Origin of the sequence: Gluconobacter sp. Dm-74 (assembly GCF_018256135.1) — a bacterium.
GTDB classification, from domain to species: domain Bacteria; phylum Pseudomonadota; class Alphaproteobacteria; order Acetobacterales; family Acetobacteraceae; genus Gluconobacter; species Gluconobacter cadivus.
Map to the genome: position 1 here is coordinate 55197 of NZ_JAERLX010000004.1, position 57671 is coordinate 112867.

The 57671-nt window shown below is 55.7% G+C and carries 48 protein-coding genes (2 of these 48 cut by a window edge); 39 read left to right on the top strand and 9 right to left on the bottom strand.

Annotation, left to right across the window (positions count from 1 at the left end; translation table 11 throughout):
* The 10 genes from purH to JK208_RS08005 all read left to right on the top strand — a co-directional run.
* Window positions 1-313, top strand: the 3' end of a protein-coding gene (purH, locus tag JK208_RS07955; RefSeq protein WP_211575385.1) for a bifunctional phosphoribosylaminoimidazolecarboxamide formyltransferase/IMP cyclohydrolase. The gene continues 1265 nt to the left of window position 1, outside the view; 313 of the gene's 1578 nt are visible here — the last part of the coding sequence; its start codon lies off the left edge, out of view; its stop codon occupies window positions 311-313.
* Window positions 310-660 carry a hypothetical protein gene (locus tag JK208_RS07960; RefSeq protein WP_211575386.1) on the top strand — a complete coding sequence of 117 codons (351 nt, stop codon included), beginning with the start codon at window positions 310-312 and terminating at the stop codon, window positions 658-660. Before purH ends, JK208_RS07960 begins: the two co-directional genes overlap by 4 nt.
* A 138-nt stretch (window positions 661-798) precedes the next feature.
* On the top strand, window positions 799-2052 hold the full coding sequence (locus JK208_RS07965; RefSeq protein WP_211575389.1) for a flagellar hook-length control protein FliK: 1254 nt from the start codon (window positions 799-801) through the stop codon (window positions 2050-2052).
* 16 nt (window positions 2053-2068) lie between these two features.
* Window positions 2069-2803 carry a flagellar hook assembly protein FlgD gene (locus JK208_RS07970; protein ID WP_211575390.1) on the top strand — a complete coding sequence of 245 codons (735 nt, stop codon included), beginning with the start codon at window positions 2069-2071 and terminating at the stop codon, window positions 2801-2803.
* 176 nt (window positions 2804-2979) lie between these two features.
* Window positions 2980-4659, top strand: coding sequence for a flagellar basal-body MS-ring/collar protein FliF (fliF, locus tag JK208_RS07975; protein ID WP_211575391.1), 1680 nt, complete (start codon window positions 2980-2982; stop codon window positions 4657-4659).
* Window positions 4659-5669, top strand: a complete 1011-nt coding sequence (locus tag JK208_RS07980; RefSeq protein WP_211575392.1) for a flagellar motor switch protein FliG — start codon at window positions 4659-4661, stop codon at window positions 5667-5669. Before fliF ends, JK208_RS07980 begins: the two co-directional genes overlap by 1 nt.
* Window positions 5669-6325, top strand: a complete 657-nt coding sequence (locus JK208_RS07985; protein WP_211575393.1) for a hypothetical protein — start codon at window positions 5669-5671, stop codon at window positions 6323-6325. Before JK208_RS07980 ends, JK208_RS07985 begins: the two co-directional genes overlap by 1 nt.
* Window positions 6309-6632 (top strand): flagellar motor switch protein FliN, encoded by a 324-nt coding sequence (gene fliN / locus JK208_RS07990; protein WP_194262279.1) that lies wholly within the window; start codon window positions 6309-6311, stop codon window positions 6630-6632. Before JK208_RS07985 ends, fliN begins: the two co-directional genes overlap by 17 nt.
* Before the next feature lie 39 nt (window positions 6633-6671).
* Window positions 6672-8807, top strand: a complete 2136-nt coding sequence (flhA, locus tag JK208_RS07995) for a flagellar biosynthesis protein FlhA (protein WP_211575395.1) — start codon at window positions 6672-6674, stop codon at window positions 8805-8807.
* A gap of 989 nt (window positions 8808-9796) precedes the next feature.
* Window positions 9797-10555, top strand: a complete 759-nt coding sequence (locus JK208_RS08005; RefSeq protein ID WP_211575397.1) for an NAD kinase — start codon at window positions 9797-9799, stop codon at window positions 10553-10555.
* Between the two features lie 2 nt (window positions 10556-10557).
* Here the strand turns inward: JK208_RS08005 and JK208_RS08010 are convergent, their stop codons facing one another.
* The 3 genes from JK208_RS08010 to JK208_RS08020 are packed head-to-tail and all read right to left on the bottom strand — an operon-like array spanning window position 10558 to window position 12971.
* Window positions 10558-11490: a 2-hydroxyacid dehydrogenase gene (locus tag JK208_RS08010; protein ID WP_211575399.1), complete on the bottom strand. Its 933-nt coding sequence runs from the start codon at window positions 11488-11490 to the stop codon at window positions 10558-10560.
* 30 nt (window positions 11491-11520) lie between these two features.
* Window positions 11521-11994 carry a low molecular weight protein-tyrosine-phosphatase gene (locus tag JK208_RS08015; RefSeq protein WP_211575400.1) on the bottom strand — a complete coding sequence of 158 codons (474 nt, stop codon included), beginning with the start codon at window positions 11992-11994 and terminating at the stop codon, window positions 11521-11523.
* Window positions 11991-12971, bottom strand: a complete 981-nt coding sequence (locus JK208_RS08020; RefSeq protein WP_211575401.1) for an AEC family transporter — start codon at window positions 12969-12971, stop codon at window positions 11991-11993. Before JK208_RS08020 ends, JK208_RS08015 begins: the two co-directional genes overlap by 4 nt.
* A gap of 162 nt (window positions 12972-13133) precedes the next feature.
* On the opposite strand from JK208_RS08020, the gene JK208_RS08025 reads away from it, so the two are divergent.
* The gene (locus tag JK208_RS08025; RefSeq protein WP_206034799.1) at window positions 13134-13445 is read left to right on the top strand and encodes a hypothetical protein; all 312 of its coding nucleotides are present in this window, start codon (window positions 13134-13136) and stop codon (window positions 13443-13445) included.
* A gap of 21 nt (window positions 13446-13466) precedes the next feature.
* On the opposite strand, the gene acs is transcribed toward JK208_RS08025, so the two are convergent.
* Window positions 13467-15374 (bottom strand): acetate--CoA ligase, encoded by a 1908-nt coding sequence (acs, locus tag JK208_RS08030; protein ID WP_211575403.1) that lies wholly within the window; start codon window positions 15372-15374, stop codon window positions 13467-13469.
* A gap of 896 nt (window positions 15375-16270) precedes the next feature.
* On the opposite strand from acs, the gene JK208_RS08035 reads away from it, so the two are divergent.
* From JK208_RS08035 to holA, 5 genes are all read left to right on the top strand, one after another.
* Window positions 16271-18379 carry a hypothetical protein gene (locus JK208_RS08035; protein WP_249202026.1) on the top strand — a complete coding sequence of 703 codons (2109 nt, stop codon included), beginning with the start codon at window positions 16271-16273 and terminating at the stop codon, window positions 18377-18379.
* A gap of 132 nt (window positions 18380-18511) precedes the next feature.
* Complete coding sequence (locus tag JK208_RS08040) at window positions 18512-19030, top strand: DUF3576 domain-containing protein (protein WP_228125466.1); 519 nt, start codon at window positions 18512-18514, stop codon at window positions 19028-19030.
* Window positions 19031-19037: 7 nt separating this feature from the next.
* Window positions 19038-21635, top strand: coding sequence for a leucine--tRNA ligase (leuS, locus tag JK208_RS08045; protein ID WP_211575406.1), 2598 nt, complete (start codon window positions 19038-19040; stop codon window positions 21633-21635).
* Window positions 21635-22306 carry a hypothetical protein gene (locus JK208_RS08050; protein WP_194267927.1) on the top strand — a complete coding sequence of 224 codons (672 nt, stop codon included), beginning with the start codon at window positions 21635-21637 and terminating at the stop codon, window positions 22304-22306. Before leuS ends, JK208_RS08050 begins: the two co-directional genes overlap by 1 nt.
* 3 nt (window positions 22307-22309) lie before the next feature.
* Entirely contained in the window at window positions 22310-23311 is a 1002-nt protein-coding gene (holA, locus tag JK208_RS08055; RefSeq protein WP_211575639.1) for a DNA polymerase III subunit delta, read from the top strand.
* Between the two features lie 52 nt (window positions 23312-23363).
* Here the strand turns inward: holA and JK208_RS08060 are convergent, their stop codons facing one another.
* Complete coding sequence (locus JK208_RS08060) at window positions 23364-25802, bottom strand: TonB-dependent receptor plug domain-containing protein (RefSeq protein ID WP_408872105.1); 2439 nt, start codon at window positions 25800-25802, stop codon at window positions 23364-23366.
* A 257-nt stretch (window positions 25803-26059) separates the two neighbouring features.
* Here JK208_RS08060 and JK208_RS08065 point away from each other — a divergent pair, with 257 nt between their 5' ends.
* A complete protein-coding gene (locus JK208_RS08065) occupies window positions 26060-27256 on the top strand; it encodes an SMP-30/gluconolactonase/LRE family protein (RefSeq protein WP_211575410.1) in 1197 nt (398 codons plus the stop codon).
* 83 nt (window positions 27257-27339) lie between these two features.
* Here JK208_RS08065 and JK208_RS08070 read toward each other — a convergent pair whose 3' ends face one another.
* From JK208_RS08070 to minC, 4 genes are all read right to left on the bottom strand, one after another.
* Window positions 27340-27699 carry a YidB family protein gene (locus JK208_RS08070; protein WP_194262289.1) on the bottom strand — a complete coding sequence of 120 codons (360 nt, stop codon included), beginning with the start codon at window positions 27697-27699 and terminating at the stop codon, window positions 27340-27342.
* A gap of 49 nt (window positions 27700-27748) precedes the next feature.
* Window positions 27749-28030: a cell division topological specificity factor MinE gene (gene minE / locus JK208_RS08075; RefSeq protein WP_211575412.1), complete on the bottom strand. Its 282-nt coding sequence runs from the start codon at window positions 28028-28030 to the stop codon at window positions 27749-27751.
* Window positions 28031-28034: 4 nt separating this feature from the next.
* Window positions 28035-28847 (bottom strand): septum site-determining protein MinD, encoded by an 813-nt coding sequence (gene minD, locus JK208_RS08080; protein WP_062027254.1) that lies wholly within the window; start codon window positions 28845-28847, stop codon window positions 28035-28037.
* A 149-nt stretch (window positions 28848-28996) separates the two neighbouring features.
* A complete protein-coding gene (minC, locus tag JK208_RS08085; protein ID WP_211575413.1) occupies window positions 28997-29725 on the bottom strand; it encodes a septum site-determining protein MinC in 729 nt (242 codons plus the stop codon).
* A gap of 77 nt (window positions 29726-29802) precedes the next feature.
* Here minC and JK208_RS08090 point away from each other — a divergent pair, with 77 nt between their 5' ends.
* From JK208_RS08090 to JK208_RS08195, 22 genes are all read left to right on the top strand, one after another.
* The gene (locus tag JK208_RS08090) at window positions 29803-30471 is read left to right on the top strand and encodes a glutathione S-transferase family protein (protein ID WP_194262291.1); all 669 of its coding nucleotides are present in this window, start codon (window positions 29803-29805) and stop codon (window positions 30469-30471) included.
* Window positions 30472-30482: 11 nt separating this feature from the next.
* On the top strand, window positions 30483-31676 hold the full coding sequence (locus JK208_RS08095) for an aminoacetone oxidase family FAD-binding enzyme (RefSeq protein WP_211575644.1): 1194 nt from the start codon (window positions 30483-30485) through the stop codon (window positions 31674-31676).
* Between the two features lie 123 nt (window positions 31677-31799).
* A complete protein-coding gene (locus tag JK208_RS08100) occupies window positions 31800-32045 on the top strand; it encodes a hypothetical protein (protein WP_099286928.1) in 246 nt (81 codons plus the stop codon).
* Between the two features lie 43 nt (window positions 32046-32088).
* Window positions 32089-33321: a DNA recombination protein RmuC gene (locus JK208_RS08105; RefSeq protein WP_211575415.1), complete on the top strand. Its 1233-nt coding sequence runs from the start codon at window positions 32089-32091 to the stop codon at window positions 33319-33321.
* Window positions 33322-33382: 61 nt separating this feature from the next.
* A complete protein-coding gene (locus JK208_RS08110) occupies window positions 33383-34114 on the top strand; it encodes a response regulator transcription factor (protein WP_407925765.1) in 732 nt (243 codons plus the stop codon).
* 16 nt (window positions 34115-34130) lie between these two features.
* Window positions 34131-35531: a HAMP domain-containing sensor histidine kinase gene (locus tag JK208_RS08115; protein WP_211575646.1), complete on the top strand. Its 1401-nt coding sequence runs from the start codon at window positions 34131-34133 to the stop codon at window positions 35529-35531.
* 170 nt (window positions 35532-35701) lie between these two features.
* A complete protein-coding gene (locus JK208_RS08120) occupies window positions 35702-38869 on the top strand; it encodes an efflux RND transporter permease subunit (protein ID WP_194268027.1) in 3168 nt (1055 codons plus the stop codon).
* Window positions 38866-40158, top strand: coding sequence for an efflux RND transporter periplasmic adaptor subunit (locus JK208_RS08125; RefSeq protein WP_194262294.1), 1293 nt, complete (start codon window positions 38866-38868; stop codon window positions 40156-40158). The genes JK208_RS08120 and JK208_RS08125 overlap by 4 nt, the downstream gene beginning before the upstream one ends.
* Window positions 40158-41813, top strand: a complete 1656-nt coding sequence (locus JK208_RS08130) for an efflux transporter outer membrane subunit (protein WP_249202027.1) — start codon at window positions 40158-40160, stop codon at window positions 41811-41813. The genes JK208_RS08125 and JK208_RS08130 overlap by 1 nt, the downstream gene beginning before the upstream one ends.
* A 99-nt stretch (window positions 41814-41912) precedes the next feature.
* Complete coding sequence (gene rplK / locus JK208_RS08135; RefSeq protein WP_099286923.1) at window positions 41913-42347, top strand: 50S ribosomal protein L11; 435 nt, start codon at window positions 41913-41915, stop codon at window positions 42345-42347.
* A gap of 4 nt (window positions 42348-42351) precedes the next feature.
* Window positions 42352-43044: a 50S ribosomal protein L1 gene (rplA, locus tag JK208_RS08140; RefSeq protein WP_062110027.1), complete on the top strand. Its 693-nt coding sequence runs from the start codon at window positions 42352-42354 to the stop codon at window positions 43042-43044.
* Window positions 43045-43350: 306 nt separating this feature from the next.
* Complete coding sequence (gene rplJ / locus JK208_RS08145) at window positions 43351-43875, top strand: 50S ribosomal protein L10 (RefSeq protein ID WP_099286922.1); 525 nt, start codon at window positions 43351-43353, stop codon at window positions 43873-43875.
* Window positions 43876-43942: 67 nt separating this feature from the next.
* Window positions 43943-44317 (top strand): 50S ribosomal protein L7/L12, encoded by a 375-nt coding sequence (rplL, locus tag JK208_RS08150; protein ID WP_099286921.1) that lies wholly within the window; start codon window positions 43943-43945, stop codon window positions 44315-44317.
* 240 nt (window positions 44318-44557) lie between these two features.
* A complete protein-coding gene (gene rpoB / locus JK208_RS08155; RefSeq protein ID WP_194262415.1) occupies window positions 44558-48730 on the top strand; it encodes a DNA-directed RNA polymerase subunit beta in 4173 nt (1390 codons plus the stop codon).
* Between the two features lie 80 nt (window positions 48731-48810).
* A complete protein-coding gene (gene rpoC / locus JK208_RS08160; RefSeq protein WP_194262295.1) occupies window positions 48811-53130 on the top strand; it encodes a DNA-directed RNA polymerase subunit beta' in 4320 nt (1439 codons plus the stop codon).
* 377 nt (window positions 53131-53507) lie between these two features.
* Window positions 53508-53879 (top strand): 30S ribosomal protein S12, encoded by a 372-nt coding sequence (gene rpsL / locus JK208_RS08165; protein ID WP_011251969.1) that lies wholly within the window; start codon window positions 53508-53510, stop codon window positions 53877-53879.
* Window positions 53880-53891: 12 nt separating this feature from the next.
* Window positions 53892-54368: a 30S ribosomal protein S7 gene (rpsG, locus tag JK208_RS08170; RefSeq protein ID WP_011251968.1), complete on the top strand. Its 477-nt coding sequence runs from the start codon at window positions 53892-53894 to the stop codon at window positions 54366-54368.
* A gap of 115 nt (window positions 54369-54483) precedes the next feature.
* Window positions 54484-55674: an elongation factor Tu gene (gene tuf / locus JK208_RS08175; protein ID WP_099286920.1), complete on the top strand. Its 1191-nt coding sequence runs from the start codon at window positions 54484-54486 to the stop codon at window positions 55672-55674.
* A 120-nt stretch (window positions 55675-55794) separates the two neighbouring features.
* A complete protein-coding gene (gene rpsJ / locus JK208_RS08180) occupies window positions 55795-56103 on the top strand; it encodes a 30S ribosomal protein S10 (RefSeq protein WP_007282720.1) in 309 nt (102 codons plus the stop codon).
* 10 nt (window positions 56104-56113) lie between these two features.
* Window positions 56114-56797 (top strand): 50S ribosomal protein L3, encoded by a 684-nt coding sequence (gene rplC, locus JK208_RS08185; RefSeq protein ID WP_041110841.1) that lies wholly within the window; start codon window positions 56114-56116, stop codon window positions 56795-56797.
* Window positions 56798-56808: 11 nt separating this feature from the next.
* Entirely contained in the window at window positions 56809-57423 is a 615-nt protein-coding gene (gene rplD, locus JK208_RS08190) for a 50S ribosomal protein L4 (RefSeq protein ID WP_099286919.1), read from the top strand.
* 41 nt (window positions 57424-57464) lie between these two features.
* Window positions 57465-57671, top strand: partial view of a 50S ribosomal protein L23 gene (locus JK208_RS08195; RefSeq protein WP_194255033.1) — the 5' portion only. The gene runs 90 nt beyond the window's last position; 207 of the gene's 297 nt are visible here — the first part of the coding sequence; its start codon is at window positions 57465-57467; its stop codon lies beyond the right edge, outside the window.

A 57671-nucleotide genomic window follows, 5' to 3' on the forward strand; every position in this document is an offset into this window, starting at 1 on the left:
TTACGTCCGCAATGGCGCCACGGTCGGCATCGGTGCCGGGCAGATGTCACGTGTAGACAGCGCGCGCATTGCGGCGCGAAAGAGCGAAGATGCGGCAAAGGAAGCCGGAGAGCACGCTCCGCTGACAATCGGATCGGTTGCAGCTTCGGATGCGTTCTTCCCCTTCGCGGATGGTCTTGAGAGCGTCGTTGCGGCGGGTGCCGTGGCTGTCATTCAGCCAGGTGGCTCCATTCGCGATCAGGAGGTGATCGATGCGGCAGACGCAGCCGGGATCGCCATGGTATTCACCGGCATGAGGCATTTCAGACATTGAAAAAGCTCGCTTGCGCCAGCCTGGTTCTGGCTCTGTCCATTTCCGCAGCAGAAGCTGCCCCCTGTGTCTATGACATGACGCCACTTCCGGTGACCAAGGGGACTGTTGCCAACATTACGCCCACCGGCGTGCAGCTCAGCGACGGTACGGCGGTCATCCTGCCCTCAGAGTTTCTGGCGCATATTCACCTGAACCAGAAACTGGCCGTTAGGGGACTGGTTGCAAAGACAACGCATACCGTTCAGGCTCTGGCCCTCGATGGTAATCCACCCATCTGCCCAAGCGCGCCGGCGATCCCAAGAGGAGCCTTTCCAGGCTCGCCAGGATACGACACGATCCATCCCTGATCGGCCTACGTTTGGATGTAGTGTCGGGCAGTCGTTAAACGCTTTCTTTACGCTTCTTGTGCAATGATTCTCCGGATTGACCGATGCTGGCGGATCCGGAGGCACAAGTTCTTGTCACATGTCACGACATCCGCAGTTATGACGACCACTGGCCTCGGGCGCGTTGAAGTTGCTCCTGAGGCACAACTGGCTTCCAATGAGCGGTTTCACGATTTTCTGGAAAGCTACGTGCATCCGGAAATGCCTAAGCATTCTGAGACCCGACAGAATACTTCAACTGTTAAACCGCAGCCTGCAAAAACAGAACCTCTTGAATCGCAAGGTCAAACTGCAAAGCAGCCTTCGAAAAGTCTGCCTACATTGGCTTCCAGTGTGCCGAGAAAAGTAGCCCCACAATCGGAAGACTATACTCTCCCCACCAAGCAGATGACTGCTCCCAAAAAAGAAGCTCTGCCTGTCGGGCAAAAAGCAGTTTCAGGGAGTAGTAAAGAACAGACACCAGGCAACAAAATTCAGGGAAAAACACCTCAGTCAGTTTCGAGGGATGTTGATAGTAAGTACGCGCCTAATGAAAATCAGAAAATCACGCAAAAAAATTCAGTAAAATCTGAAGAAACTGAGGTTATTGATAACAACCTAATATCCAATCATGATGCGACATCTGTGAGTGTTGGTGAAGCAGATTTTCCTAAAGAAAATACAAATTCATCAAATAATGATAATTCAGAAATCATTAGTGAGAAATCGTCATTTGAAAAAAATTATATAAAAGAAAACAGTTCTGTTAAAAGCTTGGAAAAAATCATAGAGGTAAAAGAAGATTTTATATCTGAAAATATTTCTTCTATTGATTCAAAGGATGTATCTGCTGAAAAAGTATTTTCTGAAGCATTGGAGGAATCCCCATCGGAAACGAATGCAGAAAACAAAACTGCATCCGCTGACGAGGACGAAAAAATTTCTCGGCGAGACAATCAAAATACGCTGCTTTATCAACAAGAAAATAATGGAAAAACAACCACTCATATCGAAATGAACGTCGGTGGGAGTGAAAAAATACACGTGGAAATTGATGGATCTGATGGTAAAGAACATCGAATTCATATCAACACAGATAATCCAGAAGTCTATCAGTCTCTCAAAGACGATCATAGTAAACTGATTGCAGCTTTAACTGATAATTCGATTCCTGTTTCTGGAACGCAATCCATAGCGAAAGCAGATATCCAGATCAGCCTTTCGGTACCATCCTTTCTTGACATGTCGTCGCGTGACGAGCGTCAAGAGGGGCGTAACCGCTCGTCTGGTAATTCACGGGGTAGTACGCCCGTATCCTCAACATCTGTCACTGAACGGCGTTTTCTCCGAGGCGTTGTCGATCTCACTGTTTGAAAATAGGATTAAAACCATGGTTACTTCAGTTGGAACAACAACTGGAACTACTTCTCTTTTAAGCCAGGCAATAAGCGCTGCGAAAAGCAATGCGGCAACGAATGCTGCAGCAGCTTCGAATACCACAACAAGCAGCTCAAGTAGTTCTTCGTTGTCTTCTTTGGGCGGAAACTTTAATCAGTTTCTTACGCTTCTTACGACACAATTGCAGCATCAAGATCCCAGTAATCCAACAAGTACGGACTCATTTACAGCTGAATTAGCCCAATTCGCCGGGGTGCAGCAGCAGGTCGAAACCAATACAAACCTGACGAGCTTGATTTCGGCCACCCAGGATAATCAGATGGCTTCAGCTGTCAGCCTTATCGGAAAAACAACTACGGCAAGCACGTCCAGCCTGCCATTACAAAGCGGGAGCGCGTCGTTGTCATTTACAGCCCCTCAGGCTGGTGATGTGGCGATTGCGATAACTGACAGTACAGGAACCGTCGTCAAATCAGAGACAGTCGATGCCTCGGTTGGAACGAATACATGGACATGGGACGGTAAAAACAACAGTGGCACGCAGTTAAACAATGGAGCTTATAATGTGGCTGTAGAGGGAAATTCTACGGACGGAACCACTGTTGCTCTTCCGACAACGGTTACAGGAACTGTTACCGGTGTTTCAAAAGGAACTTCGGGAGTGAATATTGATATGGGAAGCGCGACCATTAACATGAGCGATCTGACCGGATTTTCAAGCACCTGATTTCGAGGGGCGGGGAGGCCGCTTGTTAGTCATGTATTAAGCTTTTTGTTCCACAATGGAGTTCATCAAAAGTAAGTTTTTTAGGGATAAGTGAGTATGTGGGCAGGACAGAGAGGTTTTTCTGACGGGAATCGCAGCGGTCTCGATTCTCTGAAAAACCGGAAAGAGAGCAATCAGTGAAAGCTCTTCTGGCAAACCTCAAACAGCTCGGTCTCCCACGTCTGGCTGCTCTTGGTGGTGTTGGCGTCTCAATGCTTGTTCTGCTGGGGGTTTTAGTCCTGCACGGTGTCAACGCCACGAATGGCCTTTTGTATCGAGATTTAGAACCTCATGAAGCTGGTGAAATTGTAGATCAGCTTTCAAAAGCTCACATTAAATACCGTCTTCAGGATCAGGGTAGTACAATCATGGTACCTGATGATGATGTGGCCCGTGCTAGATTGCTTTTGGCTAAAGGCGGTTTGCCGTCTGGAGGTTCCGTTGGATACGAGATCTTTGATAAGGGTAACAGCTTCACTGCAACTCAATTTGAACAAACTATCAATGAAACTCGGGCGCTAGAAGGAGAATTAGAGAGATCTATTCGCCTGATTCACGGGGTACAGAATGCAAGAGTGCACCTTGTGCTTCGTCATAGAGAGCTTTTTTCAACAGATGAGCAGAGCGCGCAAGCAAGCGTGCTTCTCTCCATGGATGGGGGGCGTAGACTCGATGAGGAAAATATCGCCGCAGTAGTTAATCTTGTCGCGGCAGCGGTTCCGGGGTTGGATGCTCATAATATTTCATTGATAGATAACCGTGGCCATGTCCTTCTTAAACAGGGAGAAGGAAGCGCGAACGGTGGCGAGTCCTTGGAAGAACAACGCCAGATAATTGAGCAACGTATCGCACATGAAGTTGAGGACTTACTGGGAGCGTCCTTGGGGCCAGGACATGTGCGTGTGGAAGCAAATATTACGATGAACAATGATCATGTTCGTGAAACGCAAGAAAATTACGATCCTGATCAGCAGGTTTTACGTTCTCAGCAAACTAAAACAGAAAAAAATATCAATACTCAAGGTTCTAGTAATACAACGGTTTCGAATAATCTTCCGAACGCAAATGCGGGTCAGCAGCAAAATGGAAGTCAAAGCAATCGACAAGAGCAAACAAATAACTATGAAATAAGTAAGACTGTTCGTACTTTAGTGCAGGACCAACCGCGTATTGCACGCATCAGCATGGCAGTGATGGTGGACGGCATTAGTCAGTCGGATGGAAAGGGTCATTTTTCTTGGCAGCCGCGTAATGAAGAAGAATTGAACCGTTTAACAGCTTTAACTAAAAGTGCCGTTGGTTTCGACCAGGCTAGAGGGGATGTGGTAACGGTCATGTCCATGAAATTTAGTAATATAGAAGCTGAAATGCGGCCCGTAAATTCGGATTGGAGTAAATTTTTCAGCCGTACAAATCAAATGGAAGCTGTAAGATTCTCATTGTTCGCGATATGCCTTGCAATGGTTTTGTTTTTTGTTGTCCGCCCATTATTGAAGCCTGTATCTAATAATAATTCTAATAAGTTATTTAATTCATCAAATTCTGCTGAGTCAATTCAACCAATATCTTTATCGTCTCAAAATTCAATTTATTTATCCGGCAATCAATCGGAAAAGCAGAAAATTCCAATGCTTGAAGTTTCTGATAAAGGAACGAATTTAATTGATGAAGATACTGTATTTGTTAACGGTGTACAGGGAAAAATTAGAGCTTCTTCCGTACAAAAAGTTATAGATCTTATAGAAACTCATCCTTCTGAAAGTATTTCTTTAGTAAGAGGATGGTTGATTCCATCTCAGGAAGGAGCATCAAGATAATGGAGCTGGAAAAAAATATCTCAGGTGTACAAAAAGCAGCCATCTTAATGATGGCCTTAGGTGAAGAAAATTGTTCTAAGTTGTTTGAACAAATGCATGAGGAAGAAATTAGAGAAGTTTCATCTGCAATGGCTCAATTAGGTATTGTATCATCCAATATCGTAGAAAAAATATGCCATGAATTTAGTCAAGGATTAGGCTCGGCTGAAGGAGTGGTTGGGGATCTTGAAAGCACAGAAAAGCTTCTTAAAAACGCACTGCCCGCCAGCAGAGCTGCCGCAATCATGGAAGAAATTCGGGGTCCTGCAGGGCGCACGATGTGGGACAAGTTGGGGAATGTATCAGAGTCAGTGCTCGCAAATTATTTAAAAAATGAATATCCACAAACAGTAGCTGTTATTCTAAGCCGGATTAAATCTTCTCATGCAGCTAAAGTATTGGCACTTTTTCCTGAAGAATTTTCATTAGATATTATGATGAGAATGTTAAAAACAGAAACTGTACAAAAAAACGTAATTCAAAGTATAGAAAAAACTTTGCGGTCAGAATTTATTTCTAATATTCCAAGAGGAATAAATCGTAATAGCCATGAAGTTTTAGCTGATATATTTAATAACTTTGATAGAAGACTTGAAAATAGATTTATGTCGGCTTTGGAAGAGAGGAGTCAAATCGATGCCGAACAAATTAAGAGTCTTATGTTTACCTTCGAAGAGTTAGTGAATCTTTCTGGAGAAGGTTTGATCACCCTGTTGAACCAGCTTCCTCGTGAGAGCCTGCCATTAGCACTTAAAGGAGCAAGTGATAGGTTGCGCCAAGCGTTTCTGGGGGCGATGTCTGATCGTGCAGGACGTATCCTATTGGATGAAATTGAAGATTTGGGGCCTGTGCGGGTAAAGGATGTCGATATAGCTCAAAATGAAATTCTCATTATCGCTAAAGACTTAGTTGATCGCGGAGAAATTGATCTGATAGATCAAGAAAAACCAGAAAATGAAATGATTGTTTGATGACTAGGAAAACATTGGCAGAGCAAAAAAAAATAGGAATTTTGTATTCTGAGGATTTTGAAAAAACCTCTATTGAAAAGATTATAATAAAAATACCTGAAGATTCTTCAAATATAGAAAAAGAAGAGTTATTTTCAAAATCGTGTTTAGATAAATATTATGAAGATGGCTTCCAGAATGGAATAAAAGAAGAAAAAAAGAATAATAATATAGAAAAAAATTTCATAGATTCATTATTGAATTTCTTCTTTTCTATAGAAAAAGAAATTTTAGAACAAAAAAAACAAATTTCTAAAGAAATATCATTCGCGATAATATCTTGTATTGCAAATCTATTTCCTAACTTATATGAAAAATATGGAGAAAAAGAGTCGGAAATAATTTTTCAAAAAATATACCCATTTATAAATAAAAATTCTCATGTAAATTTAAGTTGTTCTAAACAATTTCTCTTTAAAATAGAAGAATCGATACCAGAATCTTTCAAAGAAATAATAAACCTTAACATTGACGAGGCAATGAAAAATGGAGAATTCAGTATTGCTTGGGATACGGGGTCATTATCTCGGAATTCCAGTAAATATATAGAAGAAATAATTTCTGAGATATTATGTTTTAATAAGGAGCGAAAGGAAGAAAATGCTAGAGAAAGATAAAGACGATTTCGATCTCGAGAAAGAAGATTTTTTATCTTCCGATAGTTTTGAGGTTAAATTTCCTAATGATTTAGAAGCGATTTACGACGTTCCGGTTGCTGTTAGTGTAGTCTTGGGTAGAGCTGCAATGCCTATAAATAAGCTACTCAGGTTAGGACGTGGGGCTGTTGTTGAGTTGGATCGCAAAATTGGCGATCCCATAGACATACTTGTTAATAATCGTTTGATAGCAAGAGGAGAGGTTGTCATGGTCGATGAAACGCGCCTGGGAGTTACAATGACTGAAATCGTAAAGTCTGAAAAATAGTATTTATATTATTGTATTGTTGGGAGACTAAGAAGAGAAATGAATGGTATTTATAATAGTTTTTCTTCTGCCATGGAAGGAATGCTGAAGTCATTTAATTTTTCTTCGAATGGTTCATCGATCAAGAGGTTTTCCCCTGGATCTGATGTGGGGCTTGCGCTCTTAGTGGCGGCATTGCTTTCAATACTTGTCTTGCCACTTCCTACATTCATTCTGGATATCGGACTATCTCTCTCCGTTACGTTATCCATATTAATTTTGATGGTAGCCTTGTTTCTGAATAGGCCTTTAGATTTTACATCTTTTCCAACTTTATTATTGCTAACAACACTGCTGCGCCTTTCTTTGGAAGTCGCAACAACGCGTTTAATATTGAGTCACGGTTATCTGGGGGCATATGCTGCAGGTCATGTCGTTGCAGCGTTCGGTGGCTTTCTTATGGGGGGTGATGTAGTTATCGGGGCTATATTATTTTCCATACTTTTAGTTGTTAATTTTATGGTTATTACAAAAGGATCTGGAAGAATTGCTGAAGTTGCGGCTAGGTTTTCTTTGGATTCAATGCCCGGCAAACAAATGGCTATTGACGCAGAATTATCTTCTGGGACAATTAACGATGTTATTGCTAGAAAAAAACGAAAAGAACTTGAAGAAGAAAGTGGATTTTATGGTGCAATGGATGGAGCAGCAAAGTTCGTACGTGGAGATGCGATCGCTAGCTTAATAATAACAGCAATTAATATCATTGGCGGGTTAACAATAGGTATTGTCCGTCATGGGATGTCGATCTCAGATGCGGCGACAGCGTTTACAACACTAACGATAGGTGATGGGCTTGTCTCCCAGATACCAGCCCTTTTAGTCTCTACAGCTTCGGGTATTGTTGTTACAAAAGGAGGAACTGAAGGAGGGGCAGATGTTGCGTTAGTGAGGCAACTGGGAGGAAATCCTAAGCCACTTGCTTTAGCGGCCGGTTGTTCTTTGGTTTTAGGTATGATGCCCGGACTGCCAACTTTCCCGTTTTTTTTTCTAGCTGTTTTATCTGCTGCGGCAGCTTGTTTCAGGCATTATGCACCAATTTCTAATAAAGATGATGAAGGTGATTCAATCGCGGTCCCTGAAAATAATATTCCCACTGATGCGCCAATTTCGGATAGTCTTAAGGTTGACTTGTTGAGACTAGAATTAGGATTTAACTTGTTGGCCGTAGCAAATGGAGATGCTGCTCGTCTGACTGAAAAAATTAAAGTGCTACGCAGAACAATTGCTAGTGATATGGGGTTTGTACTGCCGCCGGTTCGTATTCAAGATAACTTAATTTTGCCGCCTGATTGTTATTCAATTTGTATCAAAGAAATTGAAGTGGGACGAGGGGAAGTTAGGCTTAACAAGCTTCTGGCCATGAATCCTCAGGGGGGGGAGCCTAATATTGAGGGCGAAAAAACTAGAGAACCTGCCTTTGGTCTCCCAGCATTATGGATAGATCAGAATTTGCGTGAAAATGCCATAGTACGTGGATATACCGTTGTAGATCCGGCTAGTGTTATTATTACTCATTTAACTGAGTTAGTTAAAGAAAATATGGCCGAGCTTTTGTCATACGCAGAAACACAGAAATTATTGGATGGTATGCCTAGAGACCAGCAGAAGTTGGTTGTAGATTTGATTCCGTCGCAGGTTTCTGTAGGAGTTTTACAAAGAATACTACAGTCCCTTCTTGATGAGAAAGTCTCTATCAGAGATTTAACAGGGATTTTGGAGGCAGTTCAGGAGGGATATAGTTTAGGTTTCAAAACGGTTACTTCGTTGGTTGCACATGTTCGCATTAGACTGGCTCGTCAAATTAGTTCTTCGATGATTAATGCTCAGGGGTGTATCCCGATTTTGACTCTTAGTCCCGAATGGGAGCTTTCTGCTTATGAAAATTTGTCTAATTCGACCGAGGAGAAGCAAATTAACTTTTCTCCTTCTCAAATGCAAAAATTTGTTTCAGCTTTAAAGTATTCTATCGAATCTTCTTCTAGGGAGGGAATTATTCCAGTTATATTGACTTCTCGTAATCTTCGTCTTCCCCTGAGAAGGATAGTAGAGCGCGTTCAACCTTCTATAAGTGTGTTATCTCAAGAAGAGATTTTTCCTAGAATTAAAATAATCAATACTGGATTAATAGCATAATATTTTTCAATCTATTCAAATCGGACTTTTATTGCTCAGATTTGGAAGATGATGGTGGCAGAAAGGCAATGGTTGCGAAAAAGCCTGTTGAGAGCTTGTTGTAGCTGGACGCAACGCGGCGCCAAGCCCTTGATGTGTCTGAACATGATCTCTATACGGTCGAGCCGTTTTTAGTCGCGCTTGTCTTATTTGACGGCTCTGTTATGGGATTTTCGGTCCGGAATGCAGACTTGATCTCCCTCTCCTTTTCCCTTGCAAGGGTCCCTGAACCAGTCGACGTTATAGCCCATAGCCATTGGGCGTGCAGCGAATCATTCAGCCGAACAGTGGCTTCGATATAATCACTAATCTGGCCTGAGGTCATGAATAAGATCAAAGGACGGCCTTTTGCATCGGTAATGGTGTGAAAGTTGCTGTTCATGCTGCCTTTTGTGTTCCCAATCAGGCGGCCTCACCCTTCTCTTTACCCACAGGCTTGAAATCGTGCAGTGCGCTTTCAGATTGGTTGCGTCAATCATCATCGGTCTTTGACTGATTGAAAACCTGGGACGGCAGCCAGACGACCTCCTATCATCCGCAGAAGGATATTTGTATCATCTACCGCTTCTAGCGATTGTTAAGCGTCTTAGGTTGAACGTATCTCCGGCGAACATCACACACCAGAGTGGCCGTTCGGATTAACAAAGATGATCCCGCGCAACACTTACTAATCATCAACGTGCGGTCTGTCGCGACGATTAAGGAAAAGGGCCGTAGATGGTCCTTCTGGTTCTCCCCTAGCCATTACAGGTCGTTTGTCTTCAGTCTTCTCCCCGAGTCTCAATCAGTTTTCTAAAATTAATGCGGCCTTAGCCTGAGCGTTAAATGTTTTTCTCAAGGAAGTGTGCGGTTATCATATCTCTTCCTCTGCTAGAGGGCGGGAATCTGTTAAACTGCTTATTAATACGAAAGTGTTTTTTTGCGGCATTTGGATTGATATGACGTCAATTATGAAAATTCATTTTGTTGCGTCTCCTAGTGATTCTGCCCAGCTAGCTTTAGAGCGCCTTTCACAGAAGTATGGGAATGCCCCGCTTCAGAGCGCAGATTTTGTCGTTTGTCTGGGGGGGGATGGATTTATGCTTGAAGCGCTTCACAAGGTTCTGGACAGCCGGACTGCCATCTACGGTATGAATTACGGCACGGTTGGTTTTTTGATGAATGCCGCTAATGAGGTGGATCTTTTGCGTCGTTTAGAAAATGCCCAGCCCTCGGTTCTTCATCCATTGCATATGACGGCGACGACTTCCACGGGCATCGTCAGGAGCGCATTGGCGTTCAATGACGTTTTTCTTTTCAGGCAAACGAGACAAACATCTCGGATAAAAATTGAAATTGACGGTCGGGTGCGTCTTGAAGAACTGATTTGTGATGGAATTATTGTTTCCACTCCGGCGGGGTCTACAGCGTATAATCTTTCAGCTCATGGACCTATTGTTCCTTTGAGCTCCAATATTCTTCCTTTAACGCCAATCTCCGCTTTTCGTCCTCGTCGCTGGAGAGGGGCACTTTTGCCCTCCAGTGCTGTGGTGAAGCTGACGCTTCTGGATACGGAGAAAAGAGCGACAGCAGCCGTAGCGGACTTTACGGAAATTCGTGATGTGGCAGAAGTTGTGGTGCGTGAAGATCGCACCCGAAAGGCCACGATCCTGTTCGACCCGGACCATGGCCTTTCGGAGCGGATCATTGCCGAACAGTTCGTGGCATAAGCTTATACGACGGGAGTGAGGAGCGTGCCGTCGGTGAAATAGGCAATCAGATTATTCACAACCAGATTGCCCATGGCTGTTCTGGTTTCGACTGTTGCTGATGCCTGATGGGCTTGCAGAACGGTATTTGTGAGCGAGAAAAAAGCCGGGTTTATATCAGGTTCATTCTGAAAAACGTCCAGTCCTGCGCCAGCGATGCGCTTTTCTTTCAAGGCATCCAGAAGGGCGTTTTCGTCTACGACTGTACCCCGGGCGATATTGATCAAGAAACCGTCTTTTCCCAGCGCCGTCAGGATGTCGTTATTGATCATGTTTGCGGAGCGTGCTCCTCCCGACACTGCGAGTATTAGGACATCGCACCATTCTGCCAAGCTTTTCAGGTCAGGCTCGAAGCGGTAGGGCGTGTCAGGCTTTGCATGAGAGTTGAAATAGGCAATCTCCATATCAAAAGCTGAGATACGCTTGGCAATGGCCTGCCCTATGTGACCGAACCCTGCAATCCCGACCCGTTTTTTTGTCAGACTGCGGCTTAGGGGGAGGGGAGAATGAGGCCAGCTTCCCGCCCGGACGAAACGGTCATTATTCACGACATCCCGCATTACGGTCATCATCAGGACGACGGCCATATCGGCCACATCTTCTGTGAGGGTATTCTGGGTTGTCGCAACGCGGATATTCCGGCGTTTTGCTTCCTGCAGGTCAATGCGATCGGTGCCTACGCCATTGACCGAAATGACCTCCAGATTGGGCAGCGCGTTCATGATTTCGGCTGGAACTCCGGAGGCGCCTCCAGTCGTGATGCCGCGGATGCTCGGAGCGAAGCTCTGCAGATCTTCGGGTGTGGTGTAGGGATGGAGTTCAAAAGATTGCTCCAGCTGCTCTCTCATAAATGGAAGAATGGGATCAATCGTCAGAATGCCGGGCCTGGATGACATGAAGTTCTCCATTACTGATTTATGGGGGCGTCACTCTTTGGTGCGTCGTCCGAGGGTTGCGTTTGCGAGCGCAGCACAGGCGGCTTCAACGTCTTCCCAGGTTCTGACGAAGCCTTCGTCAGGTCCATAATATGGATCAATGACGTCCTGTCCCATGCGGGTCGGGATATGATCCAGCATGAGCGAAAGGTGCGATTTTGAAGTGCGGGGCTGCATTTTCTTAAGGACTGTCAGATGGGAGCGATCCAGAGCGATGATATGATCAAAGCGGCTGAAATCATCTACCGTGACAAGGCGTGAGCGGAGTGTTGAAGCGTCCAGACCTTGTCGGGACGCGATGACGCATGCGCGCGGGTCCGGTGCTTCGCCCAGATTCCACCGTCCGGTGGCGGCAGAATCAATATCCAGTTCCAGCCCTCGTTCGCGCGCTTCCCGGCGCATGGCCAGTTCCGCCAGAGGAGATCGACAGATATTGCCTGTGCAGACAAAAAGGAAACTACTCATGCGCCTGTTAGCCAAATGAAAAATGCCATGGTGAAGATGGAGGATAACGTTCCGAAGAACAGAACGGATGCAATTTCACGTTCCAGAACATGATATCGCATGGCAAGGATAACATTGATGGATGCGCTGGGAATGGCCATCGTCAGGACACTCTCCTGAAGCGCAGGTAAGGGCAGATGCCACGCGCGGGCCAAGGCATAGATGATACCGGGAATGACAACGTTCCGGACACTGACAATGACACCGACAAGAGGACTGAACTTCACCTGGCGGGTAAAAAGAACCACACCTGAGGCGAAAAGCGCCGCACCGCCTGTCGCCCGTCCAAGAAGCTGGAGAGAGCCTTTGAGGAACTGCGGCAGGAACGCACCTGCGCTGACCAGAACAAGCGCCATCATGGGCACCCAGACCACAGGTTCGCGGCAGGAATGGATTAGATGTCCAAACAGTTCGCGGACGTCACTACGCGACTGGTTGTTATTTCCGACGCGGTGATCTGTGCCACGGTCATGGCCCATCAGGATCAATGTGATCGGGAGCTGCACCAGATTCATCGCCAAAGATGCGATTGAAATTGGCACGGAACTCGCGGGACCAAAAATCTGGCCCAGAACAGGAATACCAATGAAGGGAACGGACGGACCGGTGATGGTCATTGCGATCAGTGCTGCTTCTCCAAGGCGGCGTTTGAGCAGGCCGCGCAGGATGGCAAAGATCAACCCATAGCCACCAATCATGGCCAGCAGGATGAGCGCGGCGACTGGCCCTGCAGCCAGAACCTGACCGCGCGGCGTACTGAGGATTGAAACCAGCAACTCCAGTGGGAGCGCATACAGCATGACCAGACGTGTGAGAACACCTGCCTGCTGGGCGTCAAAATCCTTTCGGTATGCCGCGAAATAGCCAAAGCCCAATGTCACGAGAATCGGGAGAATGGACTGAACGATCGTCAGCAACAGGGCAGGCGAATTCGTCATAAATGACCCATAAAAACAGAAATCCGGTCAGGAAAAGATCACCTTTCGTAACGGTCACCCTCACATTCGTCTATCCCCGCTGCAGATGACAGTTGACCAAAGCCACGGAGAATGGCTTTGTGGAGTGATCTTGTCCTCTTTCTATCGGTGCCAGCTTACGTGATGCAATCCATACTCGATACGTTGTGGGGTCTGATCCTGGGCCTGCTGGGCGTTGTGGTGGCCGGCGTGGCGATCATCGAGGTCATGGCCCGTTCCGTGCTGAGCAGCCTAGGAATACAGGGGCAGATCCAGACGGCTCTGTTGTTTCTGCTGTTGGGTGGACTGATTCTCGGGGCGTTCAGAGTTTTCGGAAAACTGTTTGCCGTTCTGCTGGTCGCTGCGTTTTCCGTCTATTTCGTACATGTCGTCTTCGGCGTTCTGAGCGATGCGCTCATCCCGGTTCAGACATCGAGCGCGACGACCGATATCTGAACGCCGCCAAGTGCGGACCAGTCAGTCCGCTGGCGTCTGGATGATGCGGATCAGCGTCTCCACGATTTCGGGATCGGCGAGGGTGGACAGATCGCCAAATCCTTCAGTCTCGCCACAGGCAATCTTGCGGAGCAGACGGCGAACGCTCTTTCCGGAACGGGTTTTGGGCAGATCCGGCACGACATGGATGTGCTCGGGCGCCGCATAGCGACCCACTTTTGACGTAATCGCTTTTGCAGCCCGGATATGAAAATCGTCGGGAGCATTGTCGCGCGGGACGACGTAAACGACAATTCCCTGTCCCTTGAGATCATGCGGGATCCCGATTGCTGCACTCTCCGCGATGGTCAGTTCAGTCGCCAGTGCATCTTCGATTTCAGCAGAGCCGATCCGGTGTCCCGAGACATTGATGACGTCATCCACCCGCCCGGTAATCCAGTAGTATCCGTCTTCATCACGACGCGCGCCGTCACCCGTGAAATAATATCCGGCATAGGGCTGAAGATAGGTGCGCTCGAAAAGACCGTCATCGTTCCAGATGGAGAGCGCGCGGCCGGGCCACGATCCCTTGAGGCAAAGTACGCCTTCTGTGGCTCCTTCGCGAGGCACGCCCTGTTCGTTCAGAAGAACCGGATGCACGCCGGGGAGGGGGAGCGTTGCTGAGGCGGGCTTTTCACGAACGGCGCCCGGAACGGGAGAAATCATGATGCCGCCGCTTTCGGTCTGCCACCATGTGTCAACGAAAGCGCAGCGCCCGCCACCGACATGATCGTTGAACCAGGACCAGGCTTCCTGACTGATAGGTTCTCCCACAGTCCCCAGAACACGCAGAGACGACAGGTCATAACGCTGCACGACCTCATCGCCTTCCCGCATGAGCGCACGGATGGCGGTTGGAGACGTGTAGAAGGTCGTCACCTTGTGATCCTGAATCACATTCCACCAGCGGCCCGGTCCGGGATACGACGGCATTCCCTCGAACAGGAGAACCGTCCCGCCGTTCAGGAGAGGGCCATAAACTCCGTAAGTGTGGCCCGTGATCCAGCCGATATCAGCCGTGCACCAGAAGATGTCTCCGTCCTGATGATCAAACACCAGTTCATGGGTGTAGGACGCCCAGACCAGATATCCACCCGTTCCATGAACGATACCTTTGGGTTTGCCGGTACTGCCCGACGTGTAAAGCAGGAAAAGCGGAGCCGAGGCGGGCATGCTCTGAGGCGCGCAATCTGAGGCGGCCTTGTCCAGAAGGGGTGCAAGCCATCTGTCGCGCTCAGGCTTCATACCTATCTCGTCGTCCGTCACGCCCACGACCAGAACAGTGTTGACGGCAAGGGTGTCCGGCCGGAGGTCAAGCGCCGCATCCAGTGTGGCCTTGAACGGAATTCTTTTAGGGCCCCGCCGCCCAACATTGGCCGTGATCACCAGAACCGCCCCGCTGTCAGCCAGTCTGTCCGCGATCGCCTCTGGAGAAAACCCGCCGAAAAGAACCACATGGATCGCGCCGATCCGTGCACAGGCGAGCATGGCGATCAGGCCTTCGGGAACGGAAGGCAGGTGAATGGCAACCCGATCCCCCGCCTGAATGCCCTGCTGCCGCAGGACGTTCGCCATCCGGCAGACATGTTCATGAAGGGTTTTATACGTAAAGGTCAGGACGCGCCCGGCGTCCTCAGCCTGCCAGATCAGGGCTTTCTGATCGCCTCGGGTTTCGAGGTGGCGGTCCAGGCAATTGACGCTTGCATTGAGCGTTCCACCGGGAAACCAGCCCTGCTGTTCGCTCTGGGCGTGCGTCGGCACGGTGTTCCAGGACAGTCTTTCGCTTTCGCGCATCCAGTAAAGCTCGGGCCCGGCAGTCGCCCGTTCCACCAGAGCGTTATAATCCGTCGGTGTCAGGCGGAATGAATGAGAGTGAGGAGAGGAGGGCATAAACCTGAAACCTTACGCACAAAAAGCAGACGCCACAGAGCAGACTGCTGTTATATATTTGGCTTGCAGGTTCTGAAACAGAGAGAATTTCTGTCTTCTTGCAGAAAAGCTCCGCAAGGGATTGGTGGTGTCCGCGAGAGGATTCGAACCTCCGGCCCCAGGATTCTTACCACTTCGGTTTTCACCGCCATGCTGCGAAGCATGTTCGTGGTCTGGACTGTCTCTTCACCACAACTGCGAAAAACACAGTCAAGGTGTTGCCCGTACAGTCTCTACACCTTCGTTCCAGCGCACCGGAACGCTTGGCTCGGGATTGGCACGATCAAGACGATCAGAGCGTTCCCCGAATTTGAGCAAATCCACCATGCGGTTTCCCCTCATGGCGCCCAATTCAAACCTTAGGAATCCTGTGCTCTATCCTGCTGAGCTACGCGGACAAACCATCTCGCTGATATCGCGGTTATGCTGTCTCTGCAACCATGCCTGTATCATATTCGAAGGAGAGAGAAATCACGGATGCTCTGCATCAGGAGAAGCCGGAGAATCCGAACTGCCACATCCGCGATGCGCAGGTAAGGAGAAAATGGCAGGGTTTGTTTAGGCTATTTAAACCTTTTGCGGGTATTCTTGGAGGCGGTGCTTCTGCTACGGCACTTGCAGTGCACTTCTTTCCTGCCAAGGGGGAGGAGGGCTGTTTTTCTGGTAGCACCAAATCCTGAGTAGGATAGAGCGTATTCGCCTCTGGCATCCTACATATATATCTCTTGAGTGAGGGGTTTTGCGGGTTTGACAGAGTTGAGAATGGCCATGATCTGCGTTGCTTGCGACGATATATTGAAGCGGTTTGATGGTTCTGTGCTTTCGGCAATGGGGCGCTGACCGTGGGGATAATGAAGATGATGGACAGTTCAGCCCGTCATGTCCGCGAAGCTGACCCAACCCTCCTGCGTCTGAAACTGATCGGGCAGATGGAGGCGAAAACTCTTACGGGAGGGAGTGTTCTTCCTGTGGGGGGCAAGACGCGGGCGCTCTTGGCCATTCTTGCTCTTGCTGACCGAAAACCTGTCCTGCGATCCCGGCTGGCGGAACTTCTGTGGAGCCAGCGCCCTGAAGACATGGCCCGTGCTTCTCTCCGGCAGGAAATACATCGTCTTCTCGACGCGTTAAGTCCGCTGGGTGTGGAGGTCATCGACGTTCAGAGGCATTCTCTTGCCCTCAAGCCTGCGTTGACGTCTGTGGACGCTGAAAGGCTTCTAACAGCCAGTCTTCGAACGATCGACAGTGTAGCCCTGCCAAGCGAACCTCTGCTCGGCGAACTGGTAGGCGTGGATCCCGCGCTTGATGAGTGGATCGGCCAGCAAAGGGAGCGCCTTACGACCCATCTTCGGCAGCTTTATGAAAGTGCTGTCCGAGAATTGACGGATCCGGATCAGGTTGAAGAAATAGCCGAACGCCTTCTAAGGTTCGACAGCCTCAACGAAGTCGCCTGGCGCGCCAGAGTACAGACGGCTCTTCATCGTGGGGATCAGGCACGGGCAGCGGCACTTGCCGAGCAGATGATCTGTATTTTTGGAAGTGTCGAGGGGCATAGTTTTGCTCCCGCAACACAGACACTGCTCAATGGTATCGGGGCTGAAAACTCCAGCAGTGAACACCTGAAGATATCGTCCCAGCCGACGCTGCTCCCGTCCGGTTCGGATGCGCTTTTTTCTGTTGCCATGCAGCGGTCAGACCCGATGCTGACATTGCCGCCGCATTATGCTTCCACCCATTTCTCCGAAGCAGAATTGCGTAAGATCTCTCTGGTTTTTCTGGCTCCCTCCTGTGCCGATGAAAGTCTTGTGCGGCATGGGCAGACTTTTCGGGACCAACTGGAACTCATGTTTGTGAGCATGGGAACCTTCGATATTATTTCCCCTCCCGATACTCCTCCTTCTGATTCCATCAACGCCGCGATGGCGTACCAGGCGCTTGGTGCAGACTATATTATCTCAGGCAATCTGCGGGCTGGGGCAGATGGTGCTGACAGCCGCCTCATTCTTCGTGTGCTAGATGTGCGACGGGGTGGTGTCATCATCTGGGGAACGCATTACGACTTTCCGTCATCTGCTCCCGAGCAGGCCCAAAACAGCATCATGGCCCCCGCGCAGGCCATGCAGTGGAGTATTTTCGTTGCGGAAGCCCGGCGTATTGCGGGGCGCCCGGACAACGAACTGTCTCCATTAGGAATGGCCCTAAGAGCTTTCACATTGCTTTTAAGGCACGATTTTTCGCTCTTCGACAGGATCGATTCTCTCCTGGAGCGTGCTGTAGATTGTGAAAAGGATGATGGGACGATCGCTCTTATTGACGCGATGTATTGCTATATCCGTTTTCAGAATGAATGGGGCCTGGAAGCTGATTCCATCTTTGCTCGTGGGCTGCGAAGTGTGCGTGCAGCTATTTTGCTGATGCCTGATTTACATGCGGTCGAAGTCCTGTTGGCCGCATATCTCATGTATGATCCTGCCAAGCACGGTATGGCTGTATCGATTGTTCAGGATGCAATCGGGAGCATTGTTCGCAATGACAGCAATCACCAGGACTCTCCAGATGCTCTGATGGCTGGCGTCGTTATGAATCTTTTGCGGGGAGAAACAAAATCCGCCACCCGTAGCGTGAAGATTCTTTTGGAAAACGGATGCCGTTCTCAGTTCCTTGAACTTTTGCGCCCTGTTTTCATGATGATCCTGTTATTGGGCGAAGAGTATCAGGACGTCATCTCCATGGGGCGACTGATGTCTGGCCTGTATCCATCCTATCCGAGCGCTCTGGTGTACTACCTTGTTGCGTTGCTTCAGGTAGGGGGGGCAGCGGAAGAGGTCCATCAGGTCTGTCGTCATCTTCTGCGTCTGGTGCCTGACCTGACGATTTCCAGAGTTGTCAGCCGCTTTGCATTTGCAAAACCTGCACAGCAGGCGAGGCTGGCTGAGGTGCTGGGGCAGACAGGTATGGCCGCAGAATAGCAACATCTTCCTTCAGGCGCTTGGCCTTGCGACGTCGGCGCGATATGAACACTCAAGAAGTTGCCGGCTACAGGCCTCGCCAGTCTGTATCCTTGCTTGTGACCGGCCCTGGCGCGGCCCGCAGGACCACCCATGATGTCTCGCATCCAGTTGACCGTTCTTCGATCCTTCCCCCGACCAGCGGCCCGCTTCGCCCTTGGATGTCTGGCTCTTACCGCGCTTTCCGCATGCGGTGGTGGACGTGATCCCAGTACCCTGACTGCTCCGCGCAACCATCTTCTGGGCGTGGACCGTGGCGCTGAAGGCGGTGCCGACGAGCTTCGTGGCGGGGTCAATGCCTATCTGTGGCGCGGCGCGATTGATACGCTGTCGTTCATGCCGCTGGCGTCCGCCGATGCCGTGGGTGGCGTCATTCTGACGGACTGGTACCAGCCTTCCGCCACTCAGAATGAGCGCTTCAAAATTGCGGCTTATGTTCTGGACCGCCGCCTGCGTTCGGATGCTCTGCGGGTTTCCGTCTTCCGGCAGGTTCTTCAGGATGGGCAGTGGGAAGATACCCCTGTTTCCGCAACGACAACCTCCGATATCACCACCCGTATCCTGACGCGCGCGCGTCAGCTGCGCGCTGAAAATGGCGAGCGGGACAACTGAGCCAGACATGAACGATACCCCAGCCCCCGCATTCGATTTCCAGAACCGCGAACCCTTCTGGCAGAATGAATGGAAACGCCGGAACACTTTTGCCGTTCCTGATGTTCCTCCGGCCGACCGCCCGAAATATTATGTGCTGGAGATGTTTCCGTATCCGTCCGGACAGCTTCATGTCGGACATGTGCGGAACTACACGCTCGGGGACGTGGTAGCGCGTTACAAGCGGGCCCGCGGATTTGCGGTCATGCATCCGATGGGCTGGGATGCATTTGGCCTTCCGGCGGAAAATGCGGCCCGTGAGCGGAATGTTCATCCCGGCAAATGGACGATGGACAACATCGCAGCCATGCGCGGCACACTCCAGCGTCTTGGTTTCTCGCTGGACTGGGATCGTGAGATCGCAACCTGCCTCCCCGAATATTACGGCAAACAGCAGAAACTGTTCGTCGATATGCTGGCGGCTGGGTTGGTTGAGCGCCGGGACTCTCTGGTCAATTGGGATCCGGTCGATGAGACGGTTCTTGCGAACGAGCAGGTCGTCGACGGACGTGGCTGGCGCTCGGGGGCTCTGATCGAGAAAAAGAAGCTTTCCCAGTGGTTCCTGAAGATTACGAAATTTGCCCAGCCGCTGCTGGATGATCTCAAGACGCTGGATCGCTGGCCCGAGCGCGTCCGCACGATGCAGGAGCGCTGGATCGGACGGTCCGAAGGCGCACGGGTGCGCTTTGCTCTCCATCAGGCTCCTGTGGGCTATGATGCGGATCTGGACAGTATCGAAGTCTTCACGACGCGCCCTGATACGCTGTTCGGTCTCAGCTTCGTCGGGATTTCGGCGGAGCATCCTCTGGCGCGCAAGGTTGCCGAGAGCAACCCGCAGGCCGCTGCGTTTATTGAAGAATGTCGTCGTCTCGGAACGTCGGAAGAAGTCATCGAAGCTGCGGAAAAACGCGGTTTTGATACCGGACTGCGCGTTGCCAATCCGCTCGATCCTGAAAAGACCGCTCCTGTCTGGATCGCCAATTTCGTGCTGATGGATTACGGTACCGGCGCTGTTTTCGGGTGTCCCTGTGGCGATCAGCGCGACCTTGATTTTGCCCGTAAATACGATCTGCCGGTTCCGCAGGTCTTGCTGCCTGCGGGACAGGATGCTGAAACTTTCGTTCTGGGCAAAAAGGCCGTTTCGGGCGATGCAACCCTGTTCAATTCAGGCTTTCTGGATGGACTGGATCCCGCGACCGCCCGCACGAAGGTGATCGAGCGGCTCGAAGGTCTGGGGGCAGGAAAAGGCGTCGTGAACTGGCGCCTGCGCGACTGGGGCATCTCTCGTCAGCGCTACTGGGGCTGCCCGATACCCATCATTCACTGCGAGACCTGTGGTCCGGTTCCTGTTCCCGACGATCAGCTTCCCGTTATCCTTCCGGAAGACGTGACCTTTGACCGTCCAGGGAATCCGCTCGACCATCACCCGACCTGGAAGCATGTAAACTGCCCGCATTGCGGCACGCCCGCTGTCCGGGAAACTGACACCTTCGACACCTTCGTTGACAGTTCCTGGTATTTCGCCCGCTTCACCAGTCCCCATGCCGAGACCCCGACGCTCCCGGCTGCAGCGAATGGCTGGCTTCCCGTTGATCAGTATATCGGCGGTATCGAGCACGCGATTCTGCATCTGCTTTATGCACGGTTCTTCACCCGGGCGATGCATGAAACCGGTCATCTGGATGTGGACGAACCGTTTGCCGGTCTTTTCACTCAGGGCATGGTGACGCATGAGAGCTACCGTGACGAGAGCGGCTGGCTTTATCCCGAAGACGTCGAGCGTCGTGGTGATACGGTTGTGCGTCGGGACACGGGAGCGCCGGTGCAGATCGGCCGTTCCGAAAAAATGTCCAAATCAAAGCGCAATACGGTCTCGCCTGTCGATATCATTGAGCATTACGGCGCTGACACGGCCCGCTGGTTCGTTCTGTCCGATAGTCCGCCCGAAAGGGATATGGAGTGGACGGCCTCCGGCGTGGCAGCTTCTGCCCGCTTCGGCCAGAGGCTGCATCGGTTGGTTGCATCTGTTGCGAGCCGTGATGCTGCTGAGAGCATCCACGGTCCCGTCGGGGAAGACCTGCGTCGTGTGACCCATCGGGCCATCGTTGCTGTGGGTGAGGCGCTCGAAGCCTTTACGCCGAATGTTGCCGTGGCGCGTCTGCATGAACTGGCCTCGGCACTGGCCGAGGCCGAGCGTCTTGAAGGAGACGGCATTGCCGCGGCCCGTCGTGAGGCAGCGCGCGTCCTGTGTCTGCTGACAGCACCGATGATGCCGCATCTTGCGGAAGACATGATGGCGATTCTGGAGCCGGGCACTGCATTGGTCGTGGATCGGCCATGGCCGGACGCCGAGGAGCAGTGGCTTGCCGTCCAGAGTGTGACGATTGGTGTGCAGATCCTCGGCAAGCTGCGCGGGACCATTGAGGTTCCGCCGGATGCACCGAAGGACGATGTGCTTGCCGCAGCCAAAAACGAGCCGAACGTGGCGCGTCTGCTTGAAGGAAAGCGTCTGGTGAAGGAAATTCATGTTCCGAACCGGATCGTCAACTTCGTGGTTGCCGGGTGATGTCTGACCGTCGCGGCACTTTTCTGCTCACGGCTTGTCTTCTGCTGGGGGGGTGTGGTTTCTCACCCCTCTACGGAAAGCTGACGCCGAAAACCGACATGTCGGAAGAGTTGGCCCAGGTTTATGTGGACAACATTCCGGGGCGTTACGGCCAGTTGCTGCGTCTGGCGTTGCAGAAAAATCTGGCGGGCGCCGGGCCGGAAGATCCTCACAAATACATGCTGAAAGTCTATTCCAGCATGAATGAGGAAGCTGTCGATATCCATCAGGATAACACCTCGGGCCGAACGCGCAGTACGGGTTCGGCGCATTGGGTGCTTATAACGGTGGAGCAAAATCCGCGTATGCTGGCACAAGGTGATGCGACGACGCTGGATGGTTTCAATACCAGTTTTGAGCAGTATTTTGCTCAAACCCTGAATGATGAAACCCTTCAGGCGCGTGTTTCCGATACGCTGGCTCAGACCGTGACGCAACAGCTCGCGATTTGGTTCCGCAGTCATAACATGCCCGAGAAAGCGGCTCCTGATGAACTGCCACGCTATCTGAACACAGACCGGATGCCTGACGACAACGGGAACGCAGCGACGGATCGGACGGGCGTTGACGGCTTCCCGGCATCTGCCACCGGCCGTCTGTCCCGTAGCACGACCAGCACATCCGCCCAGTAAGTGGTGAAAATCGACGCACGGAATATCGCGCGAACACTGGACGATGCCGGCTCCTGGCGGGCCATCGTGCTTCATGGAGAGGATACCGGCCTTATCCGGGAACGGGCCGCGCAGGCGGTCCGGCGGGTTGCCGGAACGACGGATGATCCGTTTCAGGTGGCGCAGCTTGACCGGGAAACGCAGGACCGTCTTGAAGAAGAAGCCACTGCGCTCTCCCTGATCGGAGGGCGGCGTGTCGTCTGGGTGCGGGACGGGCAGGATAGCCTTGCTCCCCTATTCAAACGGGTACTGGACGCCAATACGGATGCTTTGGTCGTTATTGAAGCTCCGGGGATTACAGCACGCTCAAAGTTGCGTGCTCTGGCGGAGGCCCACAAACAGGTTGCCTCCATTGCCTGCTACCCCGAAGAGGGGCGTGCTCTTTCCCAGACCGTGACGGAAGCACTTGCTCAGGCGGGCGTCACTATCGATCGCGATGCCCTTATCTGGCTTCTGGGCGTGCTGGGGTCTGACCGCAGCGGGGTGAGGGGGGAAGTTGAAAAACTTCTGCTGTATGCCGGGCCGAATGGCCGTCTTGATGTGCAGGCTGTTCAGGACTGCGTTGGCGATGCCGGTGGCAATTCTCTGGAAGATGCAGCGTTTTCGGCTCTGTGCGGAAATCGCATGATGGCCGATCAGGCGCTCGAACGGGCCTTGGCTGATGGGGCAAATCCCGTAGCGGTGGCGCGAACGGTTCTGGGTGTGCTGGTGCGGCTTCAGAAAGTTGGTCAGGCTGTGCAGGACGGGCAGGGGCGGGCTGAAGCCATGAAGGCCCTGAAGCCGCCTGTGTTTTTTAAACGAACAGCAGCTTTCGGTCAGGCACTGGATCGTTGGCCTCTCCCGGCGCTCGCACTGGCAGCACGGGAGACGCAGGCTTTCGAACTGGCCTGCAAGCAGAGCGTTTCGCCCGATATGGCGTTATGCAGACGCCATATCGCGTCGCTTTGTACAGTTCGAAAAGCCTGATTTAACAAGCTGGTTTGGGACATACGCTCCTCTTCGCATGCCCCGATACGGCTTAGAAACGCGCCGAAACGTCTAGGTAATAATATCCGCCGTTCATGCCGAGCTGCGATGTGCTCATGTAGTATTTGGGTACGCCGAGATAGCGGTTTCCTTCAGGCACCACAGACGGGAACTTGGCGAAGATATTGTTACCCCCAATCGTGGCGCTCCATTTGGGACTGATATTGTAGGTGACGGAGGCGTTCGTCGTCCATTTCGGCACATTCTGGAATTCCAGATAGTGGCTCGTGGAGTAGGCGTAGGGCCCCGTGTAATAGGTGAGCTGGGATGTCGTCTCGCCGTAACGAATCTCATGGACGGAGACCGCCCATTTGTTGCGCGCGGAATGCCAGGTCCCGCCGAAGATGATCTTGCTGCGCGGATATGCGGTGGTGATGTAGGCGATATACTGCGCCGTCAGAAGCGGCGTGCCATTCGAGCTGCTGGCCTGATGGCGCAGGCGCGTGCGGTTGAGGTTGATCGCAACATCCCAATCCGCATGGCCATAACGTCCGAAATCGGTCGGATAGGTTGCTGTCAGGTCAAGTCCCTGCGTCCGCGTATTGGCGACATTGGCAAACCAGTGCGTGGCAAGCTGGCTGCCGGTCCAAGTAGAAGCTTCCGGCGGGAGTTTGAAATTATCGGCGAGGAGAGCCTTGCGGGCCTGGTCGCCATAGATCGAACCGCCCGGCATGATCCGGTCTCGCAGATCGATCTGATACACATCGACAGTCACATGCAGCTTCTTGACCGGCTCGACGATGATGCCACCTTCAGCACTCGTGGAGGACTCCGATTTCAACGCTGATGCGCCGTTGGACAGCGCACCGGGGGAGTTTGCTGCAATAATGCCACTGGCAGCGGTCGGCGAGACGGACAGTGCGGAATAATGCTCCTGCGCCAGCGTCGGGGCATGGAAGCCGTTGCTGAACGTGCCGCGGATCGCAAAGCGCGGGCTGAAATCGTAGCGGGTCGAGACCTTGCCGGTCTTGGTGTTGCCGACATCCGTATAGTGTTCGACGCGTCCGGCAAGATCGACCTGCCAGTGCTTCATCAGGTTTGTGGAAATGTCGAGATAGCCCGAAGCAACGTCACGAGACCATTTTCCGGCATTGGCCGGGTTGGTGCCGGGAAAGCCGTCCGAGCTGGAATAGTTATAGCTGGCCGGAGAGCCGGTCCCGATTGCATAGGCTTCATAGCGATAGGACGCACCGCCTGCGACGTTGATGGCATATGGCCAGAACGACGTACGGAACTTGCGGCTGAGGTCGACGCTGTTTGTCCATTGCGTGTTGTTATAGGACTGCGCGGCAAATGATGTCGGCGTCTCGCCCGTGGCCGTGTACAGTCCCACATTCGTGGTGCTGTTGGCGTTTACAGCATCATAATCCCGACCGAAAACCGACGACACGTCCCAGTGCCAGCCCGCCAGCGTGCCTTTCAGGCCAGCCGTCAGTTCATAATCGTCTTCTTCCAGAGCCTCGATGGGGGAATAGCCATAAGGGTAGATCGCCGCGTAGCCCGGATATTTGGCGAGCGAAGAGGGCAGGCGATAGTTCTGATAAGATTCTGCATGACGATGCGCATAGGTCGCACCGGCATAGGCCTGGATATCATCGGTGATGTCATAGCCCGTATTGATGGCGACGCTTTCACGCGTCTGCTCGGGCTGTCCCAGAAGCTGGTTGACGTCGGTGTTGGTGCGGTTGTCGTTTCCGGACCGGAAGGTGTGGTCCTGATGAACAAAATCGCCGCCGATATGAACAAAACCGCGATTGTTCAGGTTCAGGCCGCCATCAATGAACACGCCCTGCTGGAAACCATCGCCTTCGCTCGTGATCCCGGTGTTCGAACGCATGGTCAGACCATGGTTCTGCTTCTTGAGAATGATGTTGACCACACCCGCAATGGCGTCGGAGCCATATTGGGCGGACGCACCGTCGCGCAGGACTTCGATATGGTCGATCATGGCCATGGGGATCATGTCGATATCGACAGGCGTGGAGCCCTGCGCCGGTCCGCCATCGGCATAGATATTGGCCGTGGTGTGGCGCCGCTTGCCATCCACGAGCACGAGCGTCTCATTGGGGTTGAGGCCACGCAGCGAAATGCTGTCGGTCAGTGCACCCGCATCGAAGCCACCTGTCGGAACGGTCAGAGAAGGCAGCAGCAGCGCCAGGGAGTCACGCAGCGTGGGCTGACCCGTTCCTGTTAACTGACGGTTCGTTACAATATCGACCGGAGCGATCGAATCTCGCGCCTTTTTGCCAAACTCGCGCGTTCCCGTCACGACGACCGCTTCTGTTCCTCCCGAAACCTCGGTTTCATGCCGTGGCGTCTGGACAGGCTTCGCCTTTCTGGCCGCAGGCGTTGTCCGCGCCTGTTTATGCGCGCCTGAAACGGAGTGAGCCGGAACTGGCTGTGGTGTTGCAGCACGGCTCTCGGCGGTCACAAGGAGGAATGTGGAGCCGAGAAGAGACGTGCCCAGAAGGGTCAGATGACGAAGGGAAAGCTGGGTCAGCACTTTTACCACGCAATAGGTTAGTATTTTATATGAGCCACAAAATTGGTTCGTATTTGCGGAAGGTCAACATAATTTTCCGGTTCCAGAAAAATTCCGATCACATTTTGCAGGGCCTGTGGCGTTCCTTACACGGATCGGGCGTTATGGAAACGGTTTGTTTTGAAAATGAATTTCGGAGAATGCACATGAAACGACGTCATTTCCTGCAGGCAGCGTCGGCAGCCCCGGCATCTCTTGCAGTCACGGCAGCCCTGCCAACCTCTCAGGCACGGGCCGCCGGAAACGAGGATAACGGAACCGGCCCCTATGGCGCGCTTGAAGTCGTCGCTGAATTTGACGGCCCCGGTCCCTCCGGGATCGTCGTGCTTCCGAATGGCCGGACCTTTGTCGGTTTTCCGCGCCATGCGGTAGATCATAAGGGCGCAACGCTTGGCGAACTGGTGGACGGAAAGGTCGTGCCATACCCCAACGCCGAGATGAGTCTTCCGGGCAATGCTCCGGCAGAGTGCCTTGTGTCCGTTCACGGCATGACCACGGATCGTGAGGGCCGCCTCTGGGTGATTGATGATGGCAAGCGCGCCGGGCATCCTCTTCAGCCCGGAGCCGCAAAGATCGTCTGTATCGACCCGACGACAAATCGTGTCGCTCACAAAATCATTCTCAAAGCGCCAACTCTGTTGCCGGACAGCCACATGAACGACCTGCGTGTGTCACTGTCGCACGGTGCTCAGGGGACGGTCTTCGTGACGGATTCGTCTTTCGGAACCAGTCCCGCTCTTGTGGTTGTCGATGTTGCCACCCAGCAGGCACGGCGGCTCCTGACCAAACATCCCGCCATTCTGCCGGAGGCCGGTTTTTTGGCCATCGTGGAGGGAGAACCCCGTCGTTACATTCCCGGACATCCCCAACTGGTCTCTGGTGGCGTAGATGGGATTGCCCTGACGAAAGACGAAAAAACTCTCTATTTCGCGCCGTTAACCAGCCGTCGGCTCTACAGCCTGCCTGTGGACCTGCTGGCAGATCCAACATCGGACGACACGGTTCTGGCGCCTGCCATCCGCGACGAAGGCGAAAAAGGGGTGGCGGACGGACTGGCGCTGGATGACCATGACCGGCTCTACACGACGAATTATGAGCATGACTGCATCCTGAGGCGCGATCAGGATGGCTCTTTTAAAATGATGCTCCGTGATCCACGTGCCCTGTCACCCGACGGCATTTTCGCAACGGCGGATCATGTTTATTGCACGTTCGGGCAGTGGAACCGTCTGGCGTCGTTCAATGACGGCAAGGATCGCCGTGTCACACCCTATCTGCTGATCCGCTTTCCGATCGAACAGCCGCAGCCTTATGATGCGGTACCAAATGGTCAGAAAACCTGAACCCAGACGCAAAGCGCCCCGGTGGACGGTTCCACCGGGGCGTCTGAAGGGGCGTCTGAAGGCCCGTCTGTCTGAACCGGATGTCAGGCCGTCGTGGACGGTGCCTGACCTTCGGGTGTGTGCTGGTCGACAGCAGCCGGGAGAAGCTGTGCCAGCGCAGGCAGGATCGTTCCGGCAGGCAGGCCCGTCTTGGCGACGATCGTCTGGATCTGCTGGTCCGTCAGAAGGCTGCGCAGTTCGTCGGTGGTAATGGGCAGGTTCTCGCCATTGCCGATCCAGGAATGGATCTTGTCGGTCAGACCGGCGCTCTGGGCCTGACTGATGAGCATGTTGAGGCCATCGCCCTTGAGGAATTCGCCGATGCTGCCGCCGAACTTGTCGCCAAGCTGGCCGCCGATCGCGCCTACAGCCTGGTTCATGAGGTTTCCGAGAAAGCCGCTCATCCGTGTTGTTCCGTTCTTTCAGACGCGGCGTTTCGGGCCGCAATTGGTGTTACGAAGTCCGTTTGCCGCTGAGTTCCTGCGGAACTTCGACGTCGATTTCGAGCATGGAGCAGCCGCTGCCACGATCAACCTTGATCTGGACCTTGTCCTGATCAACGGCGACATGGCGCGCGATGACTTCCATGATTTCCTTGTGAAGCTGGCGGATCAGATCGGACTCGCCGCTCTCACCGCCTGCGCTGCGTTCATGGGCGAGCAGGATCTGGAGCCGATCCTTGGCGACGCTGCTGGACTGCTGGCGACGCGTGAAGATGTTTGCGAGAAAACTCATGAACTCATGCGTCCCTCTTGAAAAGCCAGTCAAGGAAACCGCGCTTTTCGACGGGTACCGAGACTTCGAGCTTCTCGCCGCTCAGGCGACGGGCTGCTTCGAAATAAGCGCGGGCAGGAAGGCTTGTGGGCGCAGCCAGCGTGACAGGCGCGCCGACATTGGAGGACTTCAGCACGTCCTCGCTCTCCGGGACGATGCCGAGCAGCGGAATGGAGAGGATTTCGAGGACGTCCTCGACGCTCAGCATTTCTTTTCGTGCCGCACGAGCCGGGTCATAGCGGGTCAGAAGCAGATGCTTGTCGACCTTCTCGCCCTGTTCGGCCTTCTTGGTCTTGCTATCGAGCAGGCCAATGATCCGGTCGGAGTCACGCACCGAGCTGACCTCGGGATTGGTGACGATCACGGCCATATCGGCATGATACATGGCAAGCTGCGCGCCACGTTCGATGCCGGCCGGACTGTCGCAGATCACCCAGTCGAACTTCTCGCGAAGCTCATCCATCACGCGGGCGACGCCCTCGGAGGTCAGGGCGTCCTTGTCGCGGGTCTGGGAGGCCGGAAGGATCGACAGGGTTTCGCAGCGCTTGTCGCGGATCAGAGCCTGCGACAGGCGCGCATCGCCCTGCACGACGTTGATGAGATCGAAAACCACCCGGCGTTCGGCCCCCATGACCAGGTCGAGGTTCCGAAGCCCGACATCGAAATCAACCACCACCACATTCTGTCCGCTCTGAGCGAGAGCGGCGCCGAGCGCGGCGGTCGATGTCGTCTTGCCGACGCCACCCTTGCCGGAAGTGACAACCAGAACCTTGGACATGAATACTCCAGAAAAACGTCTCTTCGGTCTGCGCCTGCCCATAACAGGCCAGCGCGGGCCGATATCTCATTCTATGAATGTTTTATGCGTCGCGGCAACCTGCGAATAGGGGTGCTTTCATGGCAGCCCGCATCACGTTATTGCCCGGATCACACGGGGAGCGGCAGAACACGGACACGGTCTTCATCCAAAGCAGCCTGTGCGGCCTGCCCCAGAAGGGCGGGGTCGATGTCTTCCGTCACGGCATAATAGCCATCGAGCGCCAGAAGTTCGGCCTGCATGCGGCTGGCGAAAATACGGCTCTGGGACTGCCCGCCCACGCCCGCAATCGCCCGTCCACGCAGGGTTCCGTAAACGTGGATTGAACCCGCAGCCACGATTTCAGCACCAGAAGACACCGATCCGAGGATGATCACGTCGCCCTGCATATGCTGAATGCTCTGGCCCGACCGCACGGTCTGATCGATAATGAGCGTCCCGCCGCCCGAAACCGGCCCAGCGGCGCTGGTGGACGGGTCTTCCGGAATTTCGACTTCCCCGGCGGGGCGGCCACCGTCCAGCATTTCCGGCCAGTCCCAGTGCGCGACAGCCGGCCAGTGCCGGCTTCCTCCCTCAAGACCGATAATCCGGACACCCCGGCCCCGGATGTCGTCCAAAAGCGTTGCCAGACCCGGCGTGTTCTCGTTGAGGAGGCCGAGATCCAGAATGATCGGTTTTCCGGTGAAAAGTCCGCCGGATCGGGCGACCTGATAGTCCAGACCGTCGAGCCAGAGGGGGAGGGGCGCCTCGGGCGACAGGACGAGCGCGAGGAAGGAACGGCCACGGGCACGGATGCGCATGGGGGCGGTTGAAGAGGGTACGGAAACGGGATCGGGCATCGTGAAAATCGTCGGACCTGTGTCGGGCAGTCGGTGAGGCTCTTGTGAGCGGGTATCGGCTGACTTAGAAAGTGGCAATGCGTATCCTGCATCACCTTCCACTTTCTCCGCAATGCCGTCTTGTGAGGCTTGCCCTCACCGAGAAGCGACTCCCGTTCGAACCCGTCATTGAACGAGTGTGGGAGCAGCGTGAGGAATTCCTGCATCTCAACCCCGCAGGCGAAGTCCCTGTGCTGGTTGAGGAAAATGGTCTGGCCGTGCCTGGCGGACGCGTCATCTGCGAATATCTGGAGGACGCCTATCCCGATACGCCGCTTCTGGGGCGTACGTTTGCCGACCGTGTCGAAACCCGGCGGCTCGTGGACTGGTTCGAGACCCGTTTTGCGCAAGAAGTCACCCGGAACCTTCTGGGCGAGAAAGTGGACAAGCGCCAGTTCGGGCGTGGCCATCCGGACGGTAATGCGCTTCGGGCCGGGTACGCAAACATGCGCTTTCATCTCGATTATATCGGCTGGCTGGCGGAAACGCGCTCCTGGCTGGCGGGGCCTGCGCTGTCGCTGGCGGATTTCGCGGCTGCGGCGCATCTGTCGGCGCTCGATTTCATCGGGGATGTGAACTGGTCCAAGGCACCCGCGGCGAAGGACTGGTATGCCCGGGTGAAGTCCCGGCCCTGTTTCCGGGGCCTGCTGTCTGACAAGGTCAGTGGTATCACGCCGCCCGCGCATTACGCCAATCTGGATTTCTGAGAGCCGCTATGATGAACCCCGATGTGATTGTGCTCGGAGCCGGGGCAGCGGGGCTGATGGCGGCGGCTGTGGCCGGGCAGAACGGTGCAAGGGTTCTGGTTCTCGATCACGGACCGGAGCCGGGGCGCAAGATCCTGATCTCGGGCGGCGGGCGGTGCAATTTCACACATCTCGAAACCGGCCCGAACTGTTTCATTTCCCAGAACCGTCATTTCGCCCGCTCCGCGCTGGCGCGCTATACGCCGCAGGATTTCCTCAAGCTCGTAAACCGCTATGGCATTGCCTGGCACGAGAAAGCGCGCGGGCAGCTTTTCTGTGACGGGTCGGCCGGGCAGATCGTGGACATGCTGGTTTCGGAGTGTCGGGCCGCTGGCTGCGAATTTCGGATGCAGACGCGGATTCTGGATGTTCGCCGGGCAGAGCACGGATTTGCAGAGCACGGATTTATTGTCGTTACGGATGGCGGTGAGATCCGCACGGACTCCGTCATCCTTGCGACGGGTGGGCTGTCCATTCCCAAGCTCGGGGCTTCTGATCTGTCGTTGCGGCTGGCGCGGAAGTTCGGACTGCGCGTGGTGCCGACGGCCCCGGCGCTCGTGCCGCTGGTTCTGGAAGATGCCGACCCAGAGCTTGCAGGCGTTTCGCTGCCGATCGTGGCGCGGGTGGGCAAGAAAGGGCCGTGCTTTGAGGACGGGATGGTCTTCACCCATCGCGGCGTGTCAGGTCCGGCGATTTTGCAGATTTCGTCCTATCTGGAAAACGGCGACGCGGCGCAGATTGACCTGCTACCGGGGCAGAATGCGCTGAACGTGCTGCTGAAGGTCAAGAAAGACCGACCGAAAGCCCTTCCGCCGAGTCTGCTTGAAGCGCTACCCCTGCGTCTGGCGCGTGCTCTGACCGTGGGAATGGGCGAGACGATGCTGGCGAACCAGCCGGACCGCGCAATCAAAGCACTGGCCGAGCGGATTTCGAACTGGCAGCTCCGTCCCGCCGGGACCGAGGGCTACACCAAGGCAGAAGTCATGCGCGGTGGGATCGACACGCGGGATCTGTCGTCCCAGACGCTGGAAGCCCGGGAAGTTCCCGGTCTTTACGCGATCGGAGAAGCTGTGGACGTCACGGGCTGGCTTGGCGGACACAACTTCCAATGGGCCTGGGCAAGCGGTGTGGCGGCAGGGCAGGCGGCAGCCGCCGGGCATCGCTGAGGGCGCATTGCCACAGGATTGCCATGCTGGCGTTCGATCAGGCGGAAACCGATGACGTGGCGATCCGTTTGCGCTTCTCTAAGGACCGGTTTTCACCCTAGCCGATGTAAGGACACATCCATTATGTCTCGTTCCGTTTTCCGTCATGTTCTGCGTACTGCGGCAGGTCTGTCTTTTCTGGGGCTGGGGGCGTGTGTCGGGACGGCGGCGCCGGGGCCGATTGCGCCGGGAACGCCCATCGCCGGTTATGGCTATACCTGTAAGGCCGGGATCTATACCTGCAAAATGCCGACACAGGTTCCGCTTGGCGCGCCGTGTTCGTGTCCGGGTCTGGGAGCGGCGTCGTACGGAAATATCCATCAGCCGTAAGCGCGGCATTGGCCGGTTTGCGTTGAACGGCTAGGACTGCGCCATGCAGGAGAATATTTCCGGAATGGCGCAGTTTTTCCCCTGGATCGTCGCGGCGGTCGCGCTGGCGGTTACTTTGCTGGCGATCCTGCGCAGTGGCAATGGCAGCGGACGGTTCGAGCGACTTCTTGAGCGTGAGGCGCAGGAGCGCTCGCAGGACGTCGAATATCATCGGGCCCATCTGTCGGAAGTCGAACGCGTTCTGTCGGGGCGGCTGGATCAGTTCCGGCTGGAAACCAGCGAGCGGCTGAGTCTGCTGGCGCGTAATCTGGGGCAGGATCAGGCAGAAGGTCGTCTTTTGCTGTCGGATGCGCTGCGTGAAATGGCGCAGAGCCAGAACGAACAGATCGAGCGGATCCGGGCGACCGTGAATGAACAGCTTCACGGTGCAGTGGAAAAGCAGATGCAGACCAGCTTCCAGCGCGTGGTGGAGCAGTTCAGCGCCATGCAGAAAGCGTTGGGCGAGGTCACGAGTGTGACGGCGCAGATCGGCGATCTGAAGCGGCTGTTTTCCAATGTGAAGACACGTGGTGGCTGGGGTGAGGCGCAGTGCCGGTCCATTCTGGACGATATTCTCCCCGAAGGAAGTTACGACACCAATTTCCGCCTTGGAACGGCCGGTGAGAATGTTGAATTCGCGATCAAGATGCCGGTGCGCGGCACGGAAACGCCACCACGGCTGGCGATTGACAGCAAATTCCCGACCGAAGCCTATGAAAGACTGTTGAACGCCTCGGATGCCGGGGATGCGCTGGCGGAACGTCAGGCGCGGCGCGAACTGGAAAACGTGATCCGGTTTGAGGCAAAAAAAATCGCGTCGAAATATATCCTTCCGCCCGTGACGGTGGAATTTGCCGTGTTGTATTTGCCGACCGACGGGCTTTATGCCGAAATTGCCCGCATGCCCGGTGTCATTGACGAAATCGGGCGGCTGCATCGCGTGATGGTGATGGGGCCGTCGCTGCTGCCGGCGATGCTCCGGACGGTGCATCTGGGATATGTCACGCTCACGCTTGAAGAACGGACAGAGGCGATTGCCGGGCTTCTGGGGGCGACGCGGCAGGAAATGCTGCGGATGGATCAGGTGTTGGAAAAACTGCACCGCAATGCCGGGACGATGGGCAATACGATCGAAGAAGCCCGTCGGCGGACACGTGTGCTCGGGAGGCGGCTGCGGGCGCTGGACGGAACGACCGACGAGATGGAAGAGGCTCTGGAAGATCCGTCCTCCCCCTGATATCCTGCCTTTAAGACCGATTTTAATTGGATGACATCGGGGGCTGCCCCATGTGAAGATCATGACCATGACGTCTGCACATGATTCCGGGGCGCCTGAGCGCCTTTCCGAACCTTCTCCCCGGCTTCTGCTGATCGAAGACGATGACAGCATTGCGGCCGAGGTCGTGGAGGAACTCACGACGCGCGGCTATGATGTCACGCGGGCCGCGACGGGTGTCGAGGGTCTGGATCAGGCTTGTACCGGACAGTTCGATCTGATGATCGTGGACCGGATGCTTCCGGAACTGGACGGGCTGACGGTGATTGAGAGTGTGCGGGCGCAGCGCATTACCATTCCGGTCCTGGTGCTTTCGGCGCTTTCCGCTGTGGACGACCGGGTCAGTGGTCTTAAGGCGGGGGGCGATGACTATCTGACCAAGCCCTTCGCGATGGAAGAGCTGGCTGCGCGTCTGGAGGCTCTGCTGAGGCGTCCGACGGACAGCCGTGTGACGGTGCTTCGGGTCGGTCCGCTTGAAATGGATCTGATCGAGCGCCGGGTGTTCCGGAATGGGCAGGAAATCGAGCTGCTTCCGCGGGAATTCCGCCTTCTGGAATACATGATGCGTCGCCCGGACACGGTGCTGACGCGGACGATGCTACTGGAAGACGTATGGAATTACCGCTTCGTTCCGCAGACAAATCTGGTGGACGTCCATATCGGAAAGCTGCGTCGCAAGATTGATCTGCCTGGCGAGCCGCCGCTCATTCACAGTATTCGCGGTGCCGGGTTCAGTCTGCGTGTCACGGGCTGAACTGCGCTTTTCCGAACTGTTCCGGGCTGATCTTTTCCGCACCGCGACGTTCCGTCTGACGCTGGCTTTTGTCGTGGCCATCATCGCTGCAATGGCATTGCAGTTCGGGCTCGTCTACGAACAGATGAATGGATATGAGCAGCAGCGCTCGACGGATCTGCTGCAGCGCGAAGCGGACCAACTCATTCAGGAAAGTCCTGCCCAGCTTGAGTACGAGGTGCGGGAGCGCAGCAAGACGGACCTGCGTGTGATCCTCAACGGGGCTGCGCTCTTTGATATGAACCGCAACCGGATTGCGGGCGACATCAAGAAATGGCCTGTCGGGCTGGAAGTTTCTCCCAGAACCCAGCGTCTTTGGGACGCCCCTCCTGGCGATACGCCCTATGAAATGCGCTATCTGGCCGTTGAGGTAGAGGGGGTGCAGGGAAACCGGGACCGTATTCTTGTTCTGGCGCGTTCTCTGCATATGGCCAACGAACTGCGCTACATCACCAAGCGTGCGGCGTTGATGTCCGTGGTGCCAATCGTTGTGTTCGCCCTGATGGCAGGAATTTTTCTGAGCCATCGGGCGCTGGGTCGCGTCAAGGATATGCATGAGGCGATCGACCGCATCATGGATGGAGACCTGCACGAACGTCTGCCGACCGGGCGCGAACGCGACGACATTGAGCGATTGGCCGTGTCGGTCAACCGGATGCTGGACCGTCTGGAGCATCTGCTCGACGAGATCCGGGACGTGGGCAACGACATTGCCCATGATCTGAGAACACCTCTGGCGCGGGTGAAGGCCCGGTTGGAGCGGGTGTCGTCGATTACGAATGACCCCGGGGCACTTCAGGGTGCGATCGAGCGTGCCACGCTGGATCTGGAGCAATGCTTCTCCGTGATTACGGCTCTTCTTCGGATCGGCGAGATCGAGAATGGCCGCCGCCGGGCCGGGTTTGCGATGCTTGATCTGCGAGAACTGCTGGCCGGGGTGGTGGATCTGTACGAACCGATCGCCGAGACGGAAGGTATTCTGCTGGAGGTTGTGGACTCGGAGAAAGCGGTCCCGCTGTTCGGGGATATGGACCTGCTGAACGAGGTTCTGGCCAATCTTGTGGACAATGCGATCAAATTCACGCCCGCTCCCGGAACGGTCCGGCTGAGTGCGGGGCAGGGAGCAGACGGATCAAGCTGGCTGCGTGTCAGTGATACGGGAATCGGTATCGCCGAAGATGAGCGCAAGGCCGTCATGGGGCGTTTTTATCGCTCGGATAAAAGTCGCCATGTTCCGGGAAGTGGTTTGGGACTGAGTCTTGTTTCGGCGATCCTGCGGTTGCATGGAGCATCGGTGGAGATCGTGTCTGCGAGGCCCGGTCACACGCTGCCTGGAGCGGTTTTTACCATTCATTTCGCGCCTGCGACGCCTGTCTGAAAAGACGCGGAATATTGCGCAACATGTCAATATTTGCCGTGTGTCTTGATATTTAAACAGAATTTTCCTTGTCGTCTGAGTCTCGATGGATATGACTCGGATCAATTTGCAAGGGGACGCCCGTTGAGAATGACCGGACCAGGAAGAGCCCCAAGGGGGTGTCTGATCGCATGAATGCTATTGTCGTTACCGCGCTGAAGCGGCCTTATACTTTCGTTGTCCTGTCGATCATGATCCTGATCTTCGGGGTTCGGGCTATCGTTTCGACGCCGACGGACGTGTTTCCTTCGATCAAGATACCGATCGTGGCTGTCATCTGGTCCTATACGGGCCTGATGCCCGAGGACATGTCGGGGCGTATCGTCTATTACTACGAACGCTCCTTAACGGCGACCGTCAGCAATATCGAACATATCGAAAGCTCGTCCTATTATGGACGTGGCATCGTGAAGGTTTTCTTCCAGCCGGGAACCAATACGGCGGTTGCGCAGACGCAGATCACGTCGGTGTCCCAGACGGTCATCAAACAGTTGCCGAACGGTTCGACCCCACCGCTGATTCTGGCAATGGATGCGTCGTCCGTTCCGGTTCTGACGTTGCAGGTCAACAATCCGACCATGTCCGGGTCGGAAATCTACAACATGGCGTCCAACCTGATCCGACCGGAACTGATTTCGGTTCCGGGAGCGGCGATCCCCAATCCCTATGGCGGTCTTGCCCCGGACATCATGGTGGATATCGACCCGATCAAGTTGCTGGCGCACCGGTTGTCCCCGGAAGACGTGGCGACGGCATTGAACCTGCAGAATATCGTTCTTCCGGCAGGCGATCAGCGGATTGGCCAGCTTGACTGGATGGTGAAAACGAACTCGACGCCCCTTGATCTGGAGGTCTTCAACAAGATGCCGATCAAGCAGGTCGGCAATTCCGTGATCTATCTGCGCGACGTTGCGTGGGTGCATCGGGGAGGGCCACCGCAGATCAATGCGGTCCTTGTGAAAGGCCAGCAGGCGGTGCTGATCGTCGTTCTCAAGAGCGGTGACGCCTCCACGCTTTCCGTTGTGAGCGGCATCAAGAAACTCCTGCCACAGGTCGAGGCAACGCTGCCGGCCGGAACGACAGTGAATGTCCTGACCGATGCTTCAAGCTTCGTGAAGGAATCGGTTGTGGACGTGGTACGTGAAATGATCACGGCCGCAATCCTGACCAGCCTGACGGTTCTGCTGTTTCTCGGCTCGTGGCGCTCAACCATCATCGTGGCAACGTCCATTCCGCTGGCAATGTTGTGTTCGATCATCGGGCTGAGCATAGCGGGGCAGTCCATCAACGTTATGACGCTGGGCGGTCTGGCCCTGGCGGTTGGTATTCTCGTCGATGACGCGACAGTCATGATCGAAAACATCGACGCGCATCTCGAAACCGGGAAAGATCTTGAGGACGCCATCATTGATGCCGCCAACCAGATCGTCATCCCGACTTTCGTATCCACGACCTGTATCTGCATCGTGTGGCTGCCGCTGTTCGAACTGACCGGAATTTCAGGCTGGCTGTTCATGCCGATGGCTGAGGCCATCATCTTTGCCATGATCGCCTCCTTCATCCTGTCTCGGACGCTGGTGCCAACCATGGCGAACTGGATGCTGGCGGCTCAGGTGCGGATGCATCGTGACCCCGAGTGGCACAACCGCAAGCCCGGCTTTTTCGGGCGGTTCCAGCGGGGATTTGAGGCGCGGTTCACGAGTTTCCGCGAGCATTACAAGGTCATTCTTGAAAACCTGATTGCGATCCGCGGACGCTTCGTCCTGCTGTTCCTGCTGGCGGCCGTGTCGTCCATGGCGCTGATTCTCTTCATCGGTCAGGACTTCTTTCCTGAGATCAAGTCCGGAACGATGCAGATGCACATGCGTGCGCCGGTCGGTACCCGGCTTGAAGAAACGGGTAAGATCGCAGGGCTGGCTGAGCGCCGCATCCGGAGTCTGTTACCGGGGCAGGTGGTCAATGTCGTCAATAACTGTGGCCTGCCATTCAGTCAGTTGAATCAGGCCATGATCCCGTCTCCGACCGTGGGATCACAGGACTGTGACATCACCATCCAGCTTCGTAATTCCGAAAGCCCGATCCCCGAATACCGTCGTAAGCTCCGTAAAGGTCTGACGAACGATTTCCCAGGCACGGTGTTCACGTTCCAGCCGGGCGACCTGACGGCCAAGATCCTGAATTTCGGTCTGCCGTCTCCGATTGACGTGCAGATCGTGGGTCGTGATCTGAGCGGGAATTTCAAGTTCGCGACACAGATTGCCCAGAAACTGCGTCATATTCCTGGAATTGCCGATGTTTCCATTCAGGAACCGATGACGCAGCCGACCATTCTGGTGAACAACCGCCGTAGCTTCGCGCTGGGGACAGGGATTACCGAGCGGGATGTGGCGTTGAATGCTCTTGTCACGCTGTCCGGTAGTGGACAGGTTGGCCAGACCTATTATCTGAACGCGCAGGGAACATCGCAGCTCATCGATGTGCAGACGCCGGCAAACTATCTCCAGACCATGAACGATCTGGAAATCCTCCCGATCGACAAGGGAGACGGCAACCCGACCAATCAGACGCCGCAGCTTCTGGGAGGGCTGAGTGCTCTGGTCCAGACCGGGACGCCTTCAGAGGTCGCGCATTACAACATCATGCCCGTGTTCGACATTTATGCAGCGCCGGAAGACATGGATCTGGGAACGGTTTCAAGAGCCGTGAACCGGGTCGTGGATGAAGAGCGCAAGCTCCTGCCGCATGGCTCGACCATGGTGGTCCGTGGACAGGCCGTGACGATGAACGATGCGTATGTCCAGCTTGTGGGGGGGCTCGCCCTGTCGATCGTGCTGGTTTACCTGATCATTGTCGTGAATTTTCAGTCCTGGCTTGATCCGTTCGTCATCATCTCTGCGCTCCCTGGCGCTCTGGGTGGCATTGCGTGGAGCCTGTTCCTGACACACACACCGATGTCGGTTCCGGCATTGACGGGAGCGATCATGTGCATGGGAACGGCCACGGCCAATGCCATTCTCGTGGTTGCCTTTGCCCGTGAGCGGATGGAGGAGCACGGCGATGCTGTTCTTGCTGCTCTGGAGGCGGGATATGAGCGTATCCGGCCTGTCCTGATGACGGCGATGGCCATGATCATCGGTATGATCCCGATGTCCATCAGCAATTCCGATAATGCCCCGCTGGGCAAGGCAGTGATTGGTGGCCTGCTGGTCGCGACCGTTGCCACCCTGCTTTTTGTTCCCTGTGTTTTTGCCCTTATGCACTACAAGCGGCCTGCTGGGCCTGAAGGAGACCGCGCGTGAGCCATTCTACGGATCAGGGGCACGTGCCTCCGACAAACCATCCGGTCCGCACGGGTTCAGGCGCGCGCGGCAAACTCATCCTGCTGGTGGTGATCCTGCTGGCGATTGCTCTGGCGGCTTGGGGGATCGTGCAGCGGGGAACGCATTATCATGCCCTGCGCGGCGCGACCGAAGAAGCCGCCATCCCGCCCGTTACGCTGATTACGCCGCAGCCGGGACCGAAGACGCGGCAGGTCGATCTGCCAGCCAATCTTGCCGCATGGTACGAGGCGCCGATTTACGCGCAGGTCTCGGGCTATGTGAAGATGTGGTACAAGGACTATGGCGCGCATGTGAAGCGCGGGGACGTTCTGGCGGAAATCAGCACACCCAGCATCGACGCCCAGTTCGAGGCTGCCAAAGCGCATTACAACGTCATTCTGGCGCGCTATAATCTGGCTGTCATCACCACACAGCGCTGGACGGCGCTGAAAGGCACGCAGGCTGTATCGCGTCAGGAAGTGGACGTGCAGGCCGCCAATGCTGCTGCCCAGAAAGCCGAGCTTGAGGCCGCACGTCATGACGTGGACCGTTTTCAGGCACTTGAGGACTTCAAAAAGATCGTCGCACCCTTTGACGGCATCGTTACGTCCCGTCTGGTGAATGTGGGCGATTATGTGAATGCGGGCGGTGGTAACGTCAATTCCCGCGGTGCGGCATCCGAACTGTTCTCGGTCGCCGACGTGCACCGGATGCGTGTGTTCGTCTCAGTGCCGCAGGATTTTGCGAGTGTGATTTCGCCGAAGATCGAAGCTGAACTGACGGTGCCGCAGTATCCGGGCAGCCGTTTTAAGGCGACGTTCCTCGCAACCGCCAATGCCTTCAATGCCGCGACCCGCACAGTGACGACCGAGCTGACGCTGGATAACGATGATAATTTGCTGTGGCCGAATTCCTATGCGACAGCGCATATCTCGGCTCCCGGAAACCCGAATATCCTGATTCTGCCGGAAGGCTCGATCATCTATCGGGCTGAAGGGACGCAGGTGGCAAAAGTCATCAACAACCATGCGCATCTGGTGAACGTCACCGTGGGCATCAATTTCGGGACGACAGTTCAGGTGCTCAGCGGTATTACAAAAGACGACCGCGTGGTTGCCAACCCTACGGCTGATCTGCTGGAAGGGGACGAAGTTAGGATCGTCCCGACCACACCGGGATACAACACGCCAGGCAAGGCGGTGCAGGATGCGGATCAGCAGCCTGTCCGCCAGCATGACGCAAACCCCGAAGAGGCCGGATCGCGCTGATGAAACCGGAAAGTTCCCAGTCATCCCCCATCCAGACGAACGTGACAGGCCGTAATCGTTCGATCTGGCGGATCACGACAGCGCTGGCCGGCGTTCTGTCGATCGGGCTTACGTCCTGTGATCTGTCCCCCGACTATCATCCCCAGAAATTCCTTTATCCTGAAGGATGGGGAGGGAAGGGGCTGATGGTCAACGCGCAGCCTGCGGATGGTGTCGTCCGGAGTGACTGGTGGACCATGTTCAACGATCCCATTCTCAATGGGCTTGAACAGCGTATGCTGGCCGTCAACCCAGACCTGCAGGCGGAGGCAGAAGCGTTCACGCAGGCCCGCGATGTTGCTCGTGAGACGGAAAGTCGCCTGTACCCGCAGGTGACTGGCTCCGCGCATATGAGTGACAACAAAGGCTCGATCGGGAGGCTGTACAACAATCCGGCTCGCAGCAGCAGCCTCGTCTACGAGTCCAATCAGGCTTATAGCGGTGCTGCGACGTGGGAGCCGGATTTCTGGGATTCCATTCGCAACACGACGCGGATGCAGAAAAACCTCGCTCAGGCTTCAGCCGGACAATATGCGCTGGCACGACTGAGTCTCGAAGCAGAACTGGCATCAGATTACGTTGCCCTGCGCGGCCTTGATGCCCAGAACGCGGTCTATGATGACTCCATCCGCTACTTCCGTGCGGCCGTCGAAATCACGGAACTGCGTCAGGCCGGGTCGATCGGCGCGGGTCTGGACGTCTCGCGTGCCGAGACCCAGCTCTATTCGGCACAGGCCGCAAAAAGCAATCTGATTGCCCGACGCAATGTCATGGAACACGCAATCGCCGTTCTGTTGAACACGGCCCCGGCAGGATTTCACATCGCGCCCGTCAAGGACGTGAAGATGCATTTCGGGGCTGTGAAGATCAACGCGGGGCTGCCCGCATCCCTGCTGGAACGTCGCCCTGACATCGCGATTGCCGAACGCCAGATGGCGGCGTCCGCCCGGGCGATCGGTGTCTCGCGTGCTGCCTTTTATCCGCACATTACTTTCAGCGCGGAGGGCGGATTCGAGGATGGTGGCTTCGATCTGGCCAGTATTTCCCGCGCCTTCTGGAAAATTGCCGTGCAGGCGGTCGAACCGGCCTTTACGGGAGGCCTGAGGCGCGCGGCATTGCAGCGGTCCTGGTCGCAGTACCGTGGTATGGTGGACAATTACCGCTCTGTTGTTCTGGCCGCATTTCAGGACGTCGAGGACGGTCTGACGCAGACCCGGCAGTTCAAGACCGCTCAGGACCAGCAGCAGAAAGCCGTGGAAGCTGCGCTGCGGACGCAGAACATGACGATGGCGCTCTATACAGGCGGGCTATCCAACTATCTTGACGCACTTGTGGCACAGCAGGATGCGCTTCAGGCGCGTCTGGCGGAAGTCGAGGTGCAGACGGCGCAGGTGCAGTCTTCCGTGCGTCTGGTGCGGGCTCTGGGCGGTGGTTGGAGTGCCAGCGATCTGCCGGGTATCAAACAGATCGATCCGTTCGGTCCGCTTCAGTATAAGGATCTGCGGACTCCGAAGCCGGTCAGCGGCATCGACAACCATGCGTCGCCTCTGGACAATGATCTGCGGGGTGATCAGTCGTCGGTCAGTGTTTCGCAAGGCTTGACGGGACAGCCCTAACTGGTCTAGGGGTCCGCCTCACTTCGAACGCGGGAGGAGGCGGCATGGCCGACTCCGTTGAACCGCGGTTCGGGAACGACAAACAGGGGAGTCCCGGATATGGCCAAAAAAATCGTTGGCTACATCAAGCTTCAGATCCCGGCTGGTAAAGCCAATCCTTCTCCGCCGGTTGGTCCGGCTCTGGGTCAGCGCGGCCTGAACATCATGCAGTTCTGCAAGGAGTTCAACGCCAAGACCCAGCAGCTCGAGCCCGGCATGCCGATCCCGGTGGTCATCACCGCCTATGCGGATCGCACGTTCTCCTTCGTGACGAAGACGCCGCCGAACACGTACTTCCTCCTGAAGGCCGCCAAGATTTCCAAGGGCAGCCAGACGGTCGGCAAGTCCGCCGCAGTGGGTTCCGTGACGACAACTCAGCTCCGCGAAATCGCAGCAGAGAAGTTCAAGGATATGAATGCCAACGACATTGATGGCGCCGTGCGCATGCTCGCCGGTTCCGCCAAGTCGATGGGCCTGAACGTGGTGGAGGGCTGATCTCATGGCCAAGAACAAGCGTCTGAACGCCGCGCAGGCAACTGTCGAGCGTAACAAGCCGTACGGCCTGACCGAGGCTGTGGCTTTGGTGAAGAGCAATGCCAAGGCAAAGTTCGACGAGACGATCGAAATCTCGCTGAACCTCGGCATCGACCCGCGTCACGCCGACCAGATGGTCCGTGGTCTGATCTCCCTGCCGAACGGCACGGGCAAGACCCTGCGCGTTGGCGTGTTCGCCCGTGGCCCGAAGGCTGAAGAAGCTCTCGCCGCTGGTGCGGAAGTCGTTGGTGCGGAAGATCTGGCTGAAAAAATCCAGGCTGGCGAAATCAACTTCGACCGCTGCATTGCAACGCCGGACATGATGGCTCTCGTGGGGCGTCTGGGTAAGATCCTCGGACCGCGTGGGCTGATGCCGAACCCGCGTCTCGGCACGGTGACCATGGACGTCAAGGGTGCCATCACGGCAGCTAAGTCCGGTCAGGTTGAATACCGCGCCGAAAAGGCCGGTATCATCCATGCAGGTGTTGGCAAGGCGTCTTTCGACGAAGCCAAGCTGGTTGAGAACATCAACGCTCTGGTCGATGCCGTTCAGAAGGCTCGTCCGACGGGTGCCAAGGGCACATATCTGAAGAAGGCAGCTCTGTCTTCCACGATGGGTCCGGGCGTTCGTGTTGACGTTTCGAGCTTCGAAGCCTGATTGACAGGAGGTCTTCCTTCTGGGAAAGACCTCCACGAAATGACGTCACGCTTTCGGGTGTGATGGCTGAGGGGCGGCCTGTTCGCGGGTCGTTTCCAAACCTGTCCAAGACCGCACGTGGGCCTTCTGGTCCTTAAGGATTTTTCGAAATCGCGGGCGTCAGACGGGGCGACGGTATTTCAGTGGCTCTGCCGCGATGTGCTGGGTTCGCTCACTTCTGTGGACAGGCGAGCGGAGAAGGTTCGAAAGAGCCAACTCCATGGGTAACCTGGTCCGGCGCAAGTCGGACTGACGAGGAGACAGGTTTTGGACCGTACGGAAAAACGGGCCTTTGTTGAGTTCCTCGCCGATGTGTTTGGCAGCACGTCCATGGTTGTCGTCACCCAGAACAAGGGTCTGACGGTTGCCGATGTGACGGAACTGCGTCGACGCATTCGTGCGGCAGGAGCGACATACAAGGTTGCGAAGAACCGGCTGGCCAGCCGCGCTCTGGATGGGACCCAATTCGACGGCATCGCGCCGCTGCTCAAGGGACCGACCGCGCTTGCGTGGTCCGAGGACCCGGCATCGGTGGCGAAGGTGATCGTCGAGTTCGCCAAGACGAATGACAAACTGGTGGTGCTTGGTGGCGCCCTGGGTTCCCAGACGCTTGGCGTCGACGGAGTCAAGGCCCTCGCCGAGCTGCCGTCGCTGGACGAGCTGCGTGCGAAGCTGGTGGGTATGATCAATACCCCCGCAACGCGTATCGCAGGCGTTGTCCAGGCGCCGGCTGGCCAGCTTGCTCGTGTTCTTGGTGCCTATGCCAAGGCCGGCGAAGCAGAAGCCGCCTGAGAATGATGGTCTGCGCTGCGGCGTAGGCCTGAACCTGATCAACAGTACATCTATTTAGGATAAGACCATGGCCGATCTGGCAAAGATTGTTGAAGAGCTGTCCGCTCTGACCGTTCTGGAAGCTGCAGAACTCTCCAAGCTGCTCGAAGAGAAGTGGGGCGTTTCCGCCGCTGCTCCGGTTGCAGTTGCTGCTGCTGCTGGCGGCGCTGCTGCTGCACCTGCTGAAGAGCAGACCGAATTCACGGTTGTCCTGGCTGACGCCGGCGACAAGAAGATCAACGTGATTAAGGAAGTCCGTGGCATCACGGGCCTCGGTCTGAAGGAAGCCAAGGACCTGGTCGAAGGCGCACCGAAGACCGTCAAGGAAGGCGCGTCCAAGGACGAAGCTGCCAAGATCAAGAAGGCTCTTGAAGACGCCGGTGCCAAGGTCGAAGTCAAGTAATCTACTGATTTCGGGTTGCGGCGTTCGCGTCGCAGCCACTGCCTGGCAGACAGATGGGGCGGGGATCGCATGCGGTTCCCGCCCGATTTGCCGTTGGAGCGGAAGAGGCGTATAGTGCGCGGCTCGCCACGTACTGAAAATTTCATAATGGCCGGTCGTTCCGGTCGTCCGCAATGCAGGAGCCAGTTCTCCAGCGCAGTTTACGGGCGACTCGAAGGTCTGGTGCAGAGGGCAGAAGAGATGAACGCGATCACCAAATCGTTCACGGGACGCAAAAGGATCCGCAAAAGTTTCGGGCGTATTCCCGAAATTGCGCCGATGCCCAATTTGATCGACGTGCAGCGCGCCTCCTATGAGGCATTCCTGCAAATGAACGTAAGCCCTGACAGTCGGCAGGATGCCGGCCTTCAGGAAGTCTTTCGTTCGGTGTTTCCGATCAACGATTTCGCGGGTCGCGGCCGTCTGGACTTCATGTCCTACGAATTCGAAGATCCGAAATATGATGTTGAAGAGTGCATCCAGCGTGGCCTGACCTATGCAGCACCGCTGAAGGTTATTCTCCGTCTGACGACGTGGGATATCGACGAGGACACCGGTTCGCGCTCGATCCACGATATGAAGGAACAGCCGGTTTACATGGGCGACATGCCGCTCATGACCGATAACGGCACTTTCATCATCAATGGCACCGAGCGTGTCATTGTCTCCCAGATGCATCGTAGCCCGGGCGTGTTCTTCGATCACGACAAGGGCAAGACGCATTCTTCGGGTAAGTATCTCTTTGCTGCCCGTGTTATTCCGTATCGTGGTTCCTGGCTCGACTTCGAATTCGATGCCAAGGATCTGATCTATGTCCGTATCGACCGTAAGCGTAAGCTGCCGGTCACGACGCTTCTTTATGCGCTTGAAGGTGCAAATTACCTCGCGCAGCGTGAACAGAAGATCGTCGAAGGCGGTGATGTCGAAGGTCTCGATATCCGTGGGATGGATCAGGATGAAATCCTGTCCTATTTCTACCAGACCGTTCCTTTCACTCGTCTGGGTGGCGAGTGGGCTCGCCCGTTTGACCCCGATGCCTTCCGCGGCCTGAAGCTGCTCAGCCCGCTGGTCGATGCCGATACGGGTGAGGTGGTTGCGGAAGCTGATGCGAAACTGACCGCACGCATGGTCCGCAAGATTGCCGAGAAGACCCGCGTTGTGCAGGTTGGTCGTCTCGATATTCTTGGCCGTTTCCTTGCCTATGATCTCGTGAACGAGAATACAGGTGAGATTTACGGTGAAGCGGGTGAAGAACTGACCGAAGACCGTCTGGCAGCGCTTGAAGAGATGGGCATTACGGAGCTTCCGCTCCTGTCCATTGATGGTTCGCACGGTCCCTGGATCCGTAACACGCTGTCTGCTGACAAGAACAGCTGCCGTGATGAAGCCCTGATCGATATCTATCGTATCATGCGCCCCGGTGAGCCGCCGACCAAGGAAACGGCTGAAGCCATGTTCCGTGGGCTGTTCTTCGATCAGGGCCGCTACGATCTCTCCGCGGTCGGTCGTGTGAAGATGAACATGCGTCTTGATGTGGATGCGCCCGATACCCTGCGTGTCCTGCGTAAAGAAGATATCCTGCGCACGATCAAGATCATGTGCGAACTGAAGGATGGCCGCGGCCAAATCGACGATATCGACAACCTCGGTAACCGTCGTGTCCGCTCTGTCGGCGAATTGATGGAAAACCAGTATCGTGTCGGTCTGCTCCGCATGGAGCGTGCCATTCGCGAACGTATGGGCTCTGTCGATATCGATACGGTCATGCCGCATGACCTCATCAACGCGAAGCCCGCTGCTGCTGCCGTGCGTGAGTTCTTCGGCTCTTCCCAGCTCAGCCAGTTCATGGATCAGACGAACCCGCTTTCCGAGGTGACGCACAAGCGTCGTCTTTCGGCGCTTGGCCCAGGCGGTCTGACCCGTGAGCGCGCAGGCTTCGAAGTCCGTGACGTTCACCCGACGCATTACGGCCGTATCTGCCCGATCGAGACGCCGGAAGGCCCGAACATCGGTCTGATCAACTCCCTGTCGACCTATGCCAAGGTGAACAAGTACGGCTTCATCGAGACGCCGTATCGTCTGGTAGAAGAAGGCGTTCTTCAGGATGGCTGGAAATATCTTTCCGCCATGGAAGAAGAAAAGCTGGTTGTCGCGCAGGCCGATGCCAAGCAGGACGATCAGGGCCGTCTGACGGATGAACTCGTGTCCGTCCGCCGCTCGGGTGACTTCCGCGTCGTTCCGCCGGAGCAGGTTACGGCCTGTGACGTTTCGCCGAAGCAGCTTGTCTCTGTTGCCGCCGCGCTCATTCCGTTCCTTGAGAACGATGACGCCAACCGTGCACTGATGGGCGCGAACATGCAGCGTCAGGCTGTGCCACTGGTGAAGGCTGACGCCCCGCTGGTCGGTACAGGTATGGAAGCTGCGGTTGCACACGATTCTGGTGCGACCATCGTTGCCAAGCGTCGCGGTGTGATCGACCAGATCGACGGTGCCCGTATCGTTGTTCGTGCCACGGACGAAGCAGGTGCCACGCAAGGTGTCGATATCTATCGTCTGCGCAAGTACATGCGTTCCAACCAGTCCACCTGCATCAACCAGCGCCCGCTGGTGAAGGTTGGTGATACGGTTCATGCTGGCGATATCATTGCCGATGGTCCGTCCACCGAGCTTGGTGAACTGGCTCTGGGTCGTAACGTGCTCGTCGCGTTCATGCCCTGGAATGGTTACAACTTCGAAGATTCCATTCTGATCTCCGAGCGTATTGCCCGTGATGACGTCTTCACTTCGATCCATATCGAAGAATTTGAAGTCATGGCCCGTGATACGAAGCTGGGTCAGGAAGAAATCACGCGCGACATTCCGAATGTCGGCGAGGAAGCCCTGCGCAACCTCGACGAGGCCGGTATCGTGTATGTCGGCGCTGAAGTGAATCCGGGTGATATCCTTGTCGGTAAGGTGACGCCGAAGGGTGAAAGCCCGATGACGCCGGAAGAAAAGCTTCTGCGCGCCATCTTCGGTGAAAAGGCTTCCGATGTTCGTGACACGTCCCTGAAGCTGCCGCCCGGTACGACGGGCACGATCGTTGACGTCCGAGTCTTCTCCCGCCGTGGCGTGGACAAGGACGAGCGCGCCATGGCGATCGAGCGCGCCGAGATCGAGCGCCTCACGAAGGACCGTGACGACGAGCGTGGTATTCAGGAACGCAGCTTCTACAATCGTCTGCGCGAGCGTCTGGTTGGTCAGACGGCTGGTGCCGGCTTCAAGGGGCTCCGTTCGGGTACACCGATTACGGAAGAGGTTCTGGACGAGCATCATCGCGCGACCTGGGCCAGCATTACGGTTACGTCCGACGACGTCATGGCGGAGCTTGAAAAGCTTCGTGGTGAGTTCAAGGAAGCGACCCGCCGGATCGATGCGCGCTTCGACAGCAAGGTCGAGAAGCTGCAGCGCGGTGACGAGCTGCCGCCTGGTGTGATGAAAATGGTCAAGGTCTTCGTTGCCGTGAAGCGCAAGCTTCAGCCGGGTGACAAGATGGCCGGTCGTCACGGTAACAAGGGTGTGGTCTCCCGCGTTGTTCCCGTCGAAGACATGCCCTTCCTTGAGAATGGTCAGGCCGTTGACATCGTTCTGAACCCGCTGGGTGTGCCGTCGCGCATGAACATCGGTCAGATCCTTGAAACCCATCTGGGCTGGGCCTGTGCCAATATCGGTGCAAGCATCGGCGACATGGTGGACGAGTATCAGCGTACTGGTGAGCGTAAGCAGGAGCTGCTGGATCGTCTGCGTGAGGTCTATGGCGATGTGGTCTATAATGACGACATCACGACTCTGCCGAACGAACAGCTGATTGAGCTTGCGAACAATCTTCGCAAGGGTCTTCCGATCGCAACGCCGGTGTTTGATGGTGCTTCCATTCCCGACATCGAAGAGATGCTCGAGAAGGCCGGTGTCAACAAATCCGGGCAGTCGCAGCTGATTGACGGTCGTACGGGTGAGCTGTTCGAACGTCAGACGACGGTCGGCTACATCTACATGCTGAAGCTGCATCACCTTGTCGACGACAAGATCCATGCCCGTTCGATCGGTCCTTACTCGCTCGTCACGCAGCAGCCGCTGGGTGGTAAAGCGCAGTTCGGTGGTCAGCGCTTTGGTGAAATGGAAGTGTGGGCTCTTGAAGCATATGGTGCAGCCTACACGCTGCAGGAAATGCTGACGGTGAAGTCGGATGACGTGTCCGGCCGTACCAAGGTCTACGAGGCAATCGTTCGCGAACAGGACGATTTCGAAGCCGGTATTCCGGAGAGCTTCAACGTTCTGATCAAGGAACTGAAGTCGCTCGGCCTGAATGTCGAACTCGAGCAGAGCGGGCTTTAATTGTCCGCTCCCTCCTTCTCGCTACGGTTCATTTTTAAAGTGTCCGCGGTACGCCGCGGGACACATTGGGGTTTCGGCGCATGAACGAACTCATGAAGATCCTGGGTCAGACCGGCCAGTCGGTGACCTTCGACCAGATCAAGATCCAGCTTGCATCCAGCGAGCAGGTGCGGTCCTGGTCTTACGGCGAAATCAAGAAGCCGGAGACCATTAACTACCGGACGTTCAAGCCCGAGCGTGACGGCCTGTTCTGTGCGCGTATCTTTGGCCCGATCAAGGATTACGAGTGCCTGTGCGGCAAGTATAAGCGGATGAAGTTCCGCGGCATTGTCTGCGAAAAATGCGGCGTTGAAGTCACGCTGGCCAAAGTGCGTCGCGAGCGCATGGGCCATATTGAGCTGGCATCGCCTGTCGCGCATATCTGGTTCCTGAAGTCGTTGCCGAGCCGTATCGCGACCATGTTGGATCTGCCGCTCAAGGACGTTGAGCCGGTTCTGTATTTCGAGAAATTCCTGATTCTCGACAAGGGCGTCTGTGAATCCGATCAGATCGACTCCTACAAGAACGGCAAGAAGCGCGACCAGTATCTGCTGGACGAAATCCGCTGCGAAGACCTGCTGGATGAATATCCCGACGCCGGTATCGACGTTGGAATCGGTGCGGAAGCCATCAAGCGCGCGCTTTCCAGCTATGACTGGGGCATTCCGAACGACCAGGAACGCGACCTGAGCCTTGCGGCAAAGGAAAAGGGCTTGCCGGATCCGTTCGACTATGACGCTGAAGTCATGGAAGGCGATTCCGAAAAGACCATGATGCGCAAGAAGCTGCGCAAGGCCACGTCGGAAGCCGCCCGCAAGAAGCTCGTCAAGCGCCTGAAGTTGGTCGAAGCCTTCGTGGAAAGCGGTTCGCGTCCGGACTGGATGATCATGGATATCGTGCCGGTCATTCCGCCGGAACTGCGTCCTCTGGTGCCGCTCGATGGCGGCCGTTTTGCAACGTCCGATCTGAACGATCTATACCGTCGCGTCATTAACCGTAACAACCGTTTGAAGCGGCTGATCGAGCTGCGTGCGCCGGACATCATTGTCCGTAACGAAAAGCGCATGCTGCAGGAAGCTGTCGATGCCCTGTTCGACAATGGCCGTCGTGGTCGCGCCATCACGGGTGCCAATAAGCGTCCGCTGAAGTCGCTGTCCGACATGCTGAAGGGCAAGCAGGGACGCTTCCGTCAGAACCTGCTCGGAAAGCGCGTCGACTATTCCGGTCGTTCGGTTATCGTGGTCGGCCCGGAACTGAAGCTGCATCAGTGTGGTCTTCCGAAGAAGATGGCGCTCGAACTCTTCAAGCCGTTCATCTATTCGAAGCTTGAGAAGTATGGTCACGCCACCACCATTAAGGCTGCAAAGCGCATGGTGGAAAAAGAGCGCCCGGAAGTCTGGGATATCCTCGAAGAAGTGATCCGCGAGCATCCGGTCATGCTGAACCGTGCGCCGACGCTTCATCGTCTGGGTATTCAGGCGTTCGAGCCGACGCTGATCGAAGGCAAGGCCATCCAGCTTCATCCGCTGGTCTGCACTGCGTTCAACGCCGACTTCGACGGCGATCAGATGGCCGTTCATGTGCCGCTGTCGCTTGAAGCTCAGCTTGAAGCTCGCGTCCTGATGATGTCCACGAACAACATCCTTAGCCCCGCGAACGGCAAGCCGATCATCGTGCCGTCTCAGGATATCGTTCTGGGCCTGTATTACCTGAGCCTTGAGGTTCCGGAATACCGCGAGACGCCGGATGATGCCGTCATCAAGGATGGTAAGGTCGTCACGGCTGCTCCGCCGGCTTATTCGGATGTTGCCGAAATCGAAAGCGCCATGCTTTCCGGCTCGCTCAAGCTGCATGACAAGATCCGTCTGCGTCTGGCGACGATTGACGCTGACGGCAAGTCCGTTCGTCAGACGATCGTCACGACGCCGGGTCGCGCCCTGATCGCGCAGATCCTGCCGAAGCATCAGGCCATCCCGTTCAGCCTGATCAACAAGCAGCTGACGAAGAAGAACGTGTCCGACGTGATCGACACGGTCTATCGTCACTGTGGTCAGAAGGAAGCGGTGATTTTCTGCGACCGCCTGATGGGGCTTGGTTTCCGTCACGCTGCTCGCGCCGGTATTTCCTTCGGCAAGGATGACATGATCATTCCGGATGCCAAGGCAACGCTGGTCGGCAAGACGTCGGAAGAAGTCAAGGAGTTCGAACAGCAGTATCAGGACGGTCTGATCACGGCTGGCGAGCGCTACAACAAGGTGGTCGATGCCTGGTCACGCTGCACGGACGAAGTCCAGGCTGCGATGCTCAAGGAGATCTCCAAGCAGGTCATTGGCAAGCCGACGAACTCGGTCTGGATGATGAGCCACTCCGGTGCCCGTGGGTCGCCGGCCCAGATGAAGCAGCTCGCCGGTATGCGCGGCCTGATGGTGAAGCCTTCGGGCGAGATTATCGAGCAGCCGATTATCGCGAACTTCAAAGAAGGTCTCTCGGTTCTCGATTACTTCACGTCCAGCCACGGTGCCCGTAAGGGTCTTGCGGATACGGCGCTGAAGACGGCGAACTCGGGTTACCTGACCCGTCGTCTGGTTGACGTGGCACAGGACTGCATCATCGTCGAGCCGGATTGCGGTACGGAACGCGGTCTGACGGTTCGCGCTGTCATGGATAGCGGCGAGGTTGTTTCCTCACTGTCCGAGCGTATTCTGGGCCGTACCCTGTCCAAGGATGTGCTGCACCCGGTCACGCAGGATGTCATCCTGCCGCGTAACACGCTGATTGAGGAAGCTGAAGCTGAACTCATCGAGAAGGCGGGCGTGGAGAGCGTTGATATCCGCTCCGTTCTGACCTGCGACAGCCGCGTCGGAATCTGTGGCCACTGCTACGGTCGCGATCTGGCGCGCGGTACGCCGGTCAATATCGGTGAAGCTGTCGGCGTTATCGCTGCACAGTCCATCGGTGAGCCGGGCACCCAGCTGACCATGCGTACCTTCCATATTGGTGGTGCAGCAACGCGTGGCGCCGAGCAGTCGATGGTCGAAGCGTCTCGCGATGGTATCGTGACGATCAAGAACCGGAACGTCGTCGAGAACTCGCAGAAGGTTCTGGTTGTGATGTCGCGTAACTGCGAAATCCTGCTGACCGACGAGAACGGTGTGGAGCGTGCCCGCTATCGTGTACCTTACGGTGCGCGTCTGATGGTCTCTGAAGGTGAAGCGGTGACGCGGACCCAGAAGATGGCCGAGTGGGACCCGTACACCCTGCCGATCATCACCGAGCAGGCTGGTACGGTCGAATATCTCGACCTGATTGACAGTATCACGCTCGTCGAGCGTATGGATGAGGTCACGGGTCTGAGCTCGAAGGTCGTCGTTGACTACAAGCAGGCAGCAAAAGGTGTGGATCTGCGTCCGCGTCTGCAGCTCAAGGATGCTTCCGGAAACGTCGTCAAGCTCGCCAACGGCAACGACGCTCGCTACTTCCTCTCGCCGGACAGTATTCTGTCGGTGGAGAACGGAGCAGAGGTCAATGCCGGTGACGTGCTGGCCCGTATTCCTCGCGAGGGGTCCAAGACGCGTGACATTACAGGTGGTCTGCCGCGTGTGGCCGAACTGTTCGAAGCGCGTCGTCCGAAGGATCATGCGATCATCGCCGAAGGCGAGGGACGTATTGAATTCGGTAAGGACTACAAGTCCAAGCGCTGTGTCATCGTCAAGAACGACGATACAGGTGAGGAGACGCAGTACCTGATCCCGAAGGGTAAGCACGTTTCCGTTCAGGAAGGCGACTTCGTCCAGAAGGGCGATCCGCTGGTCGACGGTCCGCGCGTGCCGCATGACATTCTCAAGGTCATGGGTGTCGAGGCCCTGTCCGACTATCTCGTCAACGAAATCCAGGACGTCTATCGACTGCAGGGTGTGAAGATCAATGACAAGCATATCGAAGTCATTGTTCGTCAGATGCTGCAGAAGGTGGAAATCCTCGAGCCGGGTGATTCGACCTATCTGATCGGTGAGACGGTGGACCGCATCGAGTACGAGGGTGAAAACCAGCGTCTGCTTGAGAACGGGGATACGCCTGCGAAAGCCATGCCGGTTCTGCAGGGCATCACAAAGGCCTCGCTGCAGACGCAGTCCTTCATCTCTGCGGCCTCCTTCCAGGAGACAACACGCGTCCTCACGGATGCGGCAACGTCGGGTAAGGTCGACACCCTCAACGGTCTTAAGGAGAACGTGATTGTCGGACGTCTGATCCCGGCAGGAACGGGCAGTGTGATGAACCGTCTGCGGGGCATCGCGGCCACTCAGGACCGTCAGCGTGTTGGTGGAACGTCGCAGGCAGCTGTCGAAGACGCAGCGGAATGAAAACGGGATCCCCGCTTTTAAAGAAGGCGGGGATCATCGCGTCCCGATTCTGGAAACTTTCAATGCAGAATCGGGCCATTTCAGCTGAACCACTTGACTTGGCGTCGAACCCTTCGTAGGTTCCGCGCCCTCGGCACATGCCTTCTCGGAAGGCTGAAAAAGCCGACGAAGTTTAAAGAATCGCATGCGGTGCCGCTAATTTCCCTTTGGGAAAAATGCCAAGGCCGCACGCTGGAGAGAGAAGGGAACAGTTCAGGCTGTTTCCTTTTCACGATGTGGAAATGGCAGGCGGTCCTACCGCATGTCGGTTGGAACAAATGTCACGACAGGAACAGCAATGTTGCTGTCTGAAATAGGACAAGGATTGGGAAGGGCGCATGCCGACCATCAACCAGTTGATCGCGAACGGCCGTGAGCCGGCCGCAAAGCGGAACAAGGTCCCCGCACTGCAGGGCTGCCCGCAGAAGCGCGGCGTTTGCACGCGTGTGTATACCGTAACGCCGAAGAAGCCGAACTCCGCTCTGCGTAAGGTCGCCAAGGTGCGTCTGACCAACGGGTATGAGGTCGTGAGCTACATTCCGGGTGAAGGTCATAACCTTCAGGAACACAGCGTTGTTCTGATCCGTGGTGGCCGCGTGAAGGATCTTCCTGGCGTCCGTTATCACATCCTGCGTGGTGTGCTTGATACACAGGGTCTCGCCAAGCGTCGTCAGCGTCGTTCGCTGTATGGCGCGAAGCGTCCGAAGTAAGAGGTATTTGGAATGAGTCGCCGTCACCGCGCTGTAAAGCGCGAGATCCTTCCCGATCCGAAGTTCGGAGACGTCGTCATTACGCGCTTCATGAATGCGCTGATGTACGATGGTAAGAAATCCACTGCCGAGGGCATCGTTTACGGTGCGCTCGAAGTCATGCGCCGTCGCGGCGGCACGACTGCAGATCCGGTGGCCATGTTCCACTCGGCTCTGGACAACGTGAAGCCTGCGGTTGAAGTCCGTTCGCGTCGCGTCGGTGGCGCAACCTATCAGGTTCCGGTTGAAGTCCGCGCCGAGCGTCGTCAGGCCCTCGCGATCCGCTGGCTGATCGACGCCTCCCGCAAGCGTGGCGAGAACACGATGCAGGAGCGTCTGTCCAACGAACTGATGGATGCGGTCAACAATCGTGGCTCCGCTGTCAAGAAGCGCGAAGACACGCACCGCATGGCTGAAGCCAACAAGGCATTCAGCCACTATCGCTGGTAATCAGAACCGGTTAAAGGGCTTCCGGCAGTGTCACGATCTCGGGATCGTACACTGACCGGTTTGAACTTTCAGTCTTACTCCCGTTCCAGGTGGAGCGGGGTTTTGGAGAAAGACGATGGCAAAGGCTAAATTTGAGCGGACGAAGCCGCACTGCAACATCGGCACCATCGGTCACGTCGATCACGGCAAGACCTCGCTGACTGCTGCAATCACCAAGGTGCTGGCAAAGTCCGGCGGCGCAACGTTCAGCGCCTACGACCAGATCGACAAGGCTCCTGAAGAGCGCGCTCGTGGCATCACCATTTCCACGGCTCACGTTGAGTACGAGACGGCCAACCGTCACTATGCTCACGTCGACTGCCCGGGCCATGCTGACTACGTGAAGAACATGATCACGGGTGCAGCTCAGATGGACGGCGCAATTCTCGTCGTTTCCGCTGCTGACGGTCCGATGCCCCAGACGCGTGAGCACATCCTGCTCGCTCGTCAGGTCGGCGTTCCGGCTCTGGTCGTGTTCCTGAACAAGGTTGACCAGGTTGATGACCCGGAGCTGCTCGAGCTCGTGGAAATGGAAGTTCGTGAACTTCTATCTTCCTACCAGTTCCCGGGCGACGATATCCCCATCGTCAAGGGCTCCGCTCTTGTGACGCTGGAAGATGGCGACGCAGCAATCGGTGAAGACCGCGTTCTCGAACTGATGACGCAGGTTGACGCTTACATCCCGCAGCCGGAGCGTCCGGTTGACCGTCCGTTCCTGATGCCGATCGAAGACGTGTTCTCGATCTCGGGTCGTGGTACGGTTGTCACGGGTCGTGTTGAGCGCGGCGTTGTCAACGTGGGTGACGAAGTCGAAATCGTCGGCCTGAAGGACACCATCAAGACGACCGTTACGGGCGTTGAGATGTTCCGCAAGCTGCTCGATCGCGGTGAAGCTGGTGACAACATCGGTGCACTGGTTCGTGGCACGAAGCGTGAAGACGTCGAGCGTGGCCAGGTTCTGGCAAAGCCCGGCTCCATCACGCCGCACAAGAACTTCAAGGCTGAGGCTTATATCCTCACGAAGGAAGAAGGCGGTCGTCACACGCCGTTCTTCACGAACTATCGCCCGCAGTTCTATTTCCGTACGACCGACGTCACGGGCGTCGTGACGCTGCCGGAAGGCACGGAAATGGTCATGCCGGGTGATAACGTTGCCATGGACGTGGAGCTGATCGCTCCGATCGCCATGGACGAAGGCCTGCGCTTCGCGATCCGCGAAGGTGGCCGTACCGTGGGTGCCGGTGTGGTTTCTTCCATCACCGCCTAAAGTCCTGCGTTTAGCTGTTGGCTTTGACAGCCCCGGTCAGATTTTTTCTGACCGGGGTTCCCTTTCAGGGGCAATGGCAGTAGGACGACACCCGAATTTTTGAGTTGGACGAACAAGAACATGGACAACCAGAACATCCGCATTCGCCTTAAGGCGTACGATCATCGCGTGCTGGACAACAGCACCAAAGAGATCGTAAACACGGCGAAGCGTACGGGTGCGCGGGTTCGGGGTCCGATCCCGCTGCCGACGCATATCGAACGGTTCACGGTGAACCGCTCGCCACACGTGGATAAGAAAAGCCGCGAACAGTTCGAAATTCGGACTCACCGCCGGCTGCTCGACATTGTCGAGCCGACCCCGCAGACCGTGGACGCCCTCATGAAGCTCGACCTCGCCGCTGGCGTGGACGTCGAGATCAAACTCTAAGGTCCAGACGATGCGAACCGGATTGATTGCAAAGAAGCTGGGAATGACCCGGCTGTTTAAGGAAGATGGCACGCATGTGCCTGTGACGGTCCTTCACCTTGACAATGTCGAGGTTGTGGATGCCCGCACGAACGAGCGCGATGGCTACACCGCCATTCAGCTCGGACTTGGTAATGCCAAGGTGAAGAATGTCACCAAGGCGAACCGTGGCCATTTCGCCCGGACCAAGGTCGAGCCAAAGAAGCATCTGGCAGAGTTCCGCGTCTCTGAAGACGCCCTGCTGGAAGCTGGAACCAAGCTGTCCGCTGCTCACTTCGTTGTGGGGCAGAAAGTTGACGTCACGGGCCAGAGCAAGGGCAAGGGTTTTGCGGGTGTTATGAAGCGTCATAACTTCGCAGGTCTCGAAGCATCCCACGGCGTCTCCATCAGCCACCGTTCCCACGGTTCTACAGGCCAGCGCCAGGATCCTGGCAAGGTCTTCAAGGGAAAGAAGATGGCAGGTCACATGGGTGACGAGCGTGTTACCACGCTGAACCTTGAGATCGCTGCCGTGGATGAAGAGCGCAACCTGATCATGGTTAGGGGTGCAATTCCTGGTGCGAAGAACGGCCTTGTGCTGATTCGCGATGCAATCAAGAAGGCTCGCCATGCTGATGCGCCGTACCCGGCAGCAACAGTGGCAGCCGCCGGTTGAGGACGAGGGGCATGGAATACGATATCAAGACCCTCGATAATGGTAGCGCAGGCTCTGTCGCGCTTCCGGAAGAGATTTTCGCGGTCACCCCGCGCTCGGACATCATGGCACGCGTCGTGCACTGGCAGCTGGCAAAGCGCCGCGCCGGTACGCACCGTACCAAGGGCATGGGTGAGATTTCTGGCACGACCAAGAAGCCTTTCCGTCAGAAGGGCACGGGTTCTGCCCGTCAGGGCTCCCTGCGTGCGCCGCAGTTTCGTACGGGTGGCGTTGTTCATGGTCCGGTCGTTCGCGATCACGGCTATGACCTTCCCAAGAAGGTCCGTCGTCTCGGCCTGATCTGCGCCCTGTCGCAGAAGGCTGCCGAGGGCAAGCTGATCGTTCTCGACGCAGCCAACGGTGTCACCAAGACCCGTGAAGCCGCAGCGAAGATCAAGGCTTTGGGCTGGACGTCCGCACTGATCGTTGATGGCGCTGTTGACGAGCAGTTCGCTCGCGCAATCGCCAATCTGCCGAAGATCGACGTTCTGCCGACCATTGGTGCAAACGTCTATGACATCCTCAACCACGACGTGCTGGTCATCACCCGCGCCGGTCTTGAGGGTCTTAAGGAGCGTCTGGCATGACCACCAATACCGTCATGAACGCACACAAGACTGCACAGAACATGTCTCAGGAAACCCTGTATGACGTGATCCGTGCACCGCTGATCACCGAAAAGGCGACGCTTCTTTCCGAGCGTAACCAGGTGGTGTTCAAGGTCGCTCCCGGTGCGACGAAGCCTCAGATCAAGGTCGCGGTTGAGAAACTCTTCAACGTGAAGGTGACCGGCGTGAGCACGCTGGTCCAGAAGGGCAAGGTCAAGCGCGTCAAG

Bases quoted from the DNA above. Each gene is read 5' to 3' on its own strand.
- JK208_RS07965 (WP_211575389.1), top strand. From the start codon at position 799: ATGACGACCACTGGCCTCGGGCGCGTTGAAGTTGCTCCTGAGGCACAA.
- JK208_RS07970 (WP_211575390.1), top strand. From the start codon at position 2,069: ATGGTTACTTCAGTTGGAACAACAACTGGAACTACTTCTCTTTTAAGC.
- JK208_RS07980 (WP_211575392.1), top strand. From the start codon at position 4,659: ATGGAGCTGGAAAAAAATATCTCAGGTGTACAAAAAGCAGCCATCTTA.
- JK208_RS07985 (WP_211575393.1), top strand. From the start codon at position 5,669: ATGACTAGGAAAACATTGGCAGAGCAAAAAAAAATAGGAATTTTGTAT.
- fliN (WP_194262279.1), top strand. From the start codon at position 6,309: ATGCTAGAGAAAGATAAAGACGATTTCGATCTCGAGAAAGAAGATTTT.
- flhA (WP_211575395.1), top strand. From the start codon at position 6,672: ATGAATGGTATTTATAATAGTTTTTCTTCTGCCATGGAAGGAATGCTG.
- JK208_RS08005 (WP_211575397.1), top strand. From the start codon at position 9,797: ATGAAAATTCATTTTGTTGCGTCTCCTAGTGATTCTGCCCAGCTAGCT.
- JK208_RS08010 (WP_211575399.1), bottom strand. From the start codon at position 11,490: ATGTCATCCAGGCCCGGCATTCTGACGATTGATCCCATTCTTCCATTT.
- JK208_RS08015 (WP_211575400.1), bottom strand. From the start codon at position 11,994: ATGAGTAGTTTCCTTTTTGTCTGCACAGGCAATATCTGTCGATCTCCT.
- JK208_RS08020 (WP_211575401.1), bottom strand. From the start codon at position 12,971: ATGACGAATTCGCCTGCCCTGTTGCTGACGATCGTTCAGTCCATTCTC.
- JK208_RS08025 (WP_206034799.1), top strand. From the start codon at position 13,134: ATGCAATCCATACTCGATACGTTGTGGGGTCTGATCCTGGGCCTGCTG.
- acs (WP_211575403.1), bottom strand. From the start codon at position 15,374: ATGCCCTCCTCTCCTCACTCTCATTCATTCCGCCTGACACCGACGGAT.
- JK208_RS08035 (WP_249202026.1), top strand. From the start codon at position 16,271: ATGATGGACAGTTCAGCCCGTCATGTCCGCGAAGCTGACCCAACCCTC.
- JK208_RS08040 (WP_228125466.1), top strand. From the start codon at position 18,512: ATGATGTCTCGCATCCAGTTGACCGTTCTTCGATCCTTCCCCCGACCA.
- leuS (WP_211575406.1), top strand. From the start codon at position 19,038: ATGAACGATACCCCAGCCCCCGCATTCGATTTCCAGAACCGCGAACCC.
- JK208_RS08050 (WP_194267927.1), top strand. From the start codon at position 21,635: ATGTCTGACCGTCGCGGCACTTTTCTGCTCACGGCTTGTCTTCTGCTG.
- JK208_RS08065 (WP_211575410.1), top strand. From the start codon at position 26,060: ATGAAACGACGTCATTTCCTGCAGGCAGCGTCGGCAGCCCCGGCATCT.
- JK208_RS08070 (WP_194262289.1), bottom strand. From the start codon at position 27,699: ATGAGCGGCTTTCTCGGAAACCTCATGAACCAGGCTGTAGGCGCGATC.
- minE (WP_211575412.1), bottom strand. From the start codon at position 28,030: ATGAGTTTTCTCGCAAACATCTTCACGCGTCGCCAGCAGTCCAGCAGC.
- minD (WP_062027254.1), bottom strand. From the start codon at position 28,847: ATGTCCAAGGTTCTGGTTGTCACTTCCGGCAAGGGTGGCGTCGGCAAG.
- minC (WP_211575413.1), bottom strand. From the start codon at position 29,725: ATGCCCGATCCCGTTTCCGTACCCTCTTCAACCGCCCCCATGCGCATC.
- JK208_RS08090 (WP_194262291.1), top strand. From the start codon at position 29,803: ATGCGTATCCTGCATCACCTTCCACTTTCTCCGCAATGCCGTCTTGTG.
- JK208_RS08095 (WP_211575644.1), top strand. From the start codon at position 30,483: ATGAACCCCGATGTGATTGTGCTCGGAGCCGGGGCAGCGGGGCTGATG.
- JK208_RS08100 (WP_099286928.1), top strand. From the start codon at position 31,800: ATGTCTCGTTCCGTTTTCCGTCATGTTCTGCGTACTGCGGCAGGTCTG.
- JK208_RS08105 (WP_211575415.1), top strand. From the start codon at position 32,089: ATGCAGGAGAATATTTCCGGAATGGCGCAGTTTTTCCCCTGGATCGTC.
- JK208_RS08110 (WP_407925765.1), top strand. From the start codon at position 33,383: ATGACCATGACGTCTGCACATGATTCCGGGGCGCCTGAGCGCCTTTCC.
- JK208_RS08120 (WP_194268027.1), top strand. From the start codon at position 35,702: ATGAATGCTATTGTCGTTACCGCGCTGAAGCGGCCTTATACTTTCGTT.
- JK208_RS08130 (WP_249202027.1), top strand. From the start codon at position 40,158: ATGAAACCGGAAAGTTCCCAGTCATCCCCCATCCAGACGAACGTGACA.
- rplK (WP_099286923.1), top strand. From the start codon at position 41,913: ATGGCCAAAAAAATCGTTGGCTACATCAAGCTTCAGATCCCGGCTGGT.
- rplA (WP_062110027.1), top strand. From the start codon at position 42,352: ATGGCCAAGAACAAGCGTCTGAACGCCGCGCAGGCAACTGTCGAGCGT.
- rplL (WP_099286921.1), top strand. From the start codon at position 43,943: ATGGCCGATCTGGCAAAGATTGTTGAAGAGCTGTCCGCTCTGACCGTT.
- rpoB (WP_194262415.1), top strand. From the start codon at position 44,558: ATGAACGCGATCACCAAATCGTTCACGGGACGCAAAAGGATCCGCAAA.
- rpoC (WP_194262295.1), top strand. From the start codon at position 48,811: ATGAACGAACTCATGAAGATCCTGGGTCAGACCGGCCAGTCGGTGACC.
- rpsL (WP_011251969.1), top strand. From the start codon at position 53,508: ATGCCGACCATCAACCAGTTGATCGCGAACGGCCGTGAGCCGGCCGCA.
- rpsG (WP_011251968.1), top strand. From the start codon at position 53,892: ATGAGTCGCCGTCACCGCGCTGTAAAGCGCGAGATCCTTCCCGATCCG.
- tuf (WP_099286920.1), top strand. From the start codon at position 54,484: ATGGCAAAGGCTAAATTTGAGCGGACGAAGCCGCACTGCAACATCGGC.
- rpsJ (WP_007282720.1), top strand. From the start codon at position 55,795: ATGGACAACCAGAACATCCGCATTCGCCTTAAGGCGTACGATCATCGC.
- rplC (WP_041110841.1), top strand. From the start codon at position 56,114: ATGCGAACCGGATTGATTGCAAAGAAGCTGGGAATGACCCGGCTGTTT.
- rplD (WP_099286919.1), top strand. From the start codon at position 56,809: ATGGAATACGATATCAAGACCCTCGATAATGGTAGCGCAGGCTCTGTC.